The sequence below is a fragment of the Pseudolysinimonas sp. genome (assembly GCF_044239695.1).
Taxonomy (GTDB): Bacteria; Actinomycetota; Actinomycetes; order Actinomycetales; family Microbacteriaceae; genus Pseudolysinimonas_A.
Genome location: NZ_JBIIAW010000004.1, coordinates 1 through 55,442 on the forward strand (window position 1 = coordinate 1; position 55,442 = coordinate 55,442).

Annotated in this window: 57 protein-coding genes and 1 pseudogene (1 of these 58 running past the window's edge); 25 read left to right on the forward strand and 33 right to left on the reverse strand. The window is 70.1% G+C overall.

Annotation, left to right across the window (positions count from 1 at the left end; translation table 11 throughout):
- Positions 1-32: 32 nt before the first annotated feature.
- The 4 genes from ACILQS_RS01250 (at position 33) to ACILQS_RS01265 (ending at position 4,613) form a co-directional block, all read left to right on the forward strand.
- Positions 33-1,016 (forward strand): mechanosensitive ion channel family protein, encoded by a 984-nt coding sequence (locus ACILQS_RS01250; protein ID WP_395638277.1) that lies wholly within the window; start codon positions 33-35, stop codon positions 1,014-1,016.
- A gap of 8 nt (positions 1,017-1,024) precedes the next feature.
- The gene (locus ACILQS_RS01255) at positions 1,025-1,435 is read left to right on the forward strand and encodes a globin (protein WP_395638278.1); all 411 of its coding nucleotides are present in this window, start codon (positions 1,025-1,027) and stop codon (positions 1,433-1,435) included.
- A gap of 75 nt (positions 1,436-1,510) precedes the next feature.
- A complete protein-coding gene (locus tag ACILQS_RS01260) occupies positions 1,511-3,169 on the forward strand; it encodes an FAD-binding dehydrogenase (protein WP_395638279.1) in 1,659 nt (552 codons plus the stop codon).
- Between the two features lie 22 nt (positions 3,170-3,191).
- Positions 3,192-4,613: a phytoene desaturase family protein gene (locus tag ACILQS_RS01265; protein WP_395638280.1), complete on the forward strand. Its 1,422-nt coding sequence runs from the start codon at positions 3,192-3,194 to the stop codon at positions 4,611-4,613.
- Here ACILQS_RS01265 and ACILQS_RS01270 read toward each other — a convergent pair.
- Entirely contained in the window at positions 4,610-5,266 is a 657-nt protein-coding gene (locus ACILQS_RS01270; protein ID WP_395638281.1) for a hypothetical protein, read from the reverse strand. The two genes, ACILQS_RS01265 and ACILQS_RS01270, sit on opposite strands and share 4 nt — an antisense overlap.
- 20 nt (positions 5,267-5,286) lie before the next feature.
- Between ACILQS_RS01270 and ACILQS_RS01275 the strand changes: the two genes are divergently transcribed.
- Entirely contained in the window at positions 5,287-6,156 is an 870-nt protein-coding gene (locus ACILQS_RS01275; RefSeq protein ID WP_395638282.1) for an acyl-CoA thioesterase, read from the forward strand.
- Positions 6,157-6,169: 13 nt separating this feature from the next.
- Here ACILQS_RS01275 and ACILQS_RS01280 read toward each other — a convergent pair whose 3' ends face one another.
- On the reverse strand, positions 6,170-7,123 hold the full coding sequence (locus ACILQS_RS01280) for an IS481 family transposase (protein WP_395638337.1): 954 nt from the start codon (positions 7,121-7,123) through the stop codon (positions 6,170-6,172).
- 111 nt (positions 7,124-7,234) lie between these two features.
- Between ACILQS_RS01280 and ACILQS_RS01285 the strand changes: the two genes are divergently transcribed.
- Positions 7,235-7,822, forward strand: coding sequence for a peroxidase-related enzyme (locus ACILQS_RS01285; protein ID WP_395638283.1), 588 nt, complete (start codon positions 7,235-7,237; stop codon positions 7,820-7,822).
- Here ACILQS_RS01285 and ACILQS_RS01290 read toward each other — a convergent pair.
- Positions 7,816-8,604 (reverse strand): SDR family NAD(P)-dependent oxidoreductase, encoded by a 789-nt coding sequence (locus ACILQS_RS01290; RefSeq protein WP_395638284.1) that lies wholly within the window; start codon positions 8,602-8,604, stop codon positions 7,816-7,818. The genes ACILQS_RS01285 and ACILQS_RS01290 overlap by 7 nt on opposite strands.
- 28 nt (positions 8,605-8,632) lie before the next feature.
- Here ACILQS_RS01290 and ACILQS_RS01295 point away from each other — a divergent pair, with 28 nt between their 5' ends.
- Positions 8,633-9,802, forward strand: a complete 1,170-nt coding sequence (locus tag ACILQS_RS01295; RefSeq protein WP_395638285.1) for a flavin-containing monooxygenase — start codon at positions 8,633-8,635, stop codon at positions 9,800-9,802.
- Here the strand turns inward: ACILQS_RS01295 and ACILQS_RS01300 are convergent.
- Positions 9,771-11,720: a fibronectin type III domain-containing protein gene (locus ACILQS_RS01300; RefSeq protein ID WP_395638286.1), complete on the reverse strand. Its 1,950-nt coding sequence runs from the start codon at positions 11,718-11,720 to the stop codon at positions 9,771-9,773. The two genes, ACILQS_RS01295 and ACILQS_RS01300, sit on opposite strands and share 32 nt — an antisense overlap.
- A 134-nt stretch (positions 11,721-11,854) precedes the next feature.
- Between ACILQS_RS01300 and ACILQS_RS01305 the strand changes: the two genes are divergently transcribed.
- Positions 11,855-12,808, forward strand: coding sequence for a hypothetical protein (locus ACILQS_RS01305; RefSeq protein ID WP_395638287.1), 954 nt, complete (start codon positions 11,855-11,857; stop codon positions 12,806-12,808).
- A gap of 63 nt (positions 12,809-12,871) precedes the next feature.
- Here ACILQS_RS01305 and ACILQS_RS01310 read toward each other — a convergent pair whose 3' ends face one another.
- The 4 genes from ACILQS_RS01310 to ACILQS_RS01325 form a co-directional block, all read right to left on the reverse strand.
- Positions 12,872-13,315, reverse strand: coding sequence for a BLUF domain-containing protein (locus ACILQS_RS01310; RefSeq protein WP_395638288.1), 444 nt, complete (start codon positions 13,313-13,315; stop codon positions 12,872-12,874).
- Positions 13,316-13,402: 87 nt separating this feature from the next.
- Positions 13,403-14,356: an L-lactate dehydrogenase gene (locus tag ACILQS_RS01315; protein WP_395638289.1), complete on the reverse strand. Its 954-nt coding sequence runs from the start codon at positions 14,354-14,356 to the stop codon at positions 13,403-13,405.
- Between the two features lie 84 nt (positions 14,357-14,440).
- Positions 14,441-14,884, reverse strand: coding sequence for a hypothetical protein (locus ACILQS_RS01320; RefSeq protein WP_395638290.1), 444 nt, complete (start codon positions 14,882-14,884; stop codon positions 14,441-14,443).
- Between the two features lie 41 nt (positions 14,885-14,925).
- Entirely contained in the window at positions 14,926-15,525 is a 600-nt protein-coding gene (locus ACILQS_RS01325; RefSeq protein WP_395638291.1) for an LON peptidase substrate-binding domain-containing protein, read from the reverse strand.
- Between the two features lie 35 nt (positions 15,526-15,560).
- Here ACILQS_RS01325 and ACILQS_RS01330 point away from each other — a divergent pair, with 35 nt between their 5' ends.
- A complete protein-coding gene (locus ACILQS_RS01330) occupies positions 15,561-16,058 on the forward strand; it encodes a DUF427 domain-containing protein (protein WP_395638292.1) in 498 nt (165 codons plus the stop codon).
- 45 nt (positions 16,059-16,103) lie between these two features.
- Here ACILQS_RS01330 and ychF read toward each other — a convergent pair whose 3' ends face one another.
- Complete coding sequence (gene ychF / locus ACILQS_RS01335) at positions 16,104-17,180, reverse strand: redox-regulated ATPase YchF (protein ID WP_395638293.1); 1,077 nt, start codon at positions 17,178-17,180, stop codon at positions 16,104-16,106.
- A gap of 62 nt (positions 17,181-17,242) precedes the next feature.
- Between ychF and ACILQS_RS01340 the strand changes: the two genes are divergently transcribed.
- Positions 17,243-17,833: a 3'-5' exonuclease gene (locus tag ACILQS_RS01340; protein WP_395638294.1), complete on the forward strand. Its 591-nt coding sequence runs from the start codon at positions 17,243-17,245 to the stop codon at positions 17,831-17,833.
- Positions 17,834-17,878: 45 nt separating this feature from the next.
- A complete protein-coding gene (locus tag ACILQS_RS01345; RefSeq protein ID WP_395638295.1) occupies positions 17,879-18,088 on the forward strand; it encodes a response regulator in 210 nt (69 codons plus the stop codon).
- Positions 18,089-18,090: 2 nt separating this feature from the next.
- Here the strand turns inward: ACILQS_RS01345 and ACILQS_RS01350 are convergent, their stop codons facing one another.
- Both ACILQS_RS01350 and ACILQS_RS01355 read right to left on the reverse strand, forming a co-directional pair.
- Positions 18,091-18,540: a hypothetical protein gene (locus tag ACILQS_RS01350; RefSeq protein ID WP_395638296.1), complete on the reverse strand. Its 450-nt coding sequence runs from the start codon at positions 18,538-18,540 to the stop codon at positions 18,091-18,093.
- A gap of 100 nt (positions 18,541-18,640) precedes the next feature.
- On the reverse strand, positions 18,641-20,131 hold the full coding sequence (locus ACILQS_RS01355; RefSeq protein WP_395638297.1) for a CoA-acylating methylmalonate-semialdehyde dehydrogenase: 1,491 nt from the start codon (positions 20,129-20,131) through the stop codon (positions 18,641-18,643).
- A gap of 94 nt (positions 20,132-20,225) precedes the next feature.
- On the opposite strand from ACILQS_RS01355, the gene rmuC reads away from it, so the two are divergent.
- Positions 20,226-21,653 (forward strand): DNA recombination protein RmuC, encoded by a 1,428-nt coding sequence (rmuC, locus tag ACILQS_RS01360; protein ID WP_395638298.1) that lies wholly within the window; start codon positions 20,226-20,228, stop codon positions 21,651-21,653.
- Here the strand turns inward: rmuC and ACILQS_RS01365 are convergent.
- The 4 genes from ACILQS_RS01365 to ACILQS_RS01380 are packed head-to-tail and all read right to left on the reverse strand — an operon-like array spanning position 21,650 to position 26,864.
- Complete coding sequence (locus ACILQS_RS01365; RefSeq protein WP_395638299.1) at positions 21,650-23,674, reverse strand: ABC transporter ATP-binding protein; 2,025 nt, start codon at positions 23,672-23,674, stop codon at positions 21,650-21,652. The genes rmuC and ACILQS_RS01365 overlap by 4 nt on opposite strands.
- Entirely contained in the window at positions 23,674-25,407 is a 1,734-nt protein-coding gene (locus ACILQS_RS01370) for an ABC transporter ATP-binding protein (protein ID WP_395638300.1), read from the reverse strand. Before ACILQS_RS01370 ends, ACILQS_RS01365 begins: the two co-directional genes overlap by 1 nt.
- Positions 25,407-26,012: a TetR/AcrR family transcriptional regulator gene (locus ACILQS_RS01375; protein ID WP_395638338.1), complete on the reverse strand. Its 606-nt coding sequence runs from the start codon at positions 26,010-26,012 to the stop codon at positions 25,407-25,409. Before ACILQS_RS01375 ends, ACILQS_RS01370 begins: the two co-directional genes overlap by 1 nt.
- A 48-nt stretch (positions 26,013-26,060) precedes the next feature.
- Positions 26,061-26,864, reverse strand: coding sequence for a DUF1206 domain-containing protein (locus ACILQS_RS01380; RefSeq protein ID WP_395638301.1), 804 nt, complete (start codon positions 26,862-26,864; stop codon positions 26,061-26,063).
- 90 nt (positions 26,865-26,954) lie between these two features.
- Here ACILQS_RS01380 and ACILQS_RS01385 point away from each other — a divergent pair, with 90 nt between their 5' ends.
- Together ACILQS_RS01385 and ACILQS_RS01390 are read left to right on the forward strand one after the other, a co-directional pair.
- On the forward strand, positions 26,955-27,317 hold the full coding sequence (locus ACILQS_RS01385; RefSeq protein WP_395638302.1) for an ArsR/SmtB family transcription factor: 363 nt from the start codon (positions 26,955-26,957) through the stop codon (positions 27,315-27,317).
- Positions 27,314-28,987 (forward strand): SulP family inorganic anion transporter, encoded by a 1,674-nt coding sequence (locus tag ACILQS_RS01390; RefSeq protein ID WP_395638303.1) that lies wholly within the window; start codon positions 27,314-27,316, stop codon positions 28,985-28,987. Before ACILQS_RS01385 ends, ACILQS_RS01390 begins: the two co-directional genes overlap by 4 nt.
- Here the strand turns inward: ACILQS_RS01390 and glpX are convergent.
- A complete protein-coding gene (gene glpX, locus ACILQS_RS01395) occupies positions 28,984-29,982 on the reverse strand; it encodes a class II fructose-bisphosphatase (protein WP_395638304.1) in 999 nt (332 codons plus the stop codon). The genes ACILQS_RS01390 and glpX overlap by 4 nt on opposite strands.
- A 137-nt stretch (positions 29,983-30,119) precedes the next feature.
- On the opposite strand from glpX, the gene fbaA reads away from it, so the two are divergent.
- Positions 30,120-31,151 carry a class II fructose-bisphosphate aldolase gene (gene fbaA / locus ACILQS_RS01400; RefSeq protein WP_395638305.1) on the forward strand — a complete coding sequence of 344 codons (1,032 nt, stop codon included), beginning with the start codon at positions 30,120-30,122 and terminating at the stop codon, positions 31,149-31,151.
- Here fbaA and ACILQS_RS01405 read toward each other — a convergent pair.
- The 4 genes from ACILQS_RS01405 to ACILQS_RS01420 are packed head-to-tail and all read right to left on the reverse strand — an operon-like array spanning position 31,138 to position 35,142.
- Positions 31,138-32,310: a hypothetical protein gene (locus ACILQS_RS01405; RefSeq protein ID WP_395638306.1), complete on the reverse strand. Its 1,173-nt coding sequence runs from the start codon at positions 32,308-32,310 to the stop codon at positions 31,138-31,140. The two genes, fbaA and ACILQS_RS01405, sit on opposite strands and share 14 nt — an antisense overlap.
- A complete protein-coding gene (locus tag ACILQS_RS01410) occupies positions 32,307-33,509 on the reverse strand; it encodes a sensor histidine kinase (protein WP_395638307.1) in 1,203 nt (400 codons plus the stop codon). The genes ACILQS_RS01405 and ACILQS_RS01410 overlap by 4 nt, the downstream gene beginning before the upstream one ends.
- A gap of 3 nt (positions 33,510-33,512) precedes the next feature.
- Positions 33,513-34,052, reverse strand: coding sequence for a DUF6264 family protein (locus ACILQS_RS01415; RefSeq protein ID WP_395638308.1), 540 nt, complete (start codon positions 34,050-34,052; stop codon positions 33,513-33,515).
- Positions 34,053-34,056: 4 nt separating this feature from the next.
- A complete protein-coding gene (locus tag ACILQS_RS01420) occupies positions 34,057-35,142 on the reverse strand; it encodes a 4-hydroxy-3-methylbut-2-enyl diphosphate reductase (RefSeq protein WP_395638309.1) in 1,086 nt (361 codons plus the stop codon).
- Between the two features lie 129 nt (positions 35,143-35,271).
- Here ACILQS_RS01420 and xseA point away from each other — a divergent pair, with 129 nt between their 5' ends.
- The 6 genes from xseA to ACILQS_RS01450 all read left to right on the forward strand — a co-directional run bounded on the left by xseA (position 35,272) and on the right by ACILQS_RS01450 (position 39,893).
- A complete protein-coding gene (gene xseA / locus ACILQS_RS01425) occupies positions 35,272-36,438 on the forward strand; it encodes an exodeoxyribonuclease VII large subunit (protein WP_395638339.1) in 1,167 nt (388 codons plus the stop codon).
- Positions 36,377-36,673 (forward strand): exodeoxyribonuclease VII small subunit, encoded by a 297-nt coding sequence (locus ACILQS_RS01430; RefSeq protein ID WP_395638310.1) that lies wholly within the window; start codon positions 36,377-36,379, stop codon positions 36,671-36,673. The genes xseA and ACILQS_RS01430 overlap by 62 nt, the downstream gene beginning before the upstream one ends.
- Entirely contained in the window at positions 36,670-37,254 is a 585-nt protein-coding gene (locus ACILQS_RS01435; RefSeq protein WP_395638311.1) for a DUF4245 domain-containing protein, read from the forward strand. The genes ACILQS_RS01430 and ACILQS_RS01435 overlap by 4 nt, the downstream gene beginning before the upstream one ends.
- Complete coding sequence (locus tag ACILQS_RS01440) at positions 37,254-37,883, forward strand: carbonic anhydrase (protein WP_395638312.1); 630 nt, start codon at positions 37,254-37,256, stop codon at positions 37,881-37,883. The genes ACILQS_RS01435 and ACILQS_RS01440 overlap by 1 nt, the downstream gene beginning before the upstream one ends.
- A 58-nt stretch (positions 37,884-37,941) precedes the next feature.
- Positions 37,942-39,348: a class II fumarate hydratase gene (locus tag ACILQS_RS01445; RefSeq protein ID WP_395638313.1), complete on the forward strand. Its 1,407-nt coding sequence runs from the start codon at positions 37,942-37,944 to the stop codon at positions 39,346-39,348.
- Between the two features lie 68 nt (positions 39,349-39,416).
- Complete coding sequence (locus ACILQS_RS01450) at positions 39,417-39,893, forward strand: HNH endonuclease (RefSeq protein WP_395638314.1); 477 nt, start codon at positions 39,417-39,419, stop codon at positions 39,891-39,893.
- Positions 39,894-39,911: 18 nt separating this feature from the next.
- Here the strand turns inward: ACILQS_RS01450 and ACILQS_RS01455 are convergent.
- From ACILQS_RS01455 to ACILQS_RS01470, 4 genes and pseudogenes are all read right to left on the reverse strand, one after another.
- Positions 39,912-40,265, reverse strand: a pseudogene (locus tag ACILQS_RS01455) (prepilin peptidase); the annotation flags it as partial.
- A 134-nt stretch (positions 40,266-40,399) separates the two neighbouring features.
- Positions 40,400-41,761, reverse strand: a complete 1,362-nt coding sequence (locus tag ACILQS_RS01460) for a PhoH family protein (protein ID WP_395638315.1) — start codon at positions 41,759-41,761, stop codon at positions 40,400-40,402.
- 193 nt (positions 41,762-41,954) lie between these two features.
- Entirely contained in the window at positions 41,955-43,064 is a 1,110-nt protein-coding gene (locus ACILQS_RS01465; RefSeq protein ID WP_395638316.1) for an aminotransferase class V-fold PLP-dependent enzyme, read from the reverse strand.
- The gene (locus tag ACILQS_RS01470) at positions 43,061-43,846 is read right to left on the reverse strand and encodes an isoprenyl transferase (RefSeq protein ID WP_395638317.1); all 786 of its coding nucleotides are present in this window, start codon (positions 43,844-43,846) and stop codon (positions 43,061-43,063) included. The genes ACILQS_RS01465 and ACILQS_RS01470 overlap by 4 nt, the downstream gene beginning before the upstream one ends.
- 59 nt (positions 43,847-43,905) lie before the next feature.
- Between ACILQS_RS01470 and ACILQS_RS01475 the strand changes: the two genes are divergently transcribed.
- Positions 43,906-44,652: a hemolysin III family protein gene (locus ACILQS_RS01475; protein ID WP_395638318.1), complete on the forward strand. Its 747-nt coding sequence runs from the start codon at positions 43,906-43,908 to the stop codon at positions 44,650-44,652.
- An 18-nt stretch (positions 44,653-44,670) separates the two neighbouring features.
- Here ACILQS_RS01475 and ACILQS_RS01480 read toward each other — a convergent pair whose 3' ends face one another.
- The gene (locus ACILQS_RS01480) at positions 44,671-44,898 is read right to left on the reverse strand and encodes a hypothetical protein (protein ID WP_395638319.1); all 228 of its coding nucleotides are present in this window, start codon (positions 44,896-44,898) and stop codon (positions 44,671-44,673) included.
- Positions 44,899-44,946: 48 nt separating this feature from the next.
- Here ACILQS_RS01480 and ACILQS_RS01485 point away from each other — a divergent pair, with 48 nt between their 5' ends.
- Together ACILQS_RS01485 and greA are read left to right on the forward strand one after the other, a co-directional pair.
- On the forward strand, positions 44,947-45,345 hold the full coding sequence (locus tag ACILQS_RS01485; RefSeq protein ID WP_395638320.1) for a DUF4307 domain-containing protein: 399 nt from the start codon (positions 44,947-44,949) through the stop codon (positions 45,343-45,345).
- A 66-nt stretch (positions 45,346-45,411) separates the two neighbouring features.
- Complete coding sequence (greA, locus tag ACILQS_RS01490; protein ID WP_395638321.1) at positions 45,412-45,906, forward strand: transcription elongation factor GreA; 495 nt, start codon at positions 45,412-45,414, stop codon at positions 45,904-45,906.
- Positions 45,907-45,976: 70 nt separating this feature from the next.
- Here greA and ilvA read toward each other — a convergent pair whose 3' ends face one another.
- The 6 genes from ilvA to ACILQS_RS01520 are packed head-to-tail and all read right to left on the reverse strand — an operon-like array spanning position 45,977 to position 52,468.
- Positions 45,977-47,221 (reverse strand): threonine ammonia-lyase, encoded by a 1,245-nt coding sequence (gene ilvA, locus ACILQS_RS01495; RefSeq protein ID WP_395638322.1) that lies wholly within the window; start codon positions 47,219-47,221, stop codon positions 45,977-45,979.
- Entirely contained in the window at positions 47,211-48,437 is a 1,227-nt protein-coding gene (locus ACILQS_RS01500; RefSeq protein WP_395638323.1) for an AI-2E family transporter, read from the reverse strand. The genes ilvA and ACILQS_RS01500 overlap by 11 nt, the downstream gene beginning before the upstream one ends.
- A gap of 30 nt (positions 48,438-48,467) precedes the next feature.
- Positions 48,468-49,574: an ABC transporter ATP-binding protein gene (locus ACILQS_RS01505; protein WP_395638324.1), complete on the reverse strand. Its 1,107-nt coding sequence runs from the start codon at positions 49,572-49,574 to the stop codon at positions 48,468-48,470.
- Positions 49,571-50,404, reverse strand: coding sequence for an ABC transporter permease (locus ACILQS_RS01510; protein WP_395638325.1), 834 nt, complete (start codon positions 50,402-50,404; stop codon positions 49,571-49,573). The genes ACILQS_RS01505 and ACILQS_RS01510 overlap by 4 nt, the downstream gene beginning before the upstream one ends.
- Positions 50,401-51,342 carry an ABC transporter permease gene (locus ACILQS_RS01515; protein ID WP_395638326.1) on the reverse strand — a complete coding sequence of 314 codons (942 nt, stop codon included), beginning with the start codon at positions 51,340-51,342 and terminating at the stop codon, positions 50,401-50,403. Before ACILQS_RS01515 ends, ACILQS_RS01510 begins: the two co-directional genes overlap by 4 nt.
- Before the next feature lie 13 nt (positions 51,343-51,355).
- Positions 51,356-52,468, reverse strand: a complete 1,113-nt coding sequence (locus ACILQS_RS01520) for an ABC transporter substrate-binding protein (protein WP_395638327.1) — start codon at positions 52,466-52,468, stop codon at positions 51,356-51,358.
- Positions 52,469-52,611: 143 nt separating this feature from the next.
- Between ACILQS_RS01520 and ACILQS_RS01525 the strand changes: the two genes are divergently transcribed.
- Positions 52,612-53,820, forward strand: a complete 1,209-nt coding sequence (locus ACILQS_RS01525) for a winged helix-turn-helix domain-containing protein (protein ID WP_395638328.1) — start codon at positions 52,612-52,614, stop codon at positions 53,818-53,820.
- Between the two features lie 103 nt (positions 53,821-53,923).
- On the opposite strand, the gene ACILQS_RS01530 is transcribed toward ACILQS_RS01525, so the two are convergent.
- Positions 53,924-54,811, reverse strand: a complete 888-nt coding sequence (locus ACILQS_RS01530) for a M48 family metallopeptidase (RefSeq protein WP_395638329.1) — start codon at positions 54,809-54,811, stop codon at positions 53,924-53,926.
- A 75-nt stretch (positions 54,812-54,886) separates the two neighbouring features.
- Positions 54,887-55,442: the 3' portion of a LemA family protein gene (locus ACILQS_RS01535; protein ID WP_395638330.1), read on the reverse strand. It continues 11 nt past the right edge of the window; only the last 556 of its 567 coding nucleotides appear in the window; its start codon lies off the right edge, out of view; its stop codon occupies positions 54,887-54,889.

Here is a 55,442-nt window from a genome sequence, read left to right on the forward strand (position 1 = left end):
GGCGCCCAGGAGCGCTCCGGGAGAATGAAGGCATGACGGAGTTCTGGGCGTGGCTCGAGGGATTCATGAACACGGGCTGGAGCCTGCCCGTGCGGATCGGGCTCATCGTGCTGGTCGCGTTGTTCGTGCGGCTCCTGCTGCAGATCGTCATCCGGCGGGTCGTCAACCGCGTCATCAGCGGGGTGAAGAAGAAGCAGAACGTCGAGGACACCGCGGCGCTGCAGGCATCCCCGGTCGCCGCGATGCGCATCGTGCAACGCACCCGCGCATTCGGCGGCGTGCTGTCGAGCACCGTGACGACGGTCGTCGTGCTCGTGTCGCTCGTGCTCATCGTCTCGGCGATCGACCCCAACGCCACCGGGGCGTTCTCGCTCATCACCGCGGCCCTCGGTGCCGGCCTCGGCTTCGGCGCCCAGAACGTCGTGCGTGACGTGCTCAACGGTCTGTTCATCGTCGCGGAAGATCAGTTGGGGGTGGGCGACGTCGTCGACCTCGGGCAGGCGACCGGCGTCGTCGAAGCCGTCGGCATCCGGGTCACGACCGTGCGCGACGTCAACGGCACCCTCTGGTACGTGCGCAACGGGGAGATCCTGCGGGTCGGCAACATGTCGCAGGGCTGGGCGCGGGTCATCCTCGACCTCGCGATCCCCTACGACGCCGACATCGACGCGGTGAAGGACCGGATGCTGCAGACCGGTGTCGAGATGCGCGCCGACGGCAAATGGAAGCGGCTCATGATGGAGCAGCCCGAGATCTGGGGGATCGAGTCGATCTCGTCCGAGGCGGTCATCCTGCGGATGGTCGTGAAGACGCGGGCGGGCTCGAAGGACGACGTCGCCCGCGAGCTGCGCTCACGCGTGAAGCGCACCCTCGATGCGATGGGACTGCGCCTGCCCTCGCTCAACGTCGCCACCGTGCGCGCCCCCACGACCGAAGGATCGAGCGACACCCCGGTCATCCCGGGTCTGTCGAAGCCGCCTGCGACGAAGCCACTGCCGACCGGAGGCAAGAAGTGAACAATCTCATGCTGCGCAGCGGCCCCGGCGGCGAACCCGTCGGCAGCACCTTCTGGCGCGAGGTCGGCGGGCGGGCGACGTTCGAGAAGCTCGTGCGCGCGTTCTACGAGGGCGTGCAGACCGACGAGGTGCTCTGGCCGATGTACCCGGAGGACGACCTCGAGGGCGCGATTCAGCGGCTCACCGGATTCCTCGAGCAGTACTGGGGCGGCCCGGGCACCTACAGCGAGGAGCGCGGCCACCCGCGGCTGCGCATCCGCCACAACCCGTTCAAAGTGAATCCGGATGCCCGCGACCGCTGGTTGCACCACATGCGGGTCGCTGTCAACGGGCTCGGGCTCGCGCCGTTGCACGAGAACATGCTCTGGGACTACCTCGAGCGCGCCGCGCACGCGATGGTGAACACCCACGAGGACTAGTCATTTTCCGCCGCGAGGATGACGCCCGGACGGGGGCCATCCCGTAGCCTTCCAGTTCAGGGAAAGGGACTTGGTATGACTGCGCATGCGGACGTGATCGTCATCGGAGCCGGGCTGGCGGGACTCGTGGCCACCGCCGAACTCGTGGAAGCCGGCAAGCGGGTGATCGTGCTCGATCAGGAGCCCGCGTCGAATCTCGGCGGTCAGGCGTGGTGGTCGTTCGGCGGGTTGTTCCTCGTCGACTCCCCCGAGCAGCGGCGGATGGGCATCAAGGATTCTCAGAATCTGGCCCGCCAGGACTGGTTCGCGAGTGCCGAATTCGACCGCGACGACGAGGACTCCTGGGGCCGTCAGTGGGCGGAGGCCTACCTCGCCTTCGCCGCCGGAGAGAAGCGCCGCTGGCTCGCCGACAAGGGCGTGAAGTTCTTCCCCGTCGTGGGCTGGGCGGAGCGCGGCGGCTACACGGCGACGGGCCACGGCAACTCGGTCCCCCGCTTCCACATCACCTGGGGCACCGGTCCCGGCATCCTCGAGCCGTTCCTCGCGGCCGTGCGAAAAGGCCAGGAGAAAGGCCTCGTCGACCTGCGCTTCCGGCACCGAGTGGATGCGCTCACCGTCACCAAGGGCGTCGTCACCGGGGCGAGCGGCAGCATCCTCGAGCCGTCCGACGCGGCACGCGGAGAAGCCTCCTCGCGGGAGACCGTCGGCGAGTTCGCCCTCGAGGCCGCCGCGGTCGTCGTCGCGAGCGGGGGCATCGGCGGCAACCACGACCTCGTCCGCCAGTGGTGGCCCGAGTGGCTCGGCACGGCGCCCGCGTCGATGTTGAGCGGGGTTCCCGCCCACGTCGACGGCCGGATGCTGGGCATCTCGGAGACCGCGGGTGCGCGACTGGTGAACCGCGACCGGATGTGGCACTACGTCGAAGGCATCCAGAACCACACGCCGGTCTGGGCCGACCACGGCATCCGCATCCTGCCGGGCCCGTCGAGCCTGTGGTTCGACGCCACGGGACGCCGGCTGCCGGTGCCGCTGTTCCCCGGGTTCGACACCCTCGGGACGCTCGAGCACCTGCGCTCGACCGGTCACGACCACTCCTGGTTCGTGCTCACCCAGTCGGTGATCGAGAAGGAGTTCGCGCTCTCCGGCTCGGAGCAGAACCCCGACCTCACGGGCAAGAGCGTGCGCGAACTCGCGAAGCAGCGCCTCGGCAAGGGTGCGACCGGGCCGGTGGAGAAGTTCAAGGTCGCCGGGCCCGACTTCGTCGTCGCGAGCACGCTCGACGAACTCTTCGCCGGGATGAAGAAGCTCTCCCCCGGCATCGAGCTCGACGTGCTCGAGATGAAGTATGAGATCGAGGCCCGCGACCGGGAGATGGACAACACCTTCACGAAGGATGCGCAGATCACCGCCCTGCGCGGCGCCCGCCGCTACCGGGGCGACAAGCTGATCCGGGTCGCGAAGCCGCACAAGTTCCTCGATCCGGCGCACGGACCGCTCATCGCGGTGAAACTGCACGTGCTCACCCGCAAGAGCCTCGGCGGCATCCAGACCGACCTCTCGGCGCGTGCCCTCGACGCGTCCGGCACTCCGATCCCGGGGCTCTACGCCGTGGGCGAGGTCGCCGGGTTCGGCGGCGGCGGTGTGCACGGCTACCGGTCGCTGGAAGGCACGTTCCTCGGCGGCTGTCTCTTCTCGGGCCGCCAGGCTGGTCGGGCGATCGTCGACGCGCTCTGATGACGCCGCCCGGGACCTGCGCATGACCGACCTCGACGCCGTCGTCGTCGGGGCGGGCCCCAACGGACTGGTGGCCGCGGTCGCCCTCGCGCAGGCCGGCTGGAAGGTCGTGCTGTTCGAAGCCGCCGAGCGAGCCGGCGGCGGCCTGCGCACCGAGGAGTTGACCCTCCCGGGTTTTCGGCACGACCTCGGCTCGACCGTGCATGCGCTCGGGCTCGCCTCCCCCGCATTCCGAGCGCTCGACCTCGCCCGTGAGGGGCTGCAGTTCGCGCATCCGCCGCTTCCCCTCGGCCACACCCTCGCGCCGGGGAGCTCGGTGCTGCTGCACCGCTCGGCGGCTGACACCGCGGCGGGGCTGGGCCGTGACGGCCGCCACTGGCGTCGGGTGTTCGGCGGACTCGGGGACCGCTGGGAGGGGCTCGTCGCCTCCATCCTCGATCCCACCGCTCTGCCCCCGCGGGCACCCCGCGAACTGTTCGAGGTCGGGCTCAACGGCCTGTGGCCGGCGACCTGGACGAATCGGTTCGGCTTCCGCGAGGAGCCCGCGCGCGCCCTCTTCGCCGGACTCGCCGTGCACGGCGCCGTCGACCTGCACGAACCCGTCACCTCCGCCATCGCGCTGCTGCTCGGCGGACTCGCGCACGGGGTGGGCTGGCCGGTCGCCGTCGGCGGCTCGCAGTCGATCGCCGACGCCCTGGTGCGCCGGCTCGAGTCGCTCGGCGGGGAGCTGCGCACGGGGCATCGCGTGACCTCGCTGGCCGAATTGCCCTCGGCCCGCGCGACGATCCTCGACCTCACTCCGCGGCAGGTGCTCGACCTCGCCGGAGACCGGCTCCCCGCCCGCTACGCGGCACGCCTCGGCCGCTGGCGCTACGGGCCCGCGGTGTTCAAAGCCGACTGGGCGCTCGACGGCCCGATCCCGTGGCTCGACCCCGAACTCGCCGGAGCCGGCACGGTGCACATCGGCGGCACCGGCGCGACCGTCGCCGCATCTGAGCGTGCGGCCGCCCGCGGCACGATGAGCGACGAGCCCTATGTGCTGCTCGTGCAGGCGAGCGTCGCCGATGCGAGCCGCGCGCCCGCGGGGAAGCACACCGTCTGGGCCTACACCCACATCCCGTACGGCAGCGACCTCGACGCGACCGACATCCTCGAAGCCCGCATCGAGCAGCACGCCCCCGGATTCCGCGACCGGGCGCTCGGCCGCCATGTGCTCACGCCCGCCGGGCTCGAGAGCTACAACGCCAACCTCGTCGGCGGCGACATCGCCGGCGGAGCCACCGACTGGCGCCAGCTGATCTCCCGCCCCCGGGTATCGCTCACCCCGTGGGCGACCCCGCTGCCCGACCTCTTCCTCTGCTCCTCCTCGACTCTTCCGGGCGGCGGCGTCCACGGCATGGGCGGCTGGAACGCGGCGAAGACCGTGCTCCGGCGGCTGGGTTAGCGCAGGAGGTTCCAGGCGCGGCGCTTGACCAGCACGTGGCCTCGTTGCGTGCTGAGCCGCGTCCACGGTCCGGTCTCGTAGACGCGGACGGCATCCTCGCCGAGGAAGCCGAGCGCGAACCCCGCGAAGGCGGCCCCCGACGGGATGTGCTCGGCACCCGGGATCGGCCGGCCCCAGACCTCGGAGCGCACCTTCCGTACGATCTGCTCGCCCGCCCCGTCGGGGATGGCCGAGGCGACCTCGCGGATGCCGGCGCGGGCGGCGGTGTCGAGCAACGCAGGCGCGACCTCGCCGCGGGCCTGCCAGCCGCCCCGGGGCGGGGAGATCGCGGCCCAGGTCGCGGTGTTGACCTCCATCGGCAGACCGATCGTCGTCGTCCCGTCCGCCTGGGCGTGCTCGAGGCGCTGCAGCAGGGAGCGCACCGGCACGACGGCGTCGAAGGCCGCGGGTTCGGTCAGCGCGAGCGTGCGCAGCCCGAGCACCGTCGCGCTCTCGTCGAGGATCCCCGCCGGGGTGAACACCGAGCAGTAGACCGCGAGCACCCCGGATCCGGCGATCAGGCGCACGGAACCCTCCTCGACCCGCGCGGCGCGCGACAGGAAGACCTGGAGATCGTCGAGGGAGGGGGCGTCGGTGAGGGTGAAGGCGCTCATTCGGCTCCTAAGCTACACGCGTGAGCGATCCCTTGGCGGGGTTCTTGGCCGCCCTCGACCTGACCGACACCGGAGCGCGCACCCGCGAAGACATCTTCACCGGGCCGAGCCAATGGATGCCGGGCGGCCGCGTGTTCGGCGGACAGGTGCTCGCCCAGTCGCTCATCGCGGCGACCCGCACCGTCCCCGAAGACCGCATCGTGCACTCGATGCACGGCTATTTCCTGCGCCCCGGGGATGTCGAGCAGCCGATCACCTTCTCGGTCGACCGCATCCACGACGGCCGGTCGTTCGCGACGCGGCGCACGCAGTGCTACCAGAACGGCGAGCCGATCCTGTCGATGATCGCCTCGTTCCAGGATCGCGACCCGGGCCTCGAGCACTCCGTCGAGATGCCGACCGGGCTGCCCGAGCCCGAGTCGCTGCCGAGCACCGCCGAGGCGCTCGGGGGCACCGATCATCCGGTCGCGAAGTTCTGGTCGACACAGCGTGCCTTCGACATCCGCCACATCCAGCAGCCGGTCTACTTCCCGGGCGAGGGTGAGCGTTCGCCGAAACAGGCGGTGTGGATGAAGGCGATCGGCACGTTGCCCGACGACCCGAACCTGCACCGCGCGGCGCTCGCGTATGCGAGCGACTACGCGATCCTCGAGCCGATCCTGCGCGCCCACGGCGTCTCGTGGGGAACGCCCGGGCTGAAGGCGGCGAGCCTCGACCACGCGATGTGGTGGCACCACGACGGCCGCGTCGACGAGTGGCTGCTCTACGAGCAGGCCTCCCCCGTCGCCCTCGGCGGTCGCGGACTCTCGTTCGGTCGCATCTTCTCGCGCGACGGAACCCTCCTGGCCACGGTGGCCCAGGAGGGCATGGTGCGCGTGCCGGTGCTCTAGGTGTACTCGGCAGTCACGTTGGTGACAGTCGGCTGATCGGTGGGGCTCCGAGGGCGGAGTGGATGCGTCGAGTGTTGTAGTGCTCGAGCCAGGGTGCAAGTGCTGCGCTCCGCTCGGCGTTCGAGGTGAAGATCTGCCGGTAGGCCCATTCGTTTTGCAGGGTGCGGTTGAGGCGTTCGACTTTGCCGTTCTGCCAGGGGCAGTGAGGCCGGATGAATACTTGTCGCGCTCCGAGCTGGGCGACCGCGTCGGCGAGCGAGTAGCGGTAGGCGAAGGCGTTGTCGGTCATCACCCGCTCGATCCGTCGGATGCCGTGGTCGGCGAAGTAGGCGGCTGCTCGCAGCAGAAATCCTGCGCAGGTGGTTCCCTTCTCGTCGGTGAGGATCTCGGAATAGGCGAGTCGGGAGTGGTCATCGACGAGCGAGTGGACGTAGTCGAACCCGATGCCGCGCCCGCGGACCTCTTCGCTTCGGCCGTGAGCTCGCCAACCACCACCGTTCGGGATCCGGCCGAGTTTCTTGACGTCCATGTGGACCAGCTCGCCGGGACGCTCACGTTCATATCGGATGCCGCTGCTGCGGGATGCGCGGATCACCACCCCCGTCAGCGGGTCGCATTCCGCTAACCGCGGGACTCGATGGCGGTGCAGGATCGCCCCGACAGTCCGAGTTGGAAGTTCCAACTCCTGCGCCAGCCGCGCCGGCCCGACCCGCAGCTCCCGCCGCAGAGCCAGCACCCGCTGCTCGACATCCGCCGGGGTCTTCCGCGGCGATCGATGCGGACGCGACGACCGATCCACCAATCCCTCTGCACCCTCGTCGCGAAACCGACGAACCCAGCGGTGAGCGCACTGCCGCGACACTCCGAGCTCGGCCGCCACATGCGACACCGGACGCCGATCACCTACGACCCGCTCAACGAGAAGCAACCTCCCGCGGACGTTCAACCGCGCATTACCGTGAGACACGAGACCTCCTGGCCGTGAAGAACTAGACAGCTCCACTAAGCCAGGAGGTCTCCCCGTTTCACAACGGCAGCGTCACCAACGTCTCTGCCGAGTACACCTAGGCTCTGCGGCATGACGATTCTGCGCACGCCCGACGAGTCCGAGGTCGCCGGCCTCGCCGCCGAGCTCTACGCCGAAGACCGCGAGCACCTGGGGTATGTGCCCTCGCACACCCGCGCGATGGCCCTCAACCCGGAAGCGGTGCGCGCGTTCGAAGCGCTCATCAAGTCCGTCGCGCCGGGGCTCGGGATGCGGCGCTACGAACTCGTGACCCTCGCCGCCGCCGGGGCGCTGCGCTCGACGGCCTGCCGGCTCGCGCACGGCCAGAAGTCGCTGAAGTACATCGATGCCGGCGAACTGGAGCGCATCGCGCGCGACTTCCGCACGGCCGGGCTCCCGGCCGACGAGGTCGCCATGATGGAGTTCGCCGAGCGGCTCAGCCTCGACTCGTCGGCGATGACGGAGGCGGATGCCGCGACCTTGCGCGACCACGGCTTCAGCGACCGGGAGATCGTCGACATCACGATCGCGGCGGCGGCCCGCAACTTCTACAGCCGCTCCTTGCACGCCCTCGGCGTCGAGGTCGACGTGCCGCCGAAGCTCGAGCCCGATCTCCGCGAAGCCCTGCTGGCGGGGATGGCGGACCGGCCCGCTCAGTAGGTGACGACGCCCGGGGTGCCGCCCCCGGCATCCACGGCGCCGCCGGTGATCGCGACGCTCCTCGGCGACGCGAGGAACACGATCACGTCGGCGAGCTCGGCGGGGGTGACGACCCGCCCGATGAGATTGCCGGCGAGCACCCGCTCGGCCTCGGCCAGCGGGGTGCCGGCGGCGACCGCGGCGTCGATCCGCGCGGCGACGCCCTCGGTGCGGGTGAGGCCGGGATGCACGACCGAGACGTTGGTGCCGAGCGGTCCGAGCTCGTCGGCGAGGTTCTTGGTGATCGCGGCGACACTGATGTTGCGCACTGTCTGGGCGACGGATCCGGTCTTGCGGGCACCGAGTCCGCTGACGTTGATGATGCGCCCCCACCCACCCGCGACGAGGTGCGGCGAGACGGCGCGGGCCGCCCGCAGGTAGCCGAGCACCTTCTCCTCGAACTCCTGCCGCATCGCGTCGTCGCTCGTCTCGGTCGCGACGGTGTTCTTCGCGGCCGACCACGGTGCCGCCGCGGTGTTCACCAGGATGTCGACGCCGCCCATCGCCGCGACGGCGGCGGCGATTCCCGACTGCACCGAGGCGTCGTCGCGCGAATCGATCGCGACACCGTGCACGGTGCCGCCCGTCTCCGCGGCGATCGTGGCGGCGATCGTCTCGACGTCATGCCGCGCGGCGACGGTGACCGTGGCACCTTCTCGCGCGAGCGCTTCCGCCGCCGCGCGGCCGATGCCCTTCGTGCCGCCGAGGACGATCGCGCGCTTGCCCGTGAGCTGGAGATCCATGGGCCCACGCTAGCCATAAGGTGTTGCCGTGAGCGATGACGCCCTTCCGACCGCTGTGCCCGCTGTCGTCCTCGGAGCCGGCCCCGGCGGGCTCGCGGCCGCCGCCGAACTGAAACGCGCCGGCGTCGACGCGATCGTGCTCGACAAGGCCGATCGGGTGGGCGCGAGCTGGGCCGGCCACTACGACCGTCTGCACCTGCACACCTCCCGCGGGCTCTCCGGACTGCCGGGCTACCGCATCCCGCGCCGCTACGGCCGCTGGGTCGCACGCGACGACGTGCTGCGCTACCTCGCCGAGTACGCCGACCTCCACGACCTCGACGTGCATCTCGGCGTCACGGCGACGGTCGTCGAGCGGGCGGAGGACGGCTGGCAGGTGTCGTGGCGGCGCGGCACCGAGGTCGGTGTCATCGCCACCGACACGGTCGTCGTCGCGACCGGGTACAACCACACCGCGAAGCTCCCCGACATCCCGGGGCTCGCGGAGTACACCGGCACGGTCGTGCACTCGAGCGCGTACCAGAACCCGGTCGCTCTCGGCGGGCGCGACGTGCTCGTCATCGGCCCCGGCAACAGCGGCGCCGAGATCGCCGCCGACCTCGCCGACACCGGCGTGCGGGTGTCGCTCGCGATGCGCACGCCGCCGAACATCGTGCTGCGCGCCGTGGCCGGCATCCCGAGTCAGGCGCTCATCCTGTCGATGGCGCCGCTGCCGGTGAAGGCCCAGGACGCACTGTCGGGCCTGCTGCAGAAGGTCGCCGTCGGCAACCTGAGTCGCTACGGCATCCCGAAGGCGCCGCGCGGGATCGCCACCCAGCAGCTGCGCGACGACGTCACCCCGACGATCGACGTCGGCCTGCTGAAGGCGCTCAAGGCGGGTGGCGTCAAAGTGGTCGCCTCCGTCGTGCGGTTCACCGAGGATGCCGTGGTGCTCGCCGACGGCACATCGCTCACGCCGGACGCGGTCGTGCTCGCGACGGGGTTCCAGCGCGGACTCGAACCCCTCGTCGGCGACCTCGGCGTGCTCGCCCGCACGGGACGCCCGCTCATCAACGGCGCGGCGCAGCTCGCCGCCCACCCCGGGCTCTTCTTCCTGGGGTACTCGAACCCGCTCACCGGCAACCTCCGGCAGCTCGGGATCGACGCCACGAAGATCGCGAAGGTGGTCAGAGCCGCGAAGACCGCGGCGAACGGCTGACGACCACAAGCACGACGAGTCCCAGCACGACGAGCAACAGCCCACGCGTCACACCGGGGGCGGTGTCGACTCCGGTGCCCGCCAGACCGGCAACCGACGGCGACGAGATCGTCAAGCCACGTGCGAGGTTCCACGCGGCACCCGACGGCGCGATCCCGACCGCCTGAACGGTGTGCCCGCCGACCAGCCCTGCGGGAAGACCCACGGTAAGCCGCGCGATCCCCGATCCGTCGGCGACCACGGAACCGAGCAGCTGCGGCGTCGAGTGGATCCAGAAGTCGACCTGAGTACCCGGGCGGAATCCTTCGGCGACCAGGCGGATCGTTCCGCCGACAGTCGGCGTCGCGTCATCCAGAGTCAGATCGGCGGATTCGGGGCCGGTCGGGAGCACGATTCCGACGGGGATCCCCGGCGATGCGGTAGAGGCCGCAGACCACGGACCGTCACCGATCGAGTTCGAAGCCCGCACCTCGATGCGGTAATCGATACCCGGAGTGAGTCCCGCGACGGTGCAATAGGTGACCGAGGTCGCGGAGCACGTCGCGCCCGGGATCGGCGTTCCGCCCGAATCCGAGACGCGCACGAGGTAGCCGGTGACTGGGCTGCCCCCGTCGTCGGACGGACTCGTCCAGCCGATCGAGAGCTGCGCATCCTCCTCCTTGACGGTCACCGCGAGCGGGGCGCTCGGGACCGCGAGCGGAAGCGCCGCGCAGACGAAGGTGGTAGTGCCGTCGGGGTATCCGGAACGCGTGGCGCGCACGGTCACCGTCGCATCGGAACCACGGCTCAGGCCCGAGACGGTGACGAGACCCGTGGAGTCGACGGCCACCGCCGCCCCATCGGTCGCCGAGCCGGCCCAGGTGAAACCGGCGTCGAAGTTGGTCACCTGCACGGTGCACCCCGAGGTGCTCGCGACGGGCGATGCGAACGACGGCTCGAGCGGATTGCCCGGCCCGGGGCCGGGGTCGGCGGCCGCTGTGATGAAGAACGACGAGCCGGCGTAGTGACCCACGAGATACGAGTTCTCGACGTGGTTGTGGGCGAGATAGTGCATGTTGTCGAACGGCATCGTGTACTGCCCGCTCGCAACCACCTGCCCCACTGCCGAAGCGTCGAGCGCCCAGGTCTTGAAGTTCGGGGTGAAATCACGCCATTGGATCCGGTACAGGTAGGTGCCGTCGGTCGCGATGCCGTGCTCGTCGCGCGCCCACTCGTCCGACGCCGAGTCGGCCATCTCATAGTCCTGCGACCAGGTGATCGCGACGCCCTTCCCGCTTCCGGTGACGGCGTAGGTGCGGAGGATCGAGATCCACGCCCCGGACGTTCCGGTGTACCGCGACACCTTCCCGATCCGCCCGTCGGGGAAGTCGATCAAGCTGCTGTACGTGTAATAGCGCCCCTCGGGCAAGGGATGGGCCGCCGGAACCGGGATCTCAGTCACCGACCAGTCCGACACGTCGATGCAGTACAGCCGGATCGAGCCCTCGGTGTTGTCATCGCTGGTGATGAAGAGACATCCGTGGCTGTAGGAGAGGCTCAACCTCATGATGTCGCCCGGCAGCGACGGGTTGGCGCCACCCCAGGCGACGTCATGGACCGTGCCGGTCGCCGCGACGCTGCCGCCGGGCGTGAGAGGGATCGCCGACAGCGGGGTGGTGATGACATCCCCCGACGACCCGTTGAGCAGGTAGACCGTCGTTCCGTCAGTCGCGAGGCCGGCCATGCTCGCCATGTTCGACACACTGACCCGCACCCCGGTGGAGGTGTACGGCTCCGCAAGCAGGCGCGCCGCGAGAGGGTCCGGATCGGTCGCGTGGGCGGGAACCACCGGAAGCACGAGGGCGAGGGCGAGGGCGAGGACGACAGCGAGCGACCCATGACGGGACCGAGGAGAAGAAGATGGCAGGCCCAGCGTCATTGCGTGAAAGTGCCCTCTCTCGATCCCCGGCTCGACTATATCGATCAGAAGAACCAGGGCAGTTCTCGAGCCGAGCGCTTCTCCGCGCGCCGCTATGCTGTCGCCCAGCTGATTCTCAGTAAAGGAGAACCCCCATGGCAGAGCGCACCAGCAAGAGCGGGAAGAAGGTCGTCGAGGCGGCCGAAGCACCCGCGCCGAAGACCACCGCGAAGGAGCGGGCCGCCATCAAGGCGGAAGCCGACAAGCGCGTCAGCGAGGGCGAGGGCTGGAAGGCCAGCGACGACGCGAAGGCCGGCGCGACGACGAAGCGGGTCATCGCCTTCATCCTCTGGGGCCTCGCGATCATCCTCGAGGGTCTCGGCATCTGGTACCTGCTGACGCAGGTGCGCGGCACCAACGTCGACGGCGAACCGGTCACGGGGTTCATCCCCAGCGAGTACCTGTTCTGGGCGCTCATCGGCCTGCTCGTCGTCATGGGCATCCTGGTGGTCATCGGCTCGCAGCTCTGGAAGGCCGCGAACCAGGCCGACCCCGCGTCGCGCCAGGAGAAGTTCAAGTTCTTCGTGCAGAACCAGCTCGGCGCGCTCATCCCGATCATCGCGTTCGTGCCGATCATCATCGTGATCCTGCTCAACAAGAACCTCGACAGCCGCACCAAGGGCTTCGCGGGAGCCGTCGGCGCCGTCGTGCTCGTCGCCGCCGTGCTGCTGGGCATCGAGTGGAACCCGGCCTCGCAGGAAGCCAACACCGAAGACGTCATCGAAGAAGAGATCGCCAACGAGGGTCAGATCGACGAGTACACCGCGATCGTCACCGAACTGACCGGCTCCGACGAGGTCGCCTGGACCCCGGCCGGCAAGGTCTACCACCTGTGCAGCGACGTCTCCGCCGTGAACCAGCAGTCAGCCGCGAACGAGATCCGCGTCGGATCCGTCGCCGACGCCCACGCCGACGGCAAGGAGGGCCTCACCCTCCAGGTCGACCAGGAGATGGAGCAGTGCGGACTGACCGATCCCGAGAACCTCGGCGACATCGAGGCCGAGATCGAGTCCCTGCGCGACGCGTACGAGCTGGAGAACGCGGGCTGATCCCCACCCCGCTCGGCACGGCGCCCGTCTCCTCGCGGAGGCGGGCGTCGTCGTGTCGGAGGGCTACGCCGACTTGGCGGCGCCCGCGCGGAACCAGCGGGTGAGATCGCGGGCCGCCTGCTGCATCAGGATGCGGTCGTCGCCGTTCTCGAGGTCGTCGAACGACGTACGGAATCCTTCGGGCATCGACTCGATGTCGTCGAGCGCCTGGAAACCCATCGTCCACTCGGCGAACTGACGCTCGGCGACCGGGTCGTCGAGCAGGACGCGGACCCGAGTGTGCCGCGGATCCCGGGAGATCTTGGCGACGAGGTCGCGCACCGCCCGCTCGGGACCTTCGAGGAACTGGATGAACCGTCCCTCGCGGTGCAGCAGCACGCCGGTGACATCCACCGATGCGTTCCACTCGCGGCACCAGGTCAGCAGGCTGCTCAACTGCGCCTCGTCGAATGGCACAGAGGCCACACTCGTGTAGGCGACCCCCAGCAGGTCGGGCTTTTCCCCCATGCCGCAACTCCTTCGTCGGTGCCAGTCAATCACCCGCGCCAGAAGCCGAGCAGAGCCCAGTTCGGGGGTTGGTCGCGCATCGAGGCGTCAGGATCGGAGATCCTCGACGACCCGACGAACCGCCGCGGCCGAACGGAGGAACGACTCGTGTTCCGCCGGGGAGAAGTCGAGGGCGCCGATCGGCAGCGCACCGTCAGACCCGACGATCGACGGAACCGACAGCGCCACCCCGCTGACCCCGTGCACGTCGTCGAGCACCGTCGAGACCGGCAGTACGGCGCGCTCATCCCGCAGGATCGCCTCGACGATCCGGGCGCTCGAGAGCCCGATGGCGTGATTCGTCGCGCCCTTGCCCTTGATGACGGTGTAGGCGGCGGTGCGTACGTCCTCGGCGATCGCATCGAGTTCGGCCACCGTCATGCGGGGACGTCCGTCGACCTCCCAGTCGAGGATCGGCACCGTGCCGATCGTCGCGCGCGACCAGAGCGGGAACTCCGAGTCCCCGTGCTCGCCGACGATGTAGGCGTGGATGCTGGTCGGCGACACCCCGGCGCGCTGCGCGAGCTTCCAGCGCAGCCTCGAGGTGTCGAGCACCGTCCCGGAGGCGAACACGCGTTTCGCGGGCAGCCCGGACGCCCGCTGCGCCAGCACGGTGAGCACGTCGCACGGGTTGGTCACGATCACGTAGATCGCGTCGGGCGCCACCTCGAGCAGCTTCGGCATGAGCGAATCCAGGATGCCGGCGTTGGTGGTCGCGAGATCGAGGCGCGACTGACCCGGGTCCTGTTTGGCGCCGGCCGTGACGACGACGACGTGCGAGCCCGCCGCCACCGCGATGTCGGATCCGCCCGAGATCTCGCTCGAACCGGTGAACTGGGTGCCGTGCGCGAGATCGAGCACCTCGGCATCCACCTTCGCCGTCGCGATGTCGTAGAGCGCGACGTGCCGCGCCGATCCCCGGATGAGCGCCGCGTAGGCGACGGACGCGCCGACGCTGCCGGCGCCGACGACGGTGAGCTTCGAGTTCTCGATGACAGCCATGCGCCCATGGTGCCGGGAAGGCGACGCCCGCGACCAGGGACGAAAGCCCCGCATGGGCATCCCGATCGGCTCCGGCGACTCGCATCACTGACGAGCGCGGCGCTGCTCGAGCGCGCGTACCCTATCGACCTCGACCTGGAGGGTCAGCACGTCGCAATACGACCCGAACCACGCGACACGCGGCTTCGACAGCCACTCGCCGAGCGCCCCGAGCACCTGCAGCTGCGCCCGACGATCCAGCCGATCGTGCGGAAGCCACCGCTCGGTCGTCAGCAGGAGCAGCAGGATCGGCAGCGCGTCGCCGTCGATCACCCGCGCCGCCGCATCCGGCGCTCCCCGCTCGCGTTCGAAGGCGAGCATCAGCAGTTCGGAGTCGGTCCCGATGCGATCGGCCTCCGCCTCGAGACACTCCCGGGCCCGAGCTCCGACCGCAAGCAGGCGGTCACGGCGGCGGCCGGTGCGCTCAGCGGCGTACGCGGTCAGCCAGCGGTCGAGAAGGTCGAGGATGCGCGGGGTGGTGGTCTCCATGCCCGCAGGGTGGGAGGGACCACCGACATCACACGGGCTACTCAGGCGGACCAGAGCTCCTCAGCCTCGAGGGTCAGATCGATCAGGCGACGAAGAAGAGCTTCCATCGACGTCGACGTCAACAGGGTGTACCTGTCGTACTCGCCGAGCGGCGCCATCGCCGCCAGTTGCCACACGGAGGCGACGGGATCCTCGGACAGTTCGACGTCCCCAGCCGCCTCCGGCTCCGCGACGCGGGCGATGACGCGACGGACCACCGCTTCCGCGTCGGCCCGCAGGGACGCGAGCGACTCGGACCACTCCAGTTCCGGCAGCATCGAGAGTTCGGCTCGCGGATACGGGTCCTCGTCGAGCCAGCGCTCGACCGAGAACCGCCGGGTCCCGAGGACGACGATGATCAGATCGTCGGCGCGCGCGACGACGCTCACCAGACGCGCCATCGTCCCGATCGAGGCGCGCTGATCACCACCTCCGGCTTCGTGCCCGCGCTCGATGAGGACGACGCCGAACTCCGACCCGGATTCCTGCTCGTCGAGCAGTCGCCCGACCAGCGTGAGATACCGCGGCTCGAACACCCGCAACGGGATCGGCACGCTCGGGAACAGCACTGATCCGAGCGGGAACATCGGGGTCGCTGCCATACCCCAGTCAAGCACCCCGGTCCTAGAGTGATCGGGTGCCCAGGCCGCTCCCTGAGACCCCCGGACCGGGACAGGAGTCGGTGTGGGACTACCCCCGGCCACCGCGCATCGAGCGCGTCACCGCGCCGGTCGCGATCTGTCTCGGCGGTGAGCTCATCGTCGAGACCCGAGATGTGGTCCGGGTGCTGGAGACCAGCCACCCGCCGGTCTACTACCTCCCGATCTCGGACTTCGTGCCCGGCGCACTCGTCGACGCCGACGGTTCGTCGTTCTGCGAGTTCAAGGGCACCGCGCGATATCTCGACGTGCGCGGCGGAGGAGAGGTGAGGCCCGCGAGCGCGTGGAACTACCCGCATCCGTCGCCCGGGTTCGAGCTACTCCGCGATCGCGTCGCCGTCTACGCGCAGCCGATGGACGAGTGCACCGTCGGCGGCGAGGTCGTCGAGCCGCAGCCCGGAGGCTTCTACGGCGGCTGGATCACGAGTGCCGTCGTCGGGCCCTTCAAGGGGGCGCCCGGATCACTGGGCTGGTGAACACCCGGGGTACCCAGCCGGCGGACCCGAAGTCACCCGCGTCGCTCAGACGTTGAAGCGGAACTCCACCACGTCGCCATCCTGCATGACGTAGTCCTTACCCTCGATCCGCGCCTTGCCCTTCGCGCGGGCTTCGGCGATCGAGCCGGTCGCGACGAGGTCGTCGAAGCCGATGACCTCGGCCTTGATGAACCCCTTCTCGAAGTCGGTGTGGATGACGCCCGCCGCCTGCGGGGCCTTGTCGCCCTTGTGGATCGTCCACGCCCGCGACTCCTTGGGGCCGGCGGTGAGGTAGGTCTGCAGGCCGAGGGTGTCGAAGCCGATGCGCGCGAGCTGGTCGAGCCCGCTCTCGGTCTGCCCCGTGGAGGCGAGCAGCTCGGCGGCGTCCTCGGGATCGAGGTCGATGAGCTCCGACTCGACCTTGGCGTCGAGGAAGACGGCCTGAGCCGGGGCCACGAGGGCCGAGAGGGCATCCTTCTTCTCGGCCGAGGTGAGGATCGACTCGTCGACGTTGAACACGTAGATGATCGGCTTCGCGGTCAGCAGTCCCAGCTCCCTGATGAGCCCGAGGTCGACGTCTTTCGCGCGGGACAACGGGATGCCGGCTTCGAGCGCCTTCTGCGCGTCGATCGCCGCCGCCAGCACACCGGGTTCGACCTTCTTGGTCTTGACCTCCTTTTCGAAGCGCGGGATCGCCTTCTCGAGGGTCTGCAGGTCGGCGAGCGCGAGCTCGGCGGTGATCACCTCGAGGTCGTCCTTCGCATCGACGACGCCGGCGACGTGCACGACATCCGAATCCTCGAAGCCGCGCACGACCTGGGCGATCGCGTCGGCCTCCCGGATGTTGGCGAGGAACTGGTTGCCCAGGCCCTCCCCCTCGGAGGCGCCCTTCACGATGCCGGCGATGTCGACGAACGACACCGTCGCCGGCAGGATGCGCTCGCTGCCGAAGATGCCCGCCAAGACGGCAAGGCGCGGGTCGGGCAGGTTCACGACCCCGACGTTCGGCTCGATCGTCGCGAACGGGTAGTTCGCCGCGAGCACGTCGTTCTTGGTGAGCGCGTTGAACAGCGTGCTCTTGCCGACGTTGGGGAGTCCGACGATGCCGATAGTCAATGCCACGGGGAACGAGCCTACCGGCGTGCCAGAGGGCCACCGTCGGAGGCCCGTGTCAGAGTCGGCATGTGCCGCTCGACTTCACCGCCATCGACTTCGAGACGGCCAACTCGTCGATGGCGAGCGCGTGTTCGGTCGGGCTCGTGAAGGTGCGCGACGGTCAGGTCGTCGACCGCATCGGCTGGTTCATCCGGCCGCCGGCCGGCCACGACCACTTCATCGACTGGAACACGCGCATCCACGGCATCACCGCCGACATGGTGAGGGATGCCCCGTCCTGGCTCGAGCAGATGGCCGACCTGCTCGCCTTCGCCGGCGACGACCCCCTCGTCGCGCACAACGCCGGTTTCGACATGGGCGTCATCAAGGCGGCCTGCACCGCGACGGGGTTCACGATCCCGCTGTACTCCTACTTCTGCTCGCTGCAGATCGCCCGCAACACCTACACGCTCGACTCCTACAAGCTGCCGTCGGTGGCCACGGCCGCGGGATTCTCCGACTTCCCGCACCACGACGCCGTCGCGGACGCCGAGGCCTGCGCGGCGATCATCATCCATGCGGCCGAGCACTACGGCGCGATCGACGTTCCCGAACTCGCGCTGCGAGCGGGCGTGCGCATTTCGACGATCGTGCAGCCCGCCGCGGCCGCGATCGCCTGAGCGTCCGGCCACTCTCGCTAGGCTGACGGCGGAACGGAGCATCACATGGCGAACATCCTCGGCCAGCTCTCGGGCGGCCCCCTCGACGGCCAGATCGTCCCCCTCGACGCGGAGACGCTCGAAACGGTCGACGACGAACTCGTGCTGCAGTGGGAGCAGGGCCAGCTCATCTACCGCAAGGCCGGAGCCGCCGTGAACACCGGCGAGAACGACGGGCCGACGACCGTGCCCTACCGGTTCGACACGGCCGTCTGACCTCAGCCGAGCAGCAGGTCGACCCGCTCCGCGAGGTAGCGCTCGAACGGGATGCTCGCGCCGCCGGTCGTCCACAGCACGCCGAGCCCGTCGTCGGTGACGACGAGCGGAGGCTCGGGGGCGTCGAGGTCGAGGGGCCGGGTGTCGAGCACGGCGGTCGCCCCCGAGGGGACGCCCGCGCGGCGCAGCATCGCTCGCAGCTCGTTGCGCTGGATCGCGAGTTCGTTGCGATAGTTCGGATGCGTCGGCTCGGTCACGACGAGCACGTCGCCGGTCGCGAACAACGTTCCGTCGTCGGCGAGGCACAGCGCGCCGAGCCGCCACACCTCGCCCACCGGCCGGAGCTTCGAGCGCCCGAAGGCGCCGCGCAACATCGCGACGCGCACTTCCGTGGGCGCGCCGGCATCCCGCAGCTTCTGCACTGCTGCCGCGATCACCGCACGCGAGTTCACGACCCCATCCTGCCCTTCGGAACCCGGCTCGACGCCGCGGAGGGTCGCACGCGGGGGTCCGCAACGTCATAGAGGGTTCTATGGCGCAAGCAGGGAGGGATCAGTTGGTCGGGAAGCCCAGGTTGATGCCGCCGTGCGACGGGTCGAGCCAGCGCGAGGTGATCGCCTTCTGGCGGGTGAAGAAGTGGATGGCGTCGGGGCCGTACGCCTTCGTGTCGCCGAAGAGGGAGTCCTTCCAGCCGCCGAACGAGTAGTAGCCCACCGGCACCGGGATGGGCACGTTGATGCCGATCATCCCGACGGTCGCCTCGCGCTGGAAGCGCCGCGCGGCGCCGCCGTCGTTGGTGAAGATCGCGGTGCCGTTGCCGTACGGAGAGCCGTTGATGAGGGCGAGACCCTCCTCGTAGGTGTCGACGCGCACGACCGACAGCACCGGTCCGAAGATCTCGTGCGTGTAGACATCCGAGGATGTCGGCACCTTGTCGATGAGGGTGGGGCCGAGCCAGAACCCGTCGGCCTCGCCATCCACCTCGATGCCGCGTCCGTCGACCACGATGTCGGCGCCGTCGGTGACGGCGACGTCGAGGTAGCCCGCCACCTTGTCGCGGTGCTCCCTCGTGATCAGCGGACCCATGTCGCAGCCGCGCGTGCCGTCGCCGACCCTCAGCGTCGCCATCCGGTCGACGATCTTCGGGATGAGGTCATCCGCGATGTCGCCGACCGCGACGACGACCGAGATCGCCATGCAGCGCTCGCCCGCGGAGCCGAAGCCCGCGTTCACCGCCGAGTCGGCGACGAGGTCGAGGTCGGCGTCGGGCAGCACGAGCATGTGGTTCTTCGCCCCGCCGAGCGCTTGCACGCGCTTGCCGGCGGCGGTGCCCGTCTCGTAGACGTACTTCGCGATCGGGGTCGAGCCGACGAAGCTGATCGACGCGATCTGCGGATGCGTGAGGATCGCGTCCACCGCCTCCTTGTCACCGTGCACGACGTTGAAGACGCCGTCGGGCAGCCCCGCCTCCTTCAGCGCCTCCGCCATCCAGATGGCGGCCGACGGATCCTTCTCCGACGGCTTGAGCACGACCGTGTTCCCGAGCGCGAGCGCGATCGGGAAGAACCACAGCGGAACCATCGCCGGGAAGTTGAACGGCGAGATGATGCCGACGACGCCGAGCGCCTGACGTACCGAGTAGACGTCGACCCCGGTCGACGCGTTCTCGGTGTACTCGCCCTTCGCCAGGTGCGGGATGCCGCAGGCGAACTCCACCACCTCGAGCCCGCGGGCGACCTCGCCGAGCGCATCCGAGGTCACCTTGCCGTGCTCGCTCGTGAGGATCGCGGCGAGCTCCCCCTTGCGGGCGTTGAGGATCTCGCGGAACGCGAAGATCACCCCCTGCCGCTTCGCCCACGACGCCTCGCTCCACTCCGGGAAGGCGGCCGCCGCGACCTGCACCGCTGCGTCGACATCCGTCGTCGAGGCGAGCCGCACCTCGCGTTGCACGACACCCCGCGCGGGGTCGTAGACGGGGGCGGTGCGGGTGCTGTCGCCGGAGAACGCGGCGCCGGACACCCAGTGATCGAGAACGATGGTCATGAGGCCCAAGCTAATCGCAAGACATTTCCCGAACATTTTCGGTTTTCGGTGGGTGCAACACGGGGATGTCGGACGCTGTTGCGACACTTCAGGCATGGATGCGACGCTCACCCTGATCCTCGGACTCGCCGTCGGCCTTGTCCTCGGTGCGAGCCTGGGCGGGGTCGTGGGCTTCGTCGTCGCGCGCGCCCGCCGCAGCGAGGCCGTCGCCGGCGCCGACCCGGCCCTGCTCGCCGCGCAGCACTCGGCGAACCTGGCCTCGGTGCGGGCCGAGCTCGGCTCGGAACTCGCGGCGGCCCAGGCGACTCTGGCCGGTCTGCGCGAGCAGCTCGGTTCGGCGCAGGAGCAGTACCGCGACCTGATGGAGCGGCAGCGCCTCGAAGCCGCCGCACGTACTCAGGCGGAGGCCGCCGAGAGCAAGGTGCTGCAAGCCCTCGCCCCCGTCAAGGAGTCGCTCTCGTCGATGCAGCAGAAGGTCACCGACCTCGAGCAGCAGCGCAGCCTCCAGCACGGCGAACTCGCCCAGCAGCTCAAGAGCGCCGTCGAATCGGAGGAGCGCCTGCGCACGACCGCCGAGTCGCTCGCCTCGGCGCTCAAGAACAACGCCACCCGCGGCGTCTGGGGTGAGACCCAGCTGCGCGCCGTCGTGGAGTCCGCGGGCATGATGGAGCACGTCAACTTCGACGTGCAGTCGAGCATCAAGATCGACAGCCGCACCTCGCGCCCCGACATGGTCGTGACGCTCCCCGGCGGCAAGAGCATCGCGGTCGACGCGAAGGTGCCGTTCAACTCGTACCTCGACGCGGCCGCCATCCTGCCCACCGCGAACGACGCCGAACTCGCCCGCCGCGAGGTGCTGATGAAGGCGCACGTCAAGGCGGTGCGCGACCACATCGTCGCGCTCGGCGCCCGCTCCTACTGGGACGGACTCGACTCGAGCCCGGAGATGGTCATCGCCTTCATCCCGAGCGAGTCGTTGCTCTCCGCCGCCCTCGAAGCCGACCCGTCGGTGATGGAGTTCGCGTTCAGCAAGCACGTCGCCCTCGCCTCCCCGGTCACCCTGTTCTCGGTGCTCAAGGCCGTCGCCGTGAGCTGGCGCCACGAGGTCGTCACGCAGGAGGCGAAGAACCTGTTCGACGTCAGCCGGGAACTGTACGGCCGGCTCACGACCCTCGCCGGCCACGTCGACAAGCTCGGTCGCACGATCGAGCGCAGCGTCAAGGACTACAACACCTTCGTCGGCTCCTTCGAGCGCCAGGTGCTGCCGTCGGCTCGCCGCATCAGCCAGCTCGACAGCTCGAAGCTACTGCCGCCGCTCAGCGAGATCGACGAGTTGCCGCGTGAGCTGACGGCATCCGATCTCACCGCGGTGCTCGATGAGCGCGTGCTCGACGACCGCACGCCCGACGATCGCGTCGTCGACGAACTCGGCGCGCTCGACGAGACCGGCATCGGCCGACCCGAGCTCGACTTCGACCTCGTCGAGCCGCCGACGCCGATCCGCAAGCCGAAGACGGCCTAGTCGGCGGGAGCCTTCTCGACGGCCGCCTCCACCGGAGCCGCGAACTGCGCCTCGTAGAGCCGCGCGTACGCACCACCGGCGGCGATGAGCTGCTCGTGAGTGCCCTGTTCGACGATCGAGCCCGACTCCATCACAAGGATCAGGTCCGCATCCCGGATCGTCGACAGGCGGTGCGCGATGACGAACGAGGTGCGTTCCTGCCGCAGGTCGCGCATCGCGCGCTGCACGAGCAGCTCGGTGCGGGTGTCGACCGACGAGGTCGCCTCGTCGAGGATGAGCAGCGACGGATCGGCGAGGAACGCCCGGGCGATCGTGATCAGCTGCTTCTCCCCCGCCGACACGTTGCCGCCCTCGTCGTCGAGCACCGTGTCGTACCCGTCGGGCAGGGCGTGCACGAAGCGGTCGACGTAGGCATCCCGCGCTGCGGCAAGGATCTCCTCCTCCGACGCGGACGGGTTTCCGTACGCGATGTTGTCGCGGATCGAACCCTTGAACAGCCAGGTATCCTGCAACACCATGCCGGTGCGCTCGCGCAGGTCGTCGCGGGTCATCGTGGCGATGTCGACGCCGTCGAGGGTGATGCGTCCGCTGTCGAGGTCGTAGAAGCGCATGATGAGGTTCACGAGCGTCGTCTTGCCCGCGCCGGTCGGGCCGACGATCGCGACCGTGCTGCCGGGATCGGCGACGAGCGACAGATCGTCGATGAGCGGCTTCGCCGGGTCGTAGCTGAACGACGCGTGCTCGAACGCCAGCCGACCGGCGGTGAGCGGAGGCGACGCCGGTGCGGTCGGCTCGGCCGACTGCTCGTCGGCATCCAGCAGTTCGAAGACGCGCTCGGCGCTCGCGACGCCCGATTGCAGCAGGTTGGCGAGCGAGCCGAGCTGCGACAGCGGCTGGGTGAACTGCCGCGAGTACTGGATGAAGGCCTGCACGTCGCCGATGCGCATCGTGCCGCCCGCGACGAGCACCCCGCCGACGACCGCGATCGCGACGTAGACCAGGTTCCCGACGAACATCGTCGCCGGCAGGATGATGCCGCTGATGAACTGGGCGCCGAACGACGCCGTGAACAGCTCGTCGTTCTTCTGGGCGAACCGGGCCTCGACCTCGCGGTGGCGGCCGAAGACCTTGACGAGCGCGTGGCCCGAGTAGCCTTCCTCGATCTGGGCGTTGAGCTCCCCGGTGTTCTTCCACTGGGCGACGAAGAGCTTCTGCGAGCGCTTCGCGATCACCACCGTGATGCCGAGGGTGAGCGGGATCGCGATGAGCGCGATGAGGGCGAGCAGCGGCGAGATGACGAACATCATCACGACGACGCCGACCACCGTGAGGATCGAGGTCACCATCTGGCTGAGGGTCTGCTGCAGGCTCTGCGACACATTGTCGATGTCGTTCGTCACGCGCGAGAGCAGCTCGCCGCGGGGCATCCTGTCGAAGTACGACAGCGGCAGGCGGTGGATCTTCTGCTCGACGTCGGAGCGCAGGCGGTAGACGGTGCGCTGGGTGACGCCGTTCAGCACGTAGCCCTGCACGTATTGGAACAGCGACGAGAACACGTAGAGCAGCAGCACGATGCCGAGCACCACCTGGAGCGCGGCGAAGTCGATGCCGACGCCGGGCGTGAGGTCGAGGTTGCGGATCAGGTCGGCCTGCTGCTGGTTGCCGTCGGCCTCGAGCCCGGCGATGACCTGCTCTTTCGTCACGCCCGCGGGAAGCTGCGAGGAGATGGCGCCGGTGAAGATGATGTCGGTCGCCATGCCGAGGATCTTGGGGCCGAGCACCGCGAGCGCGACGCTCACGATGCCCAGCAGGAAGACGAACGCGACCGGGATGCGCTCGGGCCGCAGGCGCCCGATCAGCCGCTTCGCCGACGGCAGGAAGTTCATGCTCTTCTCCACCGGCATCCCCATGCCGCCGAAGGGGCCGCCCCCGCCGGGGCCGCGACGCGACGCGGGCCGAACCTGAGCCTCGTCCTGAGTCGTGGTGTCGTCGCCGCCGTCCTGAGCCTGTCGAAGGGTCATCAGGCCGCCTCCTCCGCCGAGAGCTGACTCGCGACGATCTCGGCGTACTCCGCCGACGTCTCGAGCAGCTCGGAATGGGTTCCCCGACCGACGATCTCGCCGTGATCGAGCACCAGGATCTGATCGGCATCGGTGATCGTCGCCACGCGTTGCGCGACGATGATCTTCGTCGCGTCGGGCACCGCCTTCGTCAGAGCGGCCCGGAGCCGCGCATCCGTCGCGGTGTCGAGCGCCGAGAACGAGTCGTCGAAGACGTAGATCTCCGGCCGCTTGACGAGCGCCCGGGCGATCGCGAGTCGCTGCCGCTGACCGCCCGACACGTTGGTGCCGCCCTGGGTGATCGGCGCGTCGAGACCACCGGGCATCTGCTGGACGAAGTCCCGGCCCTGCGCGACCTCGAGCGCCGCCCACAGTTCGTCGTCGGTCGCGTCGGGCTTGCCGTACCGGAGGTTCGACGCCACCGTTCCCGAGAACAGGTAGGCGCGTTGCGGCACCAGCCCGATCCGCCCCCAGAGCAGGTCGGGATCGAGCTCCCGCACGTCGACGCCGTCGACGAGCACCGCTCCCTCCGACGCGTCGAACAGGCGCGGCAGGAGGTTCACGAGCGTGGTCTTGCCGGCGCCCGTGCTGCCGACGACGGCCGTCGTGCTTCCCGGGGTGACCGCGAACGACAGCTCGCGCAGCACGGGGGCCTCGGCACCGGGGTAGGAGAAGGTCACGTCGCGCAACTCGATGGCGCCGCTCGTCGCGAGGGAGGTGACGGGGGATGTCGGCAGCACGACGCTCGACGGGGTGTCGAGCACTTCGCCGATCCGGTCGGACGACACCGCCGCCCGCGGGAGGAAGAAGGCGAGCATCGACGCCATCAGCACCGCGGTGAGGATCTGCACGAGGTAGCTGAGGAATGCGATGAGCGACCCCACCTGCAGGTCGCCGTCCTCGATCCGGTAGGCGCCGAACCACAGCACGGCCACGCTCGACACGTTGAGAATGAGCATCACGACGGGAAACATCAGCGCGAAGAGCCGGCCCGCTCGCACCGCGGTGTCGGTGAGCTCGTCGTTGGCGCGGCCGAAGCGGGCGGTCTCGGCTGGCTCGCGCACGAACGCGCGCACGACCCGGATGCCGGTGAGCTGCTCACGCAGCACGCGGTTGACGGCGTCGATGCGCTCCTGCATCTTGCGGAACTGTGGGGTCATCCGGGCGATGATCAGGCCGACCGCGACGAGCAGCACCGGCACGGCGACGACCATGATCCACGACAGCCCCGGGTCTTCGGAGATCGCGAAGACGACGCCGCCGACCGCGAGGATCGGCGTCGCGACCAGCATCGTGCACCCGATGAGCACGAGCATCTGCACCTGCTGCACGTCGTTGGTGGTGCGGGTGATGAGCGACGGGGCGCCGAATCGCGAGACCTCCTGTTCGGAGAACCGTCCGACCTGGGCGAAGATCGCGGCGCGGAGGTCGCGCCCGAACGCCATCGCGAGGCGCGCGCCGAAGTAGACGGCGACGATCGCGCAGACGATCTGCGCCAGCGTGACGGCGAGCATGAGACCGCCGACGCCGAGAATGTAGCCGAGGTCGCCGGTCGCCACGCCGCGGTCGATGATGTCGGCGTTGAGGCTCGGCAGCCACAGGTTGGCGATCGACTGCGCCGCTTGGAACACGATCACCCCGACCAGCAGCGGCCAGTAGGGCTTGATGAAGCGCACGAGCAGTTTTCCGAGCATCAGTGCTCCCCTTCCCGGCGGAGGATCCCGCGGGTGATCAATCCGGACAGCACGTCGTCGCCGAGATCAGGGGACATCGGCAGCGAGGAGGCGAAGGCGATGAGGCGCACGTAGTCGGCGACCGTTGCGATCGGGACGGCGAGCCGCCCCATGTCGGGGAGCAGCAGATCTCCCAGGATCTGCTCGAGCCGACGCTCGAGGTGCTCGGGCCGTGCCGGCGGGCGCTCGCGTAGGCCCAGCGCAACGACCGCCCGGACGACGGCACGGAAGTGCTCGTGGAGCATCCGCATGACCTCGGTGAGCTTGTCCTCGAGCGGCAGGTCGATGTCGATCGAGGCAAGCGCCGCCCAGAGCGGGGTCGGGTCGAAGATCTTCTCCGTGGCGGCGGCGATGAGCGAGTCCTTGTCGCCGAAGGCCCGGAACAGCGTGCCCTCCGCGACTCCGGCCGCCTCGGCCAGTTGACGGGTCGAGACGTCCCGGCCGTGCTCACGCAACAGCGGAATCACGGCGTCGACGATCGCCTGACGCCGGTCCTCGGGCGCGAGGGGGCGGGCTCGTTCGCGCGAGAACGCCGCCGCGTCGACGAACGCGTCACCCGCCTGCATCACTCGGGAACTCTAAATGAGTGAGCACTCACTCCGCAAGTGGCGGTCCTAGAGGCGGGCGAATCGGGCCCGCACGAAGCCATAGAGGCCGTAGGCGATGAACCCGAGCGCGACCGCGACGAGCACCACCGCACCGAACGGCAGCGCGGCGAGCGCCGCGAGCGCGTCATCCAACCCTCCCGCGCTCGACGGGTCGGCCGTGACCGCCGCCACCAGGAACAGGATGCCGATCATCCCGAACGCGATGCCACGGGCGATGTATCCCACCATCCCGAGCACGGTGACGCCCGTCGCGACCCGTCCGGCCGGGAGGCTCACGTCGTCGAGGAACTTCTTCCGGACGCCTTTGGCGACGAGGTAGCCGCCGACGCCGAGCGTGCCGAGACCCACGAGCACGACGAGCACGACCCCGCCGGGCGTCGCGAGCGCCTGGGCGGTGACATCCTCTTCGCCCCCGCCGCCCCCACCCGACCCGAGCGCGACCCGGATCCCGACGACCGCGATCGCGGCGTAGGCGACGCCCTTGCCGACGGATTTCGCCCGCGCCGCCCAGAGGCGTCGCGCGTCGGGGTCGCGCTCCTGCACGGCGGAGGCGATCTGCCAGACCGCGAGACCCAGGAGCCCGACCACGATCACCCAGATCAGCACCTGGCCGCCCGGCCCCTGGGCGAGACCCGTCAACGCTCCGTTCGGATCCGCTCCCCCCGACGCCGCCGAACCGGCCACCCCCAGTGCGAGCCCGCCGATCATCACGTTCAGCAGGCCGTTGACGGCGAAGCCGAGTCGCGCGGCCAGCTGCATGGCGGAGGAATGCTGCGTGTGCGCCGCGGTGGACCGTGCTCTGTCGTTCATCACCTCAGGGTGCCAGCGCCGTCCCGCCCACGGGAGCCCTTGCCAGGCGCCCGTCGATCTGAGCGTGTTCAGCTATATGATGACTTCATCATGTCACTCACCCGCGACGAGCGACCGCTCTACGAGGTCAAGGCCGGCCTGTTCAAGGGGCTCGCCCACCCGCTCAGGATCCGCCTCCTCGAGCTCCTCGCCGACGGCGCCGAGCACAGCGTCGCCGAACTCCAGCGCGGCACCGGGCTCGAAGCGTCCCACCTCTCCCAGCATCTCGCCGTGCTCCGACGACACCGGCTCGTTGGATCGTCACGCCGCGCGAGCCACGTGTACTACCGGGTGACCGACCCCGAGGTCGCCGAGCTCCTCGCCGTCGCGCGCCGACTGCTGAGCGCGGTGCTCGCCGCCGATGCCGAACAGCTCGGACGCCTGACCGCGCTCCCCGAACTGGCCGGCCCGTGACCGGGCTTCTGAGTCGCGCCGTCAGGCACGGGCGCCGACTACTTCCCGGCGCGCGGGACTACGCGGCGGTCCCCCGGTCATGGCGACGGGACCTGCTCGCCGGCCTCACCGTCGGCATCGTCGCGCTCCCGCTCGCACTCGGTTTCGGCATCTCCTCCGGTGCCGGCGCCGAGGCCGGCCTCATCACGGCGATCGTCGCCGGGGTCGTCGCCGCCGTCTTCGGGGGCTCGAACGTGCAGGTCTCAGGGCCCACCGGCGCGATGGTGGTCGTGCTCGCACCGATCGTCGCGATGCACGGCGTCGGCGCGGTGGCGATCGTGAGCCTCCTCGCCGGCGTCATCGTGCTCGGCGCCGGCGTTCTGCGGCTCGGTCGAGCGGTCTCGATGATCCCCTGGCCGGTGATCGAGGGGTTCACCCTCGGCATCGCCGTCATCATCTTCCTCCAGCAGGTTCCCGCGCTCACCGGGTCCGCCACGCACGCCTCGCACGGCAACGTCGTCGTCGAAGCCGTGTCGGCGATCACGTCGGCGGATCCGGTCTACCTGCTCTGGGCTCTCGGCGCGGTCGTGATCATCTCCGCGTGCATGCTCCTGCTTCCCCGACTGCACCGCGCCATCCCCGGCTCCCTCGTCGGGATCGTCGTCGTGACCGCGCTCACCCTGGTGCTGCCCGACCCGCTGGCTCCGATCGGCGACCTGCCGCGCACGCTGCCTCTTCCTGCGCTGCCGGTCCTCGACCTCGCGACGCTGAGCGCGCTCCTCCTCCCCGCGGTCACCGTCGCCGCCCTCGCCGCGATCGAATCCCTGCTCTCGGCCCGCGTCGCGGCCGGCCTCGCCGACACGGGACCCTACGATCCCGACCGCGAACTCGTCGGGCAGGGGCTCGCCTCGATCGCGGCCGGGATCTTCGGCGGGATGCCCGCAACGGGCGCGATCGCCCGGACCGCCGTCAACGTGCGTTCGGGTGCCGTCACACGTCTCGCCGCGATCACGCACGCGGTCATCCTGCTGCTCGTCATCGTGATGGTCTCCGGGCCGGTCGGCGCGATCCCCCTCGCCGCCCTCTCCGGCGTGCTCATGGTGACCGCCACGCGGATGGTGCATGCCGGCACCGTGCGCTCGATCCTGCGCTCGACGCGCGCCGACGCGGCCGCCTTCGTGATCACGGCCGTCGTCACCGTCTCCGTCGACCTGATCGTCGCCGTCGGAATCGGCATGGTCGTCGCCGGCTTGTTCGCCATCCGCGGTCTCGCCCGCGCCACCGGGGTGCATCGCGAGCCGCTCGACGGCGAGGCCCGGGCGGGTGACGAGCGCATCGCGGTCGTGCGTTTTGACGGGCCGCTCTTCTTCGCCGCCGCCGACCGCGTCCTCGACACCGTGACCGGGCTCGACGGGGTCTCGGTCGTCATCCTGCGGATGTCGCAACTCGAGCTCGTCGACGCGACCGGCGCGCACGTGCTCAGCGAGATCGTGCAGCGCCTCGAAGCCCGCGGCGTCACCGTGCTCATCAAGGGCGTGCGGGAAGGGCACACCGAGCTCTTCCGCACCGTCGGCGTTCTCGACGCGCTACGCGACCAGCGTCACCTGTTCGACGACCTCACGGCTGCCGTCGCCCACGCCCGCAGTCACGTCGCGCGCGACAACGGCGACATCGCGGAGTCGCCGGCTTAGCCGTCCTCGCCGAGCCACTTCTCGACCAGGTGGTCGGCGATGACCCGCCGGATCGTGCCGGAACGCGCGCGCAGCACGATGCTCTCGGTGCGCAGGATCGGGCCCTTCCGCTCGACGCCGCGCACGAGGGCACCGTCGGTGACCCCGGTCGCGACGAAGAACGTGTTGTCGCCCTTCACGAGGTCGTCCGCCTCGTAGACCTCGCCGAAGCGCAGCCCCGCCGCCGCGCCTTTCTCGCGCTCGGCATCCGTCTGCGGGTAGAGCATCGTCTGGATGAAGCCGCCGAGCGCCTTGATCGCGCACGCCGTGGCGACGCCCTCGGGGCTGCCGCCGATGCCGACGCACATGTCGAGGCGGCTGTCGTAGCGGGCCGCGTTGATGCCGCCCGCGACGTCGCCGTCGAGCAGCAGTCGCGTGCCGGCGCCGGCCGCCCGGATGTCCTCGATGAGCTGCTGGTGGCGCGGCCGGTCGAGCACGCCGATGAGCATCTCGTCGACGCCCTTGCCCTTCGCCTTCGCGAGCGCGCGGATGTTCTCTCCGATGGGCTGCCGGATGTCGACCACCCCGATCCCGGCGGCATCCGTCACGAGCTTCTCCATGTAGAAGACGCTCGAGGCGTCGAGCATCGCTCCTCGGTCCGCGGCGGCGATCATCGAGATCGCGTTGCTGCGCCCGGCCGCCGTGAGCGACGTGCCGTCGATCGGGTCGACGGCGATGTCGCAAGCCGGCCCGCGCCCATTGCCGACGACCTCGCCGTTGAACAGCATCGGCGCCTGATCCTTCTCGCCCTCACCGATCACGACGGTGCCGGCGAAGTTGACCGTCCCCAGGAACTTGCGCATGGCATCCACGGCGGCCCCATCGGCGCCGTTCTTGTCGCCGTGACCGACGTACGGGAAGGCGCGGATGGCGGCGGCCTCGGTGGCGCGCACGAGCTCCATCGCGAGGTTGCGGTCGGGGTGGAGATAGAGAGTGCCGGTCTCGGCATCCGCCATGGGAGTGTCCTCTGGTCGATACGGGAAGGATCGGCCCCGGTGGCGGCGAGGGCGCTGAAGTCAGCCTACCGAGCCCCGGTAAGCTCGCAGGCGATCCCGCCACCACGATCGTTTCCGGCCCCTGTCAAGGAGACCCCATGCCCGTCGCAACCCCCGACCAGTACGCCGAGATGCTCGACACCGCCAAGAAGAGCGGGTTCGCCTTCCCGGCGATCAACGTCTCGTCGTCGCAGACGATCAACGCGGTGCTCCAGGGTCTCTCCGAGGCCGGGTCCGACGGCATCATCCAGGTCACCACCGGCGGCGCCGACTACTTCGCCGGCCAGACCGTGAAGGCCCGGGCCGCGGGCGCTCTCGCGTTCGCCGCGTTCGCCACCGAGGTCGCCAAGAACTACCCCGTCACCGTCGCACTGCACACCGACCACTGCCCCAAGGACGCCCTGCCCGGCTTCGTCGAGCCGCTCATCGCGGCGTCGGAGGCGCAGGTCAAGGCCGGCGGTCACCCGATCTTCCAGTCGCACATGTGGGACGGCTCGGCCGTGCCGCTCGCCGAGAACCTCGAGATCGCGAAAGATCTGCTCCCCCGCATGAAAGCGATCAACGCGATCCTCGAAGTCGAGATCGGCGTCGTCGGCGGCGAGGAGGACGGCGTCGCCCACGAGATCAACGAGCACCTGTACACGACGCTCGACGACGCGATCGCGACCGTCGACGCGCTCGGCCTCGGCGACCAGGGCCGCTACATGGCGGCGCTCACCTTCGGCAACGTGCACGGCGTCTACGCGCCGGGCAACGTGAAGCTGCGCCCGGAGCTGCTGAAGGAGATCCAGGAGGGGCTGGCGGCGAAGTACGGCACGGCGGCCAAGCCGCTCGACCTCGTCTTCCACGGCGGGTCGGGGTCGACCGACCAGGAGATCGCGGATGCCGTCTCGTACGGGGTCGTGAAGATGAACATCGACACCGACACCCAGTACGCCTTCACCCGCTCGATCGCCGGCACGATGTTCGCCAACTACGACGGCGTGCTCAAGGTCGACGGCGGCGTGGGCAACAAGAAGATCTACGACCCGCGCGCCTGGGGCAAGATCGCCGAGTCCGCGATGGCCGCGCGCGTCGCCGAGGCGACCCGCCAGCTCGGCAGCGCCGGGCAGAGCATCAGCTCGAGGTAGCGCGCGCCTCGCCGGCTTCCGGCGGCAAGTTGAACGTCACCCGCAGGAACCGGTCGTCGCTCCACTCCAAGTCATCGACGCTGCCGCGCAGCGCGAGGTAGTACGGCGCGAGGTGCATGACGCGCCGACCCTCGGGGAGCTCGAAGTCGAGACTCACCCCGACCGCCGTCGTGCCGTCGGGGTGAGCGCGCAGCTCGACGAGGAGGGACCCCGCGTCGGTGCCCGGCGTCGCGAGGATCGCGCGGATGAGGGCGCGCAGCGCGGTGCGCTGCGCCGCGCGCATCCGTCCCGCCTGATGGTCGGGGTCGACCACGACCAGCCGGTCCTGCGCGACCGAATCGAGCCAGCTGAGGTTCGACTGCGTGACCAGGTCGTCGCGCAACCGCCGCGCGAGCTGGCCGGCGAGCGTGCGATCCGCCGGAGTGACCTCACCCGACCGGGCGATGCCTTCGATGAAGGGCGCCGCCCGCGCGATCAGGCGGGCCAGACGCGCGCGTTCGAGCGCCTCGTTGTGCGCGCCCTGGGGGGCGTCGAGGGAGAGCATCGACTGGGAGCGTCGCTCGATCAGCGGAATGGTGCGCGCGACGACGGCGAGCGAGAACCCCGCGGTCGCGGCGATGCCGCTGACGAGCGGGGAGGCGATGATCAGCGCCGTCGAGACGGGACCCCACGCCGAGACCTCCGGCCGGATCAGCAGGCAGCCGATCGGGACGGCGACGAGGGTGACGGCGGAGCCGAGCACGATGATCGCGCGCGGCGGGAGGTACGGTCCGAGCGAGCCGATCACCAGCGCGAGCCCGAACGGCGCCCACCACAGCTCGATGGTCAGTGCCGTATCGGCGTAGCCGATCGACGAGAGCGCGAACCCCGCCACCCCGATCGCGAGGGCGATGCTCGCGCCACCCCAGCCGAGTCGGCGCCGCATCGGCCGGGTGAGCACATGGATGAGGACGCTCGCCGACGTGCAGAGCGCGACACCGACCAACTGCAGCACCGGATCGCGGCTGGAGTCCCAGGCGACGAGGGCGAAGGTGCCGCCGTAGAGGAGGCTCAGCCCGGCGAACACCAGCGGCACGAGGGAGCCGGTGAACCAGCTCAGCGGATCCGCGTCCTGGGCGGAAAGCCGCAGGAATCGTCGGTCGAGCCACGGGAGCCTCACGACGACCTGACTTCGGTCGCCGGGGCGGTGAGGATCACCGAGGTCCCCTCGCCCTTCGCGGACCAGATCTGCGCCCGCCCGCCGACGGCCGCCATCCGGTCGACCACCGAGGCGCGCAGTCCGAGCCGGTCCTGCGCGACCGCGGCCGGGTCGAATCCGGAGCCTCGATCGGTGACCATCACGGTGATCGTGGTCGGGTCGGCGATCACCTCGACTTCGGCGGTCGTCGCGCCGGAGTGCCGGAGGACGTTCTCCAGGGTCGCCCTCAACGACCAGAGCAGAGCGTCGCCCACGTCGGGCTCGAGAGCGTGGTTGGCCGGTGCCGGTCCGGTCATGTGGAGGCTGAGCCCCCGCCACTGGAATTCACTCGCCAGTCGCGCGAGGTCGTTCCGCAACCCCGGATCCTCCTCGATCAGGTCGGACGTGGCGTTCGACGCCCGGATCCAGTCCGCTCCGCGCAGCACGTCCAGATCGGCGAGCAGGCGCTCCCGGGCGCGCTCGTCCAGCCGGTTCGGGGCGCTCATCACGACGGCGAGGTCGTTGAGGATCGTGTCGTGCACGACCGCGGTGGTGCGGCGCGCCAGATCCTCCCCGTGCGCGAGGGCGTGCGTCTCCGCCTCCAGCTCGTCGAAGTTCGGCACGCGGCGGCGGATGCGCTCCTGGATGGCGGCGAGCGTCAGATAGGCGACTGTCGAGAGCGCGAGCACCATCGCCGGTCCGAAGCCGGGGGTGAACGTCATCCCCGACACCGCGAACGCGATGACGCCGGCGACCGTCGCCACGGCGAAGCCGAGCACCGACCAGCCGATCCCCATGAGGGCCCGGGTCGCCGGGATGCCGACGAGCACGAGGGCGAGGGTCGGCCGGTTGACGAGGTACGGCGTGCTCTCGACGATCCCGGGGTCTCCGGCGAGCAGGAGCACCTCATAGCCGACGGTCGCGGATCCGGCCACCGCGAGGTAGGCGAGCACGACCCAGCGACGGGGATGCAGGACGACCGCGACGATCCCGCCGAGCACGACGCCGAGGAGGATGAGGGCGAGGGGCAGGTCGGAGAGCCGATCACGCAGGATGAAGGTCTCGACGAGCACGGGCACGGTCAGCAGGATCGTCATGGCGGCGACCCCCCACCCGGCCGCCGAAACCGCACCGGTGATGACGGCGGCGGCCGTCTCGCGCGGCAGGACCCGAACCCGCACGGGTCAGGTTCCGGAAGCGGTCAGGGCAAGGGGGTAGGCGAGCGCGTCCGGGGTCTGGAAGACGATCGCGACGAGCACGACGACCCAGCTCGCGACGGTGAGCGCGCCGGCGACGAGCGGCACCCAGAACGCGACCCGACCGCGCCGCAGCCGCTGCACCGAGACGAAGCCGGCGACGAGGAAGAGCAGGAGCGAGACCCCGAACAGCACGTAGCCCCCGACCCGCGCCGCATCGCCGAAGTCGATCGACTCGGTCGGCGTCCCGGCGGTCGCGCTCTCGAGGAAGGTGTCGAAGTCGAGCAGTGCCGCCCCGTACTGCACGAGATTGATCGCGCCGAAGAGCAGGAGGGCGATCGTCACGGGCCGGTCGTAGCGCCGGCCCCCGGGTGCGGCCGGACCGCCGACCGCCGCAGGCGCCGGAGCGGGCGGTGCCTCCGCGAGGGGTGCCTCGACCGCGACCCCGCGCAGGGCGGCGACCTCCTCGGGCGTCGCGTACTCGCCGTACTGCGGGATCGGTCGGGGCGCCGAGCGGGGGTCGGACACCCGCTCAGCCCTGCCAGTCGAGGCGACGGGTGCGTCCGCCGAGGCCGCGATCGTCGGGGTTGCCCTGGGCGTCGGTGCGCAGTTCCTTCGGCAGCGAGAACATCAGGTCCTCCTCGGCCGTGACGACGGTCTCGACGTCGAGGTAGCCGGCATCCGCCAGCTCGGCGAGGACCTCCTGCACGAGCACCTCAGGCACCGACGCGCCGCTCGTGACCCCGACCGTGGCGACGCCGTCGAGCCACTCCTGCTGGATCTCGGTCGCGTAGTCGACGCGATGCGCGGCCTTCGCGCCGTGCTCGAGCGCGACGTCGACGAGCCGCACCGTGTTGGAGCTGTTGGCCGAACCCACCACGATCACCAGATCGGCGGCCGGCGCCACCTTCTTGATCGCGACCTGACGATTCTGGGTGGCGTAGCAGATGTCGTCGCTCGGGGGGTCCTGCAGGTTCGGGAACCGCTCGCGCAGCCGCCGCACCGTCTCCATCGTCTCGTCGACGCTCAGGGTGGTCTGCGAGATCCAGACGAGGTTGTCGGGGTCGCGCACGACGAGCGTGTCGACATCCTCCGGCTTCGTCACGAGGGTGGTGCGCTCGGGCGCGTGCCCCATCGTGCCCTCGACCTCTTCGTGCCCGGTGTGACCGATCAAGAGGATGTCGAGGTCCTGCTTCGCGAAGCGGACGGCCTCGCGATGCACCTTGGTCACGAGCGGGCAGGTGGCGTCGATCGCCTGGAGCCCGCGGTCGGTGGCCCCCTGCACGACCGCCGGCGAGACGCCGTGCGCCGAGAAGACCACGTGCGATCCGTGCGGCACCTCGGCGACGTCATCCACGAAGATCGCCCCACGCTGCTCGAGCGTGCTGACGACGTGCACGTTGTGCACGATCTGCTTGCGCACGTAGACGGGGGCGCCGAAGTTCTCGAGCGCCTTCTCGACGGCGATCACCGCACGGTCGACTCCGGCGCAGTAGCCGCGCGGGGCGGCGAGCAGAACGCGCTTGCCCCCGTCGACGGGTCGGTCGACGAGTCGCCCGCGGACCGCGGGGACGCGAGGCGGCGCGAGCACTGCCGCGCCGTTGGTGATGCCGGCCATGTCTCGATTCTACGGAGCCGACCGGCACCGGGCTGGGAGGACGGCGGGCTCGGTTAGCCTCGACGCGTGACCCCCGAGCCCGCCGCGACCCCCGAGCGCTCCTCCCCCGAGGCGCCGTGGCCGGTCGCGATGATGTCGGGCAAACTCAAGGACTACATCGACCGCCTCGGCACCGTGTGGGTCGAGGGCGAGATCACCCAGTGGGGGCTCTCCGGCGGCAACGCCTACGGCAAGGTCAAAGACCTCACCCAGGACGTGACGCTGTCGTTCCGGGTCTGGTCGACGACGCTGATGAAACTCAAGGAGGAGTTCCGGCAGGGCGACCGGGTCGTCGCCCTCGTGAAGTCCGAGTGGTGGCCCAAGGGCGGCACCCTCACGATGCAGGTCTACGACATCCGCCATGTCGGCATCGGCGACCTGCTCGCGAAACTCGAGGCGCTGCGCCGGAAGCTCAGCCAGGAGGGGCTGTTCGACGCGGAGCGCAAGCAGCGCCTGCCCTTCCTGCCGCGCTGCATCGGGCTGGTGACGGGCAAGGACTCGGATGCCGAGAAGGACGTGATCCGCAACGCCCAGTTGCGCTGGCCGGCCGTTCAGTTCCGCATCCGGCATGCGGCGGTGCAGGGCGACCGCGCGGTGTCGGATGTCATCGGCGCGATCACCTCGCTCGACAAAGACCCCGACGTCGACGTCATCATCGTCGCGCGCGGCGGCGGCGACTTCCAGAACCTGCTGCCGTTCAGCGACGAGCGGCTGGTGCGGGCGGTCGCCGAATGCCGCACCCCGGTCGTGAGCGCGATCGGCCACGAGGCCGATCGGCCGCTGCTCGACGACGTGGCCGACCTGCGGGCCTCCACCCCGACCGACGCGGCGAAGCGGGTCGTGCCCGACATCGCCGACGAGCTCGCGCGCGTGCGGCAGGCCCGCAGCCGGATGCTCGCGCGAGTCACCGGAATGGTCACCGCCGAGATCGACCGCATCGGAAGCATCCGCTCGCGCCCCGTGCTGGCCGACCCGCAGCGCCTGGTCGGCGACCGGGCCGAAGAGCTCACCCGGTGGGTCGCCCGCGGGGCGGAATTGCTCGACTACGCATTCGAACGCGCCGGGCAGCGCGTCGTCGAACTCCGCGCGCAGCTGCGGGCGCTCTCTCCGCAAGCGACCCTCGAGCGCGGCTACGCCATCGCCCGCCTCGAGTCGGGGGCGGTGCTGCGGCACGTCGCCGAGTCCACCCCCGGGGATGCCCTCCGCCTCACCCTCGTCGACGGCGAGATCGCGGCGACCGTCGAGGGCCGCGGGTAGGGTTGTGGGCGTGTCCGACATCGCCGAGCTCTCCTACGAACAGGCTCGGGACGAACTCGTGAAGGTGGTCGGCGCCCTCGAGCAGGGCGGCGTCTCGCTCGAGGAGTCGCTCGCCCTCTGGGAGCGCGGGGAAGCCCTCGCGAAGCGGTGCGAGGAGTGGCTCGTCGGCGCGAAGGCCCGTCTCGACGCCGCCCGCACCTCCGCGGCGTCCCCCGCCGCCGGCGACCCGTCATGACGATGCCCGCCCAGGAGGCGGCGCCGACCGTCGCCGAGCGTCGCGCGGCCCGGCGCGCCAACCAGACGACGTTCAACCTCGTCATCGCCCTGATCGCGTCGCTCGGCATCGTTCTGCTGCTCGTCGTCGTGGTCGTGCGGCCCGACACCCAGCTCCCCGCCATCGACTACCGGGCGGTCGGAGCCTCGGCCCAGGGGTCCGTCGACGAACCGCTCGTCATCCCCGACCTCCCCGAGGGCTGGACCGCCAACCGCGCCGAACTGGTGAGCGACCCGGCCGACGGCGTGACGCGGTGGGAGATCGGGTTCCTCACCCCCGACGGCGCGTACATCGGCCTCGTACAGGGCGTCGACGCGAACGCGTCGTGGCTCGCCGACCAGGTGCGTTCCGCCTCCGTGACCGGAGCGCAGAGCCACGGCGGCCTCACCTGGGACGCCTACGACCGCCGCGACGTGCCCGACCCGGGCAATGTCGAGTTCGCGCTCGTGACCGAGTCGGGGGCGTCGACGATCGTGCTCGGCGGCACGGCATCCGACGAGGAGTTCGCCGTGCTCGCCACCACCGTGGGAGAGGCCCGCTGATGGCCGACGCCGCCGTCGAGAGCCGTCGCACCCCCGCGCAGGTGTGGCGCGAGATGAGCCGCGGCAACGAGCGCTTCGTCGCCGGCGAGCCGCAGCACCCGCGGCAGGACGTCGAGCGTCGCACCGAACTGGCCGGGTCGCAGGCACCGCACGCCGCGCTGTTCGGGTGCAGTGACTCCCGCCTCGCGGCCGAGATCATCTTCGACAAGGGCCTCGGCGATCTGTTCGTCGTGCGCAATGCCGGCCAGGTCATCTCCGACTCCGTGATCGCGTCGCTCGAGTACGCGGTCGCGGTGCTCGACGTGCCGCTCATCATCGTGCTCGCGCACGACGCGTGCGGGGCCGTGCAGGCGGCGATCGACCTCGACTCCGCCGAGTCGGCGCAGCTCCCCCCGCACATCGCCGGGCACATCGCGGGAATCCGGCCGGCCGTGCGCCTCGCCGCCACGCGCGACCCCGAAGACGTCGGCCGGGCGCACCTCGAGCGCACGGTTCGAGCCCTCGTCGAGCGCAGCGAACTCATCTCCGACGCCATCGCCGCCGGTACGCTGGGAGTCGTCGGCGCGAACTACCGCCTCATCGAAGGCCACGTGGTTCCGGCTGTCGCCCTCGGGGCGCTCGAGTCCTGACTCGTCGCTCCTCCCCGCCACCGCCTCCTCGCCCCTCAAACCGAAAGGCCACGTCGCCGTGAGCACCCCGAACGCCGAGACCGGCTTCCGCATCGAGCACGACACGATGGGTGAGGTGCGGGTGCCCGCATCCGCCCTCTACGGCGCGCAGACCCAGCGCGCCGTCGAGAACTTCCCGATCTCGGGATCGGGACTCGAGGCCGGCCAGATCGTGGCCCTCGCCCGCATCAAGCGCGCGGCCGCCCTGGTCAACCAGGAGCTCGGCATCCTCGACGGAGCCATCGCCGACTCGATCGTGGCCGCGGCGGACGACATCATCGGCGGCGCGCACCACGACCAGTTCCCGGTCGACACCTACCAGACCGGGTCGGGCACGTCGTCGAACATGAACATGAACGAGGTGCTCGCCACCCTCGCGACGCAGAAGCTCGGCGCGCCCGTGCACCCCAACGACCACGTCAACATGTCGCAGTCCAGCAACGACGTCTTCCCGACGTCGGTGCACGTCGCGGTGACCGGTGCCCTGGTCAACGACCTCGTGCCGGCGCTCGACCACCTCGCCACCGCGCTCGAGGCGAAGGCCGAGCTGTGGAAGGGCGTCGTCAAGTCCGGCCGCACGCACCTCATGGACGCCACCCCCGTCACCCTCGGCCAGGAGTTCGGCGGCTACGCCCGCCAGGTGCGCCTGGGCATCGAGCGCGTGCAGGCGGCGCTCCCCCGGGTCGCCGAGGTCCCGCTCGGCGGCACCGCGACCGGCACCGGTATCAACACCCCGAAGGGCTTCTCGCCGAAGGTCATCGCGATCGTCGCCGAGACCTCAGGGCTGCCGATCACCGAGGCGCTCGACCACTTCGAGGCGCAGGGCGCGCGCGACGGACTCGTCGAGGCCTCCGGGGCGCTGCGCGTCATCGCGGTGTCGCTCACCAAGATCTGCAACGACCTGCGCTGGATGGGCTCGGGCCCGAACACCGGTCTCGCCGAGCTGTCGATCCCCGACCTCCAGCCGGGGTCGTCGATCATGCCCGGCAAGGTCAACCCGGTCATCCCGGAGGCGGTCATCATGGTCGGTGCCCGCGTGATCGGCAACGACGCGACGATCGCCTGGGCCGGCGCGACCGGCAACTTCGAGCTCAACGTCGCCATCCCGGTGATGGGCACGGCGCTGCTGGAGTCGATCCGCCTGCTCGCCAACGGCTCCGTGCTGCTCGCCGACAAGACCGTCGAGGGACTCGAGGCGAACGTCGAGCGTTCCCGCGCGCTCGCCGAGTCGAGCCCGTCGATCGTCACCCCGCTCAACAAGTTCATCGGCTACGAGAACGCCGCGAAGATCGCCAAGCACTCGGTCGCGAAGGGCCTCACCGTGCGTGAGGCGGTCATCGACCTCGGCTTCGTCGAGCGCGGCGAACTCACCCTCGAGCAGCTCGACACGGCACTGGATGTCCTGTCGATGACGCGCCCCGGATAACCCCCTCCCGCGGGTTGAGTGCCGCGCGGCAGCGCGGTGTATCGAAACCCTGGTGGCACACTCACGGCATGACGCTCGATCGCTCCCGCCGTGCCCGCGCGGCGCGGAAGCGGCGTAAGCGGTTCCTGGCCGCCGACAACGATCTCACCGCGGCGCAGTGGACCGCGATCCGGTCGGCCTGGGGCTGCTGCGCCTACTGCGGCGGCCCCGACGAGTCGCTGCAGAAGGACTGCGTGCTGCCGCTGTCGCGCGGCGGCCGCTACACCATCGAGAACGTCGTCCCCGCCTGCCGGTCGTGCAACGCGAGCAAGAGCAACGACGAGGTCACCGGCTGGCTGCGGCGCAAGCGGCTCGACGAGCCGGCCTTCCTGCGCCGGTGGGTCGACGTACTGACCACTCTGAGACCGTCAGACGGTCTGGACGACGAGCGCCCCGACGTACCCGGCGAGCAGGAACGGTCCGAACGGGATGCGGCGGTCGCGTCCCTTCACGATCAGCACGACGAGCGCGACCACGCCGCCGAGCAGGAAGGCGATCAGGGGTGACGCGATCGCGACGCTGACCGTCGGCGAGGCGAGCCCGAGGACGGCGGCGAGCTTCACATCCCCCATCCCCATCCCGCCGCCGAGCGCCAACAGGAAGAGCACCCCGGCGTAGCCCACACCCGCGAGCACGGGGATGAGCGGCGGGACGCCGGTGGTCGCCCACGATCCGCCGGCGGCGAGCAGCCCGATGACGAGTCCGGGCGCGACGAGCCGATTCGGCAGCCGGTGCTCGGCGAGATCGATGCGCGTCAGCTCGGGGGCTGTCGCCGCGACGTAGAGCGCGGGGATGGCTGCCACGGCCGGGCCGATCGCGACCCAGGTGAGGACGCCGATCGCGAGGGTCACCGGCAGCTGCCATCCGATCCGTCGCATGGCGGGATGCTAGCGACCGGAGTCGTGGAAAGCGGCATCCTGCTCACAACGCAGGGGATGCGGACTGGACGGGCCGGGCCCACGCCGCACTTCCCCGGCGACGTGGTGCCCGACCCTCAGACGTGCCTGCGGGGCTACGCCAGCTCGTTGCCCTCGAGCATCTCCGTGACGAGGGCCGCGATGGCCGACCGCTCGGAGCGGGTGAGGGTGATGTGCGCGAACAGAGGATGCCCCTTGAGGGTCTCGATCACGCTGGCCACCCCGTCGTGGCGTCCGACCCGGAGGTTGTCGCGCTGGGCGACGTCGTGCGTCAGCACGACCCGGGAGTTCTGGCCGATGCGGCTGAGCACCGTGAGCAGCACGTTGCGCTCCAGCGACTGCGCCTCGTCGACGATCACGAAGGCGTCGTGCAGGGAGCGACCGCGGATGTGCGTGAGCGGCAGGACCTCGAGGATGCCGCGCTCGACGATCTCTTCGAGCACGTTGTCCGAGACGAGGGCGCCGAGGGTGTCGAACACCGCCTGCCCCCAGGGGTTCATCTTCTCGTCCTTGTCGCCCGGCAGGTAACCCAGCTCCTGGCCGCCGACCGCGTACAGCGGACGGAACACCATGATCTTGCGGTGCTGCTGCTTCTCGAGCACGGCTTCGAGTCCGGCGCAGAGGGCGAGCGCCGACTTGCCGGTGCCGGCGCGACCGCCGAGCGACACGATGCCGATCTCCGGGTCGAGCAGCAGGTCGATCGCGAGGCGCTGCTCGGCGCTGCGGCCGTGGAGGCCGAAGACATCCCGATCCCCGCGCACCAGCTTGAACTCGCCCCGCGCGCTCACCCGGCCGAGGGCCGACCCGCGCTCGGAGTGCACGACGAGACTCGTGTTGATCGGCAGGTCGGCGACCTGCCGGGAGGACATCTGCTCGGTGTCGTAGAGGTCCGCCATCTGCTCGGCCGAGATCTCGACATCGGCCATGCCGGTGTACCCGGAGTCGACGGCGAGTTCGGCTTTGTACTCCTCCGCGGTGAGGCCGACGGACGCGGCCTTGACGCGCATCGGGAGGTCCTTCGACACGACGGTGACGTCGAGCCCGTCGTTCGCGAGGTTCATCGCGACCGCGAGGATGCGGGAGTCGTTGTCGCCGAGCTGGAGCCCCGACGGCAGCACCGACTGGCTGGAGTGGTTGAGCTCGACCCGGATGGAGCCCCCCGCCTCCCCCGCCGACATCGGGAAGTCGAGCCGTTCGTGCAGCCGCCGCAGCTCATCGAGATTGCGCAGTGCTTGACGCGCGAAGTACCCGATCTCCGGGTCGTGGCGCTTCGCCTCGAGTTCCGAGATGACGACGACGGGCAGGACGACGGCGTGCTCCGCGAAGCGGAAGATCGCCTTGGGATCGCTCAGCAGCACCGACGTGTCGAGGACGAATGTCCGCTCCCCCTGCTTCGGTTTCCCACCTCCGCCCGGGGCGTTGGTGGACTGCTGCTGGGGCTTGTCGAGTGCGGGCACTCCCACTCCATCCCCGGGGAACGCTCCCCCGGCTCTGATTTCGTGGCGGCCACTTCACTCGGAACGAACTTACGTGGCCGCTCCGACCAGGCGCCGTGCCTGATGTCTCCGACGCTAACCCCGGGCGTGTGACGGTCGCGTTTCGACACGCCCCCCGCGCGTTACGGACGTGTGAATCCTCAGCTTCGGGTGCTCAGATCGTGGTGGCGAACGAGACCAGGGCCGCACGCAACATCGAGAAGGTCTCCTCCTCGACCGTCGCGTGGGCCGAGAGCCGCACGGTGGTGTCGCGCACCGTCGCGGTGACGCCGTGGTTGTGCAGCGAGGCGGCGAGCACGGTGAGCTGCTCGGGCGACGGCTCGAGCACGACGATCCCGGCCCGTTCCGCCTCCGCCCGGGGCGACACGACCGGCACCGCGTACTCGTCGGCGAGGTCGATGAGTCGCGACACGTTGTGCGCGATCTCGCGGTGGAGCACCGGGATGCCGACGGCGGCGATCTCTTCGAGGGCGGCGGCGAACCGCCCGGCGGCGACCGGGTCGGCGTGACTGACCTGGTACGCGGCAGCCCCCTCCGCGGCCGGCTCCACGGTCGGCGCGTACGGATCGCGGGAGCCGGCGAAACTCGACCACACCGGAGTCAGGTGGTCGCGGGCCCGATCGCTGACGGCGAGGAAGCCCGACCCGATGCCGGCCCGCGTCCACTTCTGACCGCCCGACACGACGACGTCGGTGACCTCATAGGGCGCATCCACGATCCCGAAGCCCTGGGCGGCGTCCACGATCAGCAACCGGTCGCCGATCACCTGGCGGATGCCGTCGAGGTCGACGAGATACCCGGTGCGGTAGTCGACGAGGCTCACGGCGACGGCGACCACCGAGGGCGTGAGCTGGTCGCGCAGGTTGCCCGGCGTGACCCGGCCGTCATCGGTCTCGAGCCAGAGCGGGGCGAGCACGCCGAGCGCGTCGGCGGCACGCTGCACGGCGTAGGTCATCGACGGGAACTCCCGCGGCGACACCGCGACGCCGCCGGTGATCCCGAACATCGTGTGCAGCAGGCCGGTGGAGGCGTTGGGCTGGAACACGACCTGATCCGGCCGGAAGCCGCCGAGCGCCGCGACGGCCGCCCGCATCCGGTCGTGCTGGGCGAGCAGCCCGGCGACGGACCCGAAGCGCGCGTGCGCGAGGACGCTGGCGAGCGCCGTCTGCTCCTCGAGGGCGGCACGACCCATCGGCGCGACGCGCGCGTAGTCCAGGTAGCCCGGCTCCTCGTCGAAGCGGGCCTGGTAGTCGGTGAGATTCATGCGCCGTACCTCCGATCCCGGGTGGCGTAGGCGCGCAACGCGCGCAGGAAGTCGACCTCGCGAAGGTCGGGGCCGAGCGACTCGAGGAAGTAGAACTCGCTGTGGGCGCTCTGCCAGAGCATGAAGTCGGAGAGCCGCTGCTCCCCCGACGTGCGGATGATGAGGTCGGGGTCGGGCTGACCCTGCGTGTACAGGTGGTCGGCGATCAGCTCGGGCGTGAGCAGCGCCGCGAGGTCGTCGATCGTGCCGCCGCTGGTGCCGTGCGTGCGCACGATGCTGCGCATGGCATCCGCGATCTCCCGGCGTCCGCCGTACCCGATCGCGAGGTTGACGTGCAGGCCCGCATTCGCGGCCGTGCGCGCTTCCGCGCCGTGGAGCGCGTCGACCAGCGGCTGGGGCAGACCCTCGGTCGTGCCGACGTGCTGGATGCGCCAGTCGGCGGCGCGCGAGAGGTCGTCGGCGAGGTCCGCGATGATCTCGAACAGGGTCCCCAACTCGTCCGCGTCGCGGCCGGTCAGGTTGTCGGTCGAGAGCAGGTAGATGGTGACCATGCGGATGCCGAGGGCGTCGCACCAGCCGAGGAACTCGCGCATCTTCGCCGCACCGGCGCGATGCCCGTGGGCCGCCGTCTCGAGCGCCCGCTCTCGCGCCCAGCGACGGTTGCCGTCGATGATCATGCCGACGTGGTGGGGTCGCGGAAGGTCCGCGAGCTCTCTGCGCAACCGAGCCGAGTAGAGCCCATACAAGAAGCTCCGGCCGGATGCGCCCTTCCGTTGTGGCACCTGACTAAGGTAGTCGACCCTCCCAGGGTCTTCGTCGCGGGTCCCCGTACACTCCCCGCATGACCTCTGCGCGCCCCGGAGCGACCGATCTGACGGACCCGGCCGACCCGGGCGTCGACCTCCCCAACATCCCCCTGCTCGACGACGCGATCGCGCATCCCGAGGTCGAGCAGAAGCCCACCTGGCGCGGCTGGATCCACGCCGCCACCGCGCCGCTCGCGCTCGCGGCCGGCATCGTTCTCATCGTGCTCGCCGACGGCCCCGCGGCGAAGGCGGCGTCGGCCGTGTTCATGGCGTCGTCGATCCTGCTCTTCGGCGTCTCCGCGGTCTACCACCGCTTCAACTGGAGCCCGAAGGTCAAGGCGATCTTCCGCCGGCTCGACCACTCGAACATCTTCATCCTCATCGCCGGTACCTACACGCCGCTCGCGGTCAGCGCGCTGCCCTTCGACAAGGGGATCGTGCTGCTCTCGGCGGTCTGGGGTGTCGCGGTGCTCGGCATCGTGTTCCGGGTGTTCTGGGTGCAGGCGCCGCGCTGGTCGTATGTGCCGCTCTACATCGGCATGGGCTGGGCCGCCGTCTTCTACGCCGTGGACCTCGTCTCGTTCAACCCGGTCGCGATGCTGCTCGTGCTCATCGGCGGCCTGTCGTACACGGCGGGCGCGCTGATCTACGGGTTCAAGCGCCCCAACCCGGTGCCCGGCGTGTTCGGGTTCCACGAGCTGTTCCACACCGCGACGGTCGTGGCGTTCCTCTGCCACTGGACCGCGATCCTCATGATCGTGCTCAACCCGCTGGGGTGGTAGCGCCGCTCGGCTGGGCGGCTAGTCCTTCTCGGCGGCGGCGGCCTCTTCGGCATCCAGCTGCTCGTTGATCGCCGCCCGGTAGTTCACGCGGCGGGTGCGGCGCACCATGTCGACGATGAGCAGCACGACCACGACGACGATGCCGAAGGTGATCACGAATCCCCAGACGCCCGGGGTGACGACGTTCGGGTCGAAATCCTCCGCCGGACCGGGGGTCGGCACCGTGGTGAAGAGCAAATGGAGCACGTGGGCCTCCCGGTCCGAATAGCCTGGTTCCAGGGTAACGGAGGCGAGATGACGCACAGCTCGGTCGCGGAGCGCTACGGGCGCACGGATGCCGACCGGCGACGCCGGCTGACGATCGGCGTCGCGGCGGCCGTCGGGGTGCTCGTCGTGGTCGTCGCCTGGGTCGTCTGGGTCGGGCTCTTCAGCCCCTCGGCCAGCCTCGAGACGCGCGACACCGGGTATGTGACCCGCGAGGACGGCTCCGTCGACATCCGTTTCGAGGTCAGCACCGAGCCCGGTCTCTCGGTGTCGTGCGCCCTCCAGGCGCTCAACGAATCGTTCGCGATCGTCGGCTGGAAGATCGTCGAGCTGCCCGCCGGCGAGGAGCGCACCCGCGCGTTCGTCGAGAACGTGCGGGTCACCGAACCGGCCGTCACCGGGTTGATCTACCGCTGCTGGCTGACCTAGCATGGGGCGATTGCCCGGCTCCGGCCGGGCACACGTATTTGCTCGCCCCCTCGAAGGAGCATCCGCATGTCCGACCCCGCTGCCACGACCTGGCTGACCCAGGAGTCCTACGACCGACTCAGCGCCGAGCTCGCCGAGCTCGAAGGACCCGCGCGCCTCGACATCGCGAAGAAGATCGAAGCCGCGCGTGACGAAGGCGACCTCAAGGAGAACGGCGGCTACCACGCCGCGAAGGACCAGCAGGGGAACATCGAGGCGCGCATCCGCCAGCTCACCTTCCTGCTGCGCCACGCCACCGTCGGCGAACCGCCGGCCGCCTCGGGGGTCGTCGAGGTCGGCACGGTCGTGACCGCGAAGATCGCCGGCGACGAGACGACGTTCCTGCTCGGCAGCCGCGAGATCGCCGACGACTCCAGCGACCTCGACGTCTACCCGGCCACGAGCGCGCTCGGTGAGGCGATCCTCGGCCTTAAGGTCGGCGAGAAGGCGACCTACGTCGCGCCGAACGGCAAGGAGATCGCCGTCGAGGTCGTCGCGGTCGAGACCTACCGCGCGCGCTGACGCTTGAGGCGACGGCACGGTCGTGCCGTCGCGCGTCGCCAGCGCCGACGCCCGTCCCGGGCGTCGGTCCTTAGCTGGTGACGCGGGGCCGGTAGCCGGCGTCCCGCAGGCGGGTGAGCACGAGTTCCGCGTGCACGGGACCGCGCGTCTCCATGTGGATCTCGATGCCGACCTCGTTGATGAGCAGCCCGGTGCCGTGCCGGGTGTGGATGACTTCGACGACGTTCGCGTTCGCGTCGGAGATGAGTTCGGCGATCCGCGCCAGCTGGCCCGGACGGTCGGGCAGCGGGATGTCGACCTTGAGGTAGCGCTGCGCGGCGGCGAGGCCGCGGCTGATGACGCGTTCCATCACCATCGGGTCGATGTTGCCGCCCGACAGCACGACGACGGTCGGGCCGACGGCATCCACGACCCCCGCGAGCAGTGCGGCGACCCCGGCGGCACCCGCCGGTTCGACGACCATCTTGGCGCGCTCGAGCAGCACGACCAGCGCGCGGGCGATGTCGTCGTCGCTGACGGTGACGACGTCGTCGACGGTGCGGCTGATGATGTCGAAGTTGAGCGTTCCCGGGCGGGCGACCGCGATGCCGTCGGCGATCGTCGGGCCGACCGCGACCGGGATGATCTCGCCCGCGGCGAGCGACGGCACGTAGGGGGCCGCGTTGTGCGCCTGCACGCCGATGATGCGGATGTCGCGGTCGGGGGCGGCCTGCGCGATCGCCGACGCCACCCCCGAGATCAGCCCGCCGCCCCCGATCGGAATGACGATCGTCGCGACGTCGGGCACCTGCTCGAGGATCTCCAGGCCGAGCGTGCCCTGCCCGGCGACGACGTCGGCATGGTCGAACGGCGGGATGAAGGTCGCACCCGTGCGTTCGGCGAACGCCTTCGCCGCGGCGTTGGTGTCGTCGAAGATGTCGCCTTCGAGCACGACGTCGGCGCCGTAGTCGCGGGTGGCCTGCAACTTGGGAAGCGCGACGCCGGTGGGCATGTAGATCGTCGCGGCGATCCCGAGCTCCCGCGCGGCGAGGGCGACGCCCTGGGCGTGGTTGCCGGCCGAGGCCGCGACGACGCCGCGCGAGCGCTCATCGGCGGAGAGCTGCGAGAGCCGGTTGTAGGCGCCGCGGATCTTGTACGACCCGGTGCGTTGGAGGTTCTCGGCCTTGAGGAACACGGGCACGCCGACGATCCCGGAGAGGAACCGCGAGACCTCCATCGGCGTCGTCTGCACGACGGCGGAGACACGTTCCCGGGCCGCGTGGAAGTCGTCGAGGGTCGGTCCCGGGAGGGCCGTCCGATCCAGCTCAGCTCGCACGGCGTCTCCTCGGTGACGGGAGCGGGGTCGTCACGTCGGCGACCGTCGGATGCGGGTTGGTGCGCCACTCGCCACGGGCGATGTAGCCGATCGACCCGTTGAGCACCGCGACGAGCGGCACCGCGAACAGCGCCCCCGGGATGCCGGCGACGAATCCGCCGGTCGCGACCGCGAGCACGATCGCGAGCGGATGGATCTTCACGACCGACCCGACCAGCAGCGGCTGCAGGACGTGCCCCTCGACCTGCTGCACGAGGATCACGATGCCGAGCATGACGAGCGACTCGACCGGTCCGAGGAAGACCAGGGCGACGAACACCGCCATCGCGCCCGACACGACGGCGCCGACGACCGGCACGAACGAGGCGAGGAACACCGCGATCGCGATCGGGATGACGAGCGGGAAGTCCCGTCCGGTGAAGAACCCGAGCGCCCAGGCACCGACGCCGATGCCGATCGCGTCGATCGCGGCGACCATGATCTGCACCTTCACGAACGTGGTCAGCGTGATCCAGGCGGCTTCGCCGCCGCCGACGACCGCGGCCCGCGCGCGGGTCGGGAACAGCCGCACGACCCACTGCCAGATGCGGCGGCCGTCGATGAGGATGAACAGCGTCGTGAAGAGGGCGAGCACGAGGCCGGCCAGGATGTGGCCGCCGAGCGACCCGACCTCGAGGGCGGGGTCGATGAAACTCGACAGGTTGTCGCCGAAGCCGGCGAACAGCCCGTCGACGTAGGCGGTGATGTCCTGGTCGGTGAGGTCGAACGGGGGCTGGGCGAGAAAGTCCTTGAGATCCTCGTAGCGCTCGAACGTCCGCTCCTGCAGCGCCGGGAAGCCCGCCCGCACCTGGAACACGATGAGGGTGATGAGGCCTCCGACGACGGCGATGACGGCCAGTTCGTTGACCGCGACGGCCAGCCACTTCGGCCAGCCCGTGCGCTGGAGCCAGGTGCTGAACGGCACGAGCAGTGCGGCGAGCAGCACCCCGATGAAGAACGGGATGGCGACGTACCGCAGTTGCACGATCAGGAAGCCGAGCACCCCGAGCACCGCGAGCACGAGCAGGATGCGCCACGACCAGGCCGCGGCGACACGCATCCCCGGGGCGACTTTCTCATTCGGGTCGAACGGCGGCATCGCGACGGGCGCCTCGGCCGCCTTCCGACGACGTAGACGCGGAGCAGGGCGCTCTACGGGTTCCTCGGCTCGAGCCACCATGTCAGTCTAGGCGCGGCGCCGCCGCCCTCACGGTGCCGCGGTGGCGCTCACGGGGTTGCCCCGGAAGCTCACCCGCACGCTGTCGCCGGGCGCCGGCTGCACCGAGACCTCGTGCTGCACGCTCAGCAGGGTGCCGTCGTCGAGCCGCACCGTGGTGCGGCGCAGGGAGCCGAGGAAGCTCGACGCCACGACGGTCGCCGCGAGACCCTTCGTGGCCTTTCCGACGGCGAGTACGACGTCTTCGGGGCGCACGTAGGCGAGCACCGGGCCGTCGGGCTGGGCGTCGCCGAGCAGGGCGAACGTCGCCCCGGCCGCAGTGATCGTGCCGGCCTCGAGCGTTCCCGGAATCCGGTTCGACAACCCCACGAAGTCGGCGACGAACGGGGTCGCCGGCGTGACGTAGAGCTCTTCCGGGGTGCCGATCTGCTCGATCCGCCCCTCGCGCATGACGGCGACCCGGTCGGCGACGGCGAGCGCCTCCTCCTGGTCGTGGGTGACGAACAGCGTCGTGATGCCGAGTTCGGTCTGGATGCGCCGGATCTGCTCGCGCAGCTGCACGCGTACCTTCGCGTCGAGCGCCGAGAGCGGCTCGTCGAGCAGGAGCACCCGCGGGCGGGTGACCAGCGCACGGGCCAGGGCAACGCGCTGCTGCTGCCCGCCGGACAGCTGGTGCGCGAACCGCTCCCCCCGCTCGCCGAGGCCGACGAGGTCGAGCGCCTCCTGCGCGCGCTCGCGACGTTCCGCGGCGGCGACCTTGCGCATCCGGAGTCCGAACTCGACGTTCTCGAGCACCGTCATGTGCGGGAAGAGCGAGTAGGCCTGGAACACCATGCCGATGTCGCGCTTGTTCGTCGGCAGCCCCGAGACGTCGTCGCCGTCGATGCGGATCGACCCGCCGTCGACGACCTCGAGGCCGGCGAGTGCACGCAGCGCCGTCGTCTTGCCACAGCCCGAGGGACCGAGCAGGGCGACGAACTCGCCCGGCTCCAGCTTCAGCGAGATGCCGTCGAGCGCGCGGTGGGCGCCGTACACCTTCACGACGGCGTCGAGCTCGACGGTCGCCGGGGTGATGGTGAGGGATGCCGCGGGCTCGGTCGGCCAGGCGGCCGTGCGCAGGGCTTGGGTGTCGGTCATGATGCACGGCTCCGGTTTCCGACCGTTCCAAGACGGCCGATGACGAGTAGAAGGACGAAGGCGAACGCGAGGGCGAGGAGCGCGAGGATCGCCGCCACCCACGGGTCGGACTGCGAGACCTGGAGGATCGCGGTCTGCAGGTTGCGGCGGTTGAGGAGACTCGCGAGCGTGAACTCGCCGAGCACGACGGCGACCGTGATGAACGCGGCGGCGAGCACTCCCCGGCGCAAGTTCGGCAGCAGCACCCGCCACACGACGACCGGCCAGGAGGCGCCGAGCGATCGGGCGGCTTCGCTGAGGGTGACCACCGGCACGCCGTCGAGGTTCGACTGGATCGCCCGGTAGGCGTAGGGCAGCACGAGGATGCCGTAGGCGAACGCGAGCGTCCAGGTGCCGCTGCCGAAGATCCTCACGACGACCGAGTAGACGGGTGCGAGTCCGACGACGAGCACGATCGCGGGCACGGTGATCGGGATGATGCAGATGAACTCCAGCACGCGGCGCAGCTTCGGGAAGCTCATGTGCACGAGCAGCATCGTCGGCAGCAGCACCACCAGCACGATGCCCACGGCCACCGCGGCGAGCACGAACGAATTGCCGATCGCCTGGAACAACTGGCGATAGGGGCGCGCGTTCTCGGGATCGAAGAGTCCGGTCCAGTGGGTGAAGGTGTAGTCGCCGGTGAATCCGTCGCGCAGCGAGAACTCGAGCAGCGACAGCAGCGGGATCGCGAACACGATCGCGACGACCCCGAGGATGACCCAGCGGGTGACGGTGCTCGGGGCGAGGCCGAGCCGCACGGGGCCCGCCACCGTCGACGCGCGGCTCATCGCTGCCACCGCGAGGTCCGGGCGGCGAGCACCGAGTATCCCCACATCACGACGACCATGACGACGATCATCCCGAGGGCGAGGGCGCCCGCCATGTTCTCCCGGCCGAGCACGGTCTCGCTGATCAGGGCCGACCGGATCTGCAGCGGCACGATCTGCGAGCCCTGGCTGATCAGCGCGGCGGCGGTCGCGTACGACGAGAAGGCGTTGGCGAACAGCAGCAGCAGGCTCCCGATGAACGACGGGGCGAGCACGGGGCCGGCGATGCGGGTCCAGTACGTCCAGCGCGTGCCGCCGAGCGTGGCGTTGGCCTCGGCCCACTGCGACTTGAGCCCCTCGAGGGCCGGCAGGAAGGTGATGATCATGAGCGGCACCTGGAAGTAGACGTAGACGGGCAGGAGGCCCGGCACCTGGTAGAGCCAGACGCCGTTCTCGTGGATGTTGACGCCCACGGTGTCGACGAGCCACAGCGTGATGAGACCCTGGCTGCCGATCGCGGCGATGAAGGCGAAGGCGAGCATGACGCCGCCGAACTGCGCGAGCACGCTGGTCGCCGAGTCGACGATCGTGCGCAGGGCTCCGGATGATTTCGTCCCGAGCATCGCGTAGCAGACGAGCGCTCCGATGACCGCGCCGATCACCGCGGTGACGGCCGAGACCCAGAAGGAGCTGCCGAAGGTGGTCAGCACGGCGGGTTCGAAGATGCCGAGGATGTTGGCGAGCGTGAACGAGCCGTCCTCGGCGAAGAAGCCGGTGCCGACGGCGAGGAGCGTCGGGATGGCGAGGAAGAGCAGCACGTAGAGGGCGAACGGCGTCAGCCCGAGGTACTTGGCGACGCCGCCACGGCGGCGGAGGGGGGCGGGCCCGGCCACGGGATGCCGCCGGGGGGTCTCCCCGGCGGCATCCGCGACCAGCGCCGCAGTGTCGGCGACGGTCATCTGCGTTGCGCGATCAGGAGATCGCGGCGGCCCACTTCTCGGCGAGCAGCGCGGCCGCAGCCTCGGCCTGCTCGGCGGTCGGGGTCACGAGCTCACCCTCGAGGGCGCCCAGCGCGTCGAGCGCGTCCTGGTCGACCGTTCCGGCATCCTGCAGCGTCTGGATGGTCACCGGGTAGGCGCCACCGACGATGAAGAGGTTCTGCGCCGCGGCGCTGTAGAGGAACTCCATCCACAGGCGAGCAGCGGCCGGGTGCGGCGCGTCGTTGTTGATGGCCTGGTTGTAGAACGAGGTGTAGACCGTGCCCGGGAGCGTGGTCACCTCCCAGCCGTCGACCGTCGACGCGACGGCGAGGTTGTTGTAGCTCCAGTCGAAGGCGACCTTGATCTCGCCCGAGGCGATGGCCGCCTCGGTCACGTTGACCGGCAGGAAGTTGCCGGCGTCGTTGAGCTGCTCGAAGAAGTCGATCCCGGGCTGGAAGTCGTCCAGGTCGCCGCCCGACTGCACGGTGGCGAGGCCGACGGCGGCGAAGGCCGCGCCCGCCTGCGTCGGGTCGCCGTTGAGGGCGACCGCGCCACGGTAGTCGTCACCGAGGAGGTCGTCGAGGGACTCGGGCTCCGGCACCTCGTTCGAGTTGTAGCCGATCGACATCGAACCCGTGTAGTCGTTCACCCAGAGGCCGGTGGCCTCCTTGTTCGCGTCGGGGATCTCGTCCCAGTTCGCGACCTGGTAGGGCGCGAAGTAGTCGAGCGAGTCGAGGGTCACCGCGGTGCCGAGGTCGAAGACATCCGGAGCCGTGTCCTGGCCGCGGAGGTTGTCGGCCGCGGCGATCTCCTCGGCGGAGGAGATGTCGGGGTCGGCGTCGTTGATGACGATGTCGTAGGTCTCCTCGAAGAGCGCCTTGATCTCGCCGTAGTTCGCCCAGTTGTCGGGCAGGGCGATGACGTTGAGCTCGCCCTCGGCTTCGGCCGCGGCGATCAGGGCATCGAGGCCTCCGAAGTCTTCGGCGCTGGTGGCGGTCGCGGCGTCGACGTCGGTCGCCGGGGCGTCCGATCCGGCGCAGGCGCTGAGGCCGACGGCGAGCGCGGCAGCAGCCGCGACGCCGACGAGGGCACGCTTGGTGATCACAGGTTTCCTCCATAGGGATGAAGCGCGAGCCAAGGGAAGACCCGCGTCGTCGTGACGGTAGGAGCGCGAAACGACCCGCTGGGGGCACGAAGGTGAACGGACGGCGACCCCCCGGTGTCCGCGGCGCTGGGTAGGGTCGGCACGTGCCGGAGAAGATCTCGGCGGCGAGCGCCCGCCGCATCGCGCTCGCCGCCCAGGGGTTCGGGGTGCCGCGTCCGGCGACGGTCGGCACCCGTCAGCTCAACCTCCTCGTGCAGCGGCTCGGCATCCTGCAGATCGACTCCGTCAACGTGTTCGAACGCAGTCACTACCTCCCCGTCGTCGCGCGGTTGGGTCCCTACGACAAGAAGTTGCTCGACAAGCTGACCCTCGCCGCGAAGGCGCCCTACCTCGAGTACTGGGCCCACGTGGCGACGTTCGTGCCGCGCGACGACTGGCCGCTGTGGGCGTTCCGCCGGGCCGCGATGCGGCAGAAGTACGGCAAGCCGGGCAGGTGGGTCGACACGCATCCCGAGATGATCGCGTTCGTCCTGGCGGAGCTCGCCGCGAACGGGCCGATGGCGGCGAGCCAGATCGAGCACGAGGAGAACGTGCGCCGCGGGCCCTGGTGGGGGCTGTCCGACATCAAGGAGGCGCTGGAGTACCTCTTCGTTTTCGGCGAGGTGGTGACCGCCGGACGTCGGGGCTTCGAGCGGGTGTACGCGCTGCCCGAGCAGATCCTCTCCCCCGACCTGCTGAACGCCGAGGTGAGCGTCGAGGACGCGCAGCGCGAACTGGTGCGTCGTGCGCTGCGCTCCCACGGGATCGGCACGCCGAAGGACATCGCCGACTACTACCGGCTCTACGTCGCGACGACGGCCCGGCTGCTCGACGAACTGGTCGACGCCGGCGAGGCCGAGAAGGTCGCGGTCGAGGGCTGGAAGGCGCCCGGCTACGTGGCGACGGATGCCCGCATCCCGCGTCGGATCGAGACCGCCGCGCTGCTGTCGCCCTTCGACCCGGTGGTCTGGGAACGCGACCGCACCGAGCGGATGTTCGACTTCCGGTACCGCATCGAGATCTACACGCCCGCCCCGCGGCGCATCTACGGCTACTACACGCTGCCCGCCCTCGTCGACGAGGCGCTCGTCGGGCGCATCGATCTGAAGAGCGACCGGCAGGCGGGGGTGCTGCGGGTGCAGTCCGCGTGGCGCGAGCCGCACGCGCCCCGCGGCGTCGAAGAACGTCTCGTGCCGGTGCTGCGCGAGACCGCCGCCTGGCAAGGGCTCGGGGATGTCGTGGTCGCCGACCGCGGGGATCTCGCCCGCGATCTCGCCGCGGCCCTCGGCGTCACGCCAGTCACCGCGGGTTGAGTGCCCGCGCGCAGCGCGGGTGTATCGAAACCCACACGTCAGCACTCCCCGTTTCGATACGCGTCGCGCTGCGCGCGGCGCTACTCAACGCACGGACGTGCGGCTAGAACTTGGCGGCGTTGCCGAGCAGGCGCGCGACGCGGTCCTGGATCGGCGGGTGCGTCGAGAACAGGCGCGACAGGAACCCGGGACGGTTCGGGTCGGAGATCCACAGGTGCGACATCGACGTGTTGGTGCGCGCCACCGGGCGGCCGTAGGCGGCGAGCTTCTCGAGGGCCGAGGCGAGCGCTTCGGGGTGCCGCGTCGTGAGGGCGCCCGTGGCATCCGCGAGGTACTCGCGCTGGCGCGACACCGCGGCCTGCACGACCGCGGCGACGATCGGCGCGAGGATCGCGGCGACGATGCCGATCGCGAGGAAGACCAGGGCCGCGGGGCCGGCGTTGCTGTCGCGACCGCGGCCGCCCCAGAAGATCATGCGGAAGATGATGTCGGCGATGAGGCCGACCGCGATGACGAGCCCGAAGACGATCAGCGACACACGGATGTCGTAGTTCTTGACGTGACCCATCTCGTGAGCCATGACGCCCTCGAGCTCGGAGTCGGTCATCAGCTCGAGCAGCCCGGTGGTCGCGGCGACGACGGCGTGTTCGGGGTCGCGGCCCGTCGCGAACGCGTTGGGGGCCGGATCGTTGATCACGTAGACCTTCGGCATCGGCATGCCCTCGGTGATCGCGAGGTTCTCGACGATGCGGTACAGCCGCGGCTCGTCGCGCTTCTGGATCTCGTGAGCGCCCGAGAGCGCGAGCGTCTCGCGCGTCGCCATGAAGTACTGGAAGATCGCGTAGGCCGCGGCGATGACGATCGTGATGACCGAGATCGACCAGTCGCCGTACAGGAAGGTCGGGATCAGCGACAGGCCGGCGATGATCAGCATGAACAGGATGATGATCAGCACGGTGTTGCGCTTGTTCTTCGCGATCGCGGAGTACATGTCTTTAGTTTCCTCGCGGGCCGGGATACGAAACGGCTCCGCCGGTCAGTCAACCGGCGGAGCCTGAGTCATTTCTTAGAACTGCACCTTCGGCGGCTCCGCGATGGCCGACGGCTCGTCGACCTCGAAGAACTCGCGCTCGGTGAAGCCGAGGCCGCGCACGAAGAGCGTGTTCGGGAAGATCTTGATCTTCGTGTTCAGCTCGCGCACGCCGCCGTTGTAGAAGCGACGCGACGCCTGGATCTTGTCCTCGGTGTCGACGAGCTCGCCCTGCAGCTGGAGGAAGTTCTGGTTCGCCTGCAGCTGCGGGTACGCCTCGGCGACCGCGAACAGGCTCTTGAGGGCCGACTGGAAGTGGTTCTCTGCAGCACCGGCTTCGGCCGGGGTCGAGGCGTTGACCGTCTCGGACCGGGCCTTGGTGACGTTCTCGAAGACCTGCTTCTCGTGGGCCGCGTACCCCTTGACCGCCTCGATGAGGTTCGGGATGAGGTCGGCGCGGCGCTTGAGCTGCACCGTGATGTCGCTCCACGCCTCGTCGACGCGGACGTTGAGACGGACGAGGCCGTTGTAGGTCGACAGAAGGTAGCCGCCGACGATGATGACGAGCAGCACGATGACGCCGACGACGATG

Coding starts and splice junctions, on each gene's coding strand:
- ACILQS_RS01290 (WP_395638284.1), bottom strand. CDS start 8,604: ATGGATCTCCAGCTCACGGGCAAGCGCGCGATCGTCCTCGGCGGCACG.
- ACILQS_RS01315 (WP_395638289.1), bottom strand. CDS start 14,356: ATGGCTGTCATCGAGAACTCGAAGCTCACCGTCGTCGGCGCCGGCAGC.
- ACILQS_RS01325 (WP_395638291.1), bottom strand. CDS start 15,525: ATGGCAGCGACCCCGATGTTCCCGCTCGGATCAGTGCTGTTCCCGAGC.
- ACILQS_RS01465 (WP_395638316.1), bottom strand. CDS start 43,064: ATGAATCTCACCGACTACCAGGCCCGCTTCGACGAGGAGCCGGGCTAC.
- greA (WP_395638321.1), top strand. CDS start 45,412: ATGTCCGACCCCGCTGCCACGACCTGGCTGACCCAGGAGTCCTACGAC.
- ACILQS_RS01475 (WP_395638318.1), top strand. CDS start 43,906: ATGACCTCTGCGCGCCCCGGAGCGACCGATCTGACGGACCCGGCCGAC.
- xseA (WP_395638339.1), top strand. CDS start 35,272: ATGATGTCGGGCAAACTCAAGGACTACATCGACCGCCTCGGCACCGTG.
- ACILQS_RS01430 (WP_395638310.1), top strand. CDS start 36,377: ATGCCCTCCGCCTCACCCTCGTCGACGGCGAGATCGCGGCGACCGTCG.
- ACILQS_RS01420 (WP_395638309.1), bottom strand. CDS start 35,142: ATGGCCGGCATCACCAACGGCGCGGCAGTGCTCGCGCCGCCTCGCGTC.
- glpX (WP_395638304.1), bottom strand. CDS start 29,982: ATGGCGGATGCCGAGACCGGCACTCTCTATCTCCACCCCGACCGCAAC.
- ACILQS_RS01370 (WP_395638300.1), bottom strand. CDS start 25,407: ATGCTCGGAAAACTGCTCGTGCGCTTCATCAAGCCCTACTGGCCGCTG.
- ACILQS_RS01300 (WP_395638286.1), bottom strand. CDS start 11,720: ATGACGCTGGGCCTGCCATCTTCTTCTCCTCGGTCCCGTCATGGGTCG.
- ACILQS_RS01510 (WP_395638325.1), bottom strand. CDS start 50,404: ATGAGCCGCGCGTCGACGGTGGCGGGCCCCGTGCGGCTCGGCCTCGCC.
- ACILQS_RS01375 (WP_395638338.1), bottom strand. CDS start 26,012: ATGCAGGCGGGTGACGCGTTCGTCGACGCGGCGGCGTTCTCGCGCGAA.
- ACILQS_RS01515 (WP_395638326.1), bottom strand. CDS start 51,342: ATGACCGTCGCCGACACTGCGGCGCTGGTCGCGGATGCCGCCGGGGAG.
- ACILQS_RS01435 (WP_395638311.1), top strand. CDS start 36,670: ATGACGATGCCCGCCCAGGAGGCGGCGCCGACCGTCGCCGAGCGTCGC.
- ACILQS_RS01310 (WP_395638288.1), bottom strand. CDS start 13,315: ATGGGGGAAAAGCCCGACCTGCTGGGGGTCGCCTACACGAGTGTGGCC.
- ACILQS_RS01450 (WP_395638314.1), top strand. CDS start 39,417: ATGACGCTCGATCGCTCCCGCCGTGCCCGCGCGGCGCGGAAGCGGCGT.
- rmuC (WP_395638298.1), top strand. CDS start 20,226: ATGGATGCGACGCTCACCCTGATCCTCGGACTCGCCGTCGGCCTTGTC.
- ACILQS_RS01345 (WP_395638295.1), top strand. CDS start 17,879: ATGGCGAACATCCTCGGCCAGCTCTCGGGCGGCCCCCTCGACGGCCAG.
- ACILQS_RS01265 (WP_395638280.1), top strand. CDS start 3,192: ATGACCGACCTCGACGCCGTCGTCGTCGGGGCGGGCCCCAACGGACTG.
- fbaA (WP_395638305.1), top strand. CDS start 30,120: ATGCCCGTCGCAACCCCCGACCAGTACGCCGAGATGCTCGACACCGCC.
- ACILQS_RS01320 (WP_395638290.1), bottom strand. CDS start 14,884: ATGGAGACCACCACCCCGCGCATCCTCGACCTTCTCGACCGCTGGCTG.
- ACILQS_RS01505 (WP_395638324.1), bottom strand. CDS start 49,574: ATGACCGACACCCAAGCCCTGCGCACGGCCGCCTGGCCGACCGAGCCC.
- ACILQS_RS01355 (WP_395638297.1), bottom strand. CDS start 20,131: ATGACCATCGTTCTCGATCACTGGGTGTCCGGCGCCGCGTTCTCCGGC.
- ACILQS_RS01250 (WP_395638277.1), top strand. CDS start 33: ATGACGGAGTTCTGGGCGTGGCTCGAGGGATTCATGAACACGGGCTGG.
- ACILQS_RS01440 (WP_395638312.1), top strand. CDS start 37,254: ATGGCCGACGCCGCCGTCGAGAGCCGTCGCACCCCCGCGCAGGTGTGG.
- ACILQS_RS01530 (WP_395638329.1), bottom strand. CDS start 54,811: ATGTACTCCGCGATCGCGAAGAACAAGCGCAACACCGTGCTGATCATC.
- ACILQS_RS01485 (WP_395638320.1), top strand. CDS start 44,947: ATGACGCACAGCTCGGTCGCGGAGCGCTACGGGCGCACGGATGCCGAC.
- ACILQS_RS01270 (WP_395638281.1), bottom strand. CDS start 5,266: ATGAGCGCCTTCACCCTCACCGACGCCCCCTCCCTCGACGATCTCCAG.
- ACILQS_RS01305 (WP_395638287.1), top strand. CDS start 11,855: ATGGCAGAGCGCACCAGCAAGAGCGGGAAGAAGGTCGTCGAGGCGGCC.
- ACILQS_RS01285 (WP_395638283.1), top strand. CDS start 7,235: ATGACGATTCTGCGCACGCCCGACGAGTCCGAGGTCGCCGGCCTCGCC.
- ACILQS_RS01385 (WP_395638302.1), top strand. CDS start 26,955: ATGTCACTCACCCGCGACGAGCGACCGCTCTACGAGGTCAAGGCCGGC.
- ACILQS_RS01365 (WP_395638299.1), bottom strand. CDS start 23,674: ATGACCCTTCGACAGGCTCAGGACGGCGGCGACGACACCACGACTCAG.
- ACILQS_RS01260 (WP_395638279.1), top strand. CDS start 1,511: ATGACTGCGCATGCGGACGTGATCGTCATCGGAGCCGGGCTGGCGGGA.
- ACILQS_RS01380 (WP_395638301.1), bottom strand. CDS start 26,864: ATGAACGACAGAGCACGGTCCACCGCGGCGCACACGCAGCATTCCTCC.
- ACILQS_RS01255 (WP_395638278.1), top strand. CDS start 1,025: ATGCTGCGCAGCGGCCCCGGCGGCGAACCCGTCGGCAGCACCTTCTGG.